We start from the raw sequence: 51,030 nt of genomic DNA, 5'->3' as shown, positions 1-51,030 counted from the left end.
CGAGTGAGATAACCGAGCTGTTGCCGCACAGGTGGGCGCCCGTTTAATCACGCAAGGTGTGTTGGGCGGACGCTTACGCAACGCTTCTCCGAGTTCTGTTTCTTAAATCTGGGAGAGCAGCTATGCCCAACATCTGCTGCAACGGGTTTCCACAACGCCTTCCTTACTCCGCCAGCGCAGAAGCTGACAAACGTGCCCTGACCCAAACGGTGTATCCCCCGACAGGAGTGGCCTTTGAGGTCCGCTCCCTGCCCTCCATCCATGATCAGGCAGGGCCATTTTCCGTTTTCCATCCATCACCCTGACAAATCTTGCAAGAGGCCCTCCAGCATGAATTCCAGACTCAAACTAGGCATGAGCCAATGCGATGGCATAATATGCCAACATCCGCAGCAGCGTTATTTGTTCCTGGAGCACAACATGGCTACGCGAAATGTCGTTCTCACTGATCACATGGACCAGGTCATCAACGACCTGGTTGTCTCCGGCCGATACCAGAACGCCAGCGAAGTCATGCGCGAAGGGCTTCGTCTGCTGGAGCAGCGTGAAGCTGAAGAACTGGCCAAGCTCGATGCTTTGCGTCATGCCACTTCAGCAGGACTGATGGACCTGGAGCGGGGTCGTTTCATCGAGATTGGCGGTGACCAGTTGGGAGAGCTTCTGGCTGACATCGGCGAACGAGCTGCCCTCTCCCCTACCAAGAACCGTTGAGCATGGGGAAGTACCGTCTCTCTCATACGGCCCTCAGTGATATCGAGGATGTTCTAAGGTACTCCCACATACAGTTTGGCTCACATGCCAGGGTCAGGTACCAAGCGCTTATACGCGCAGCAATCGAAGACCTTGCGGAAACGCCAAACAGGGTGGGTAGCAACCCTAGAGATGAACTTTCAGTGGGACTGAGAAGCTTTCATCTGACCTATGTGCGCAACCAAGCTGCAACGGCCACTGGCACCGTACAGAGGCCGCGGCATATCGTTTTCTATAGATTGGCGGATGACCAGATCATTGAGATCGTTCGGATACTGCATGACGCAATGGAAGTCAGGCAGCACCTTACGCTGGAATTGAAGGGTAGTTAGCGGCGCATAGCCATGAAATACCAGCTCAGATCCCCCTATTCACCTTACAGGCCTGCGCGGGAAAGGCTTCCCCGCCGGAGCAAGTGTCCCTGCACGTTCCTGCGCATGTACCTGGAGGTTCAATCCCTTCTGCGCCTGCTACACACCAGAAGATAGGTCAGAGCCGCGATACAGCCATCCCCGTCGAAGCCTTCACCAACACCGATTGAAAACTGACCCACCCTACCAGGCATCAGGCTCTGTTCTTGGAGAAAGCCTTCAGGACCTCCTCACGCGAGGGTAGGCTTCTCTCACCATCCGCGAGGGTAGGCTTCTCTCACCATCCGCGAGGGTAGTTTTGAAGCCTTCCAGACGCAGACTGGCCGCGTAGTTCGATTGGCGAGTCTTGGCCGCATAGGCCTTCTTGGCTTCAAGACTGATAGTGCCCATACGCTGGACCTCAATTGCGTTGTTCGAGCAATTAAATGTCGATCATACTGCGCAGAACCCAAGTGAGATGTGTTCGGGCAAGCAAGGTTTGATCGACCTGACAACTAGATGATCAAGCCAACCGTGTGCCAGACGTTGGCACACGGCTCTGCCCGGGCCCTTACGAAAAAGAGATCAAGCTGCCAAGTGCTTGATCTCTTTCAGCGCAACGACCTCAATCAATCGGAAGGTTGTCCAACGCGGACGATAGCTGACGGGATGGGGACGCCCCCTCAAGCAGCGCATCCACGACCGCCCGCGCTACCTCCACCGAATGCAGCATGCCCCAGAACAGCGCTCGTTCGACGGGGTTGGTGTGCAGGCTGATTTCATCACCATTGAGTTCCGCCGTTTCGAGTAGATTCGAAACGTAGGTCAGGGCGTCCTGGGCGCTTACCCCGGGTTGGATGGCGAATAGTGTGGGTTTGTATGGGGCTTCGGGCGTGACGGGCTTGGAGCACGTGAACGCGAGGGTATCGAGCAAACGGGGGATGTCTGTCGGGGCCGGCTCGGATTCGCTGGATGGGATATCAGAGAGTTTACGCAGGTACATAGCCCTGTCGGCGGTGCTAAGGGCTTTGCGAATCGGGGGTGGATCGGGAGTGATTTTCTTAGCCATGGTGAATCTCCTGTTTAAATAAAAGGAGCTCATCCATCCTCGCTGCGACGCAAGGGTGGCGAACTGAGCGCAGGTTCGCAGACCAGGTAAACAGGAACCCGGCAGGCCGAAGCCTCCTGCGCACAGCTCGCCATAACGCGAATACAAAGAAGCCGCTTTCGCGGCGCTGTGCGCCTGTTTACGACCGGGCTGCGAAACCCGTATCGCTGAATTTGCAGCGACAGTCGAACAGTAGCCTTGGCGGATAGCGCACGCAATATCCTCCCATGCCTGAAACGTGTGGGAAATATGAGATTTTTCGGCAGGCAATTTCTCGTGCCGATTGAGCGCTGTTGAGCCCGCCGTGGAATTTACTAATTCATGCAGGCCAATGCAGTCGCTTCAGTGGGACGATGCGTTTGGTCTCCGCGTCAGTAGCGTCGTAGTGCTCAATCAAAGCCCGCACTACATGGTCCAGCGTCCACATCGCTAATGGAATGGATGCACGATCAGCCTCATACTGAGCGTCTTTGCTGAAACCTCCCGTACTAACGTAAAGACCCCGATCATCCTTGTGCCGCCCACCAAGAAAGCTGCGGATGTCCTGACTACCCATCTGCCCCTTACGATGCTTGACCTCCACGACAATGCGCGGGTGCTCAAAGCCGAAGCCATCGGGTGAGGCGACGATGTCTTTGCCACGGTCGGAACCTGGTGGCGAAACCTGAGTTTTGTAGCCCATCGCACGAAGGATCCCTGCAACCAGCTGCTGCATCTCATCCCAGTCGAGTTCATTTACTCGATCCTTGATTCGCTCCAACGCCTGAGACTCAATGTCAGCCAACGGATCAGCGATACTTTCTTCAGCCTCGTCTTCCACTTGCAGTACTGGTTTACCCTTCAACGCGGCGATTACTTCGGCTGCAGCACTGGAAGGCACCTCGAACAAGGTTAAAGTCGAACCCAGGCTGTTCTTGGTACTGGTGCCCAAATTGTCACGCGGCAACTCCTCCTGCTGCCACTGCACCTTGCGCACCAGCGACATGCCTTGCTCAGCCCATTCAGAATGGTGCTCGGCCGGTCCCTTGACCTTGCCGACCAGATAGAGACGATTGGCAGGTGAGTAAGTAATTATCCAATCACTGTCCTGAATCTCGTTAACGAAGCGCCACACTTGCGAGGCACCCGAAATCACCGTGCCCTGTTTCATCTGAGGCTCAGCCGATTGGTACAGAGCGATTAACTGTTTGCGCCCAACGCCGGGCTTCGCATGGGCGGCCAGCTGGCTCCACCCGATTGCGGCCACTTCTCGCTCCCGAAAAGAGTCGTATAGGCTCCCAGCTTCGCCTCTCACCATCCACATCCGAGCCATCTTATCCCCTCAGCGCCACACCATCATCAAAATCAATCACCCACTTCAGATCGGGGCAGACTCAAAGAAACCTCACGAAACGCAAGCAAAGCGGCTTCGAGATGATCAATGATCTCCTGCTGTAGCACATCAGGCGGCGGCAGGTCATCAAGATTGTCGAGGCTATCGTCTTTCAACCAGAAGATATCAAGACTAGCCTTGTCACGGGCCATCACTTCTTCATAGCTATAGAATTTGAAGCGTTCGGTTTCCATGCGCTGATGGCGGTTTTCCGGGTTATAGCGGGTGATGAAATCCTGCAAGGCGTCCGACTTTAGAGTGCGCGTTTTTAGTGTGAAGTGTTTATTGGTGCGCAAGTCATAGAACCAGATACCTTTGGTGTGGATCTGCCCGTCCTTAGGTTTTGCGTCAAAGAACACTACATTGGCCTTGACACCCTGCGCGTAAAAGATGCCAGTGGGCAAACGCAACACCGTATGCACATCACAATTTTCCAGCAGTTTACGGCGTATCTTTTCACCCGCTCCGCCTTCAAATAGTACGTTATCTGGTAAGACCACAGCAGCTTTTCCATCCACTTTCAGCATACTTACGATGTGCTGCAAAAAGTTGAGCTGCTTGTTCGAGGTAGTTTCCCAGAAATCTTGCCGTTCGTAAGTCAGAGCCTCTTTGTCTTCTTCACCGTCTCCAGTGGTGATGGTCATGCTGCTCTTCTTTCCGAAGGGCGGATTGGCCAACACGTAATCTACCTTCTTCCTGGGCTCACTAATCAATGCGTCTGACCGCTCTACCGAAGGCTCACCGTCCAACTCCCCGATATTGTGTAGGAACAGATTCATCAGGCACATACGACGCGTATTCGGCACGATCTCATTACCGTGAAAAGTCTTGTCGCGCAAAAACTCCTTTTGGCGCTTGTCGAGCTTCGCGCCGGGGCGAGTCAACCAGCTGTAAGCGCCCAAGAAAAATCCGCCCGTACCGCATGCCGGGTCGGCAATGGTCTTCATAGGCTCGGGACGAACACAGGCCACCATTGCTTCGATCAAAGCCCGCGGGGTAAAGTACTGACCGGCGCCGCTTTTGGTGTCCTCAGCATTCTTTTGCAGCAGCCCCTCATACAGGTCGCCCTTAGTGTCGGCATCCAGGCTGATCCAGTTTTCCGCGTCGATCAGTTGCACCAGACGTGAGAGTTTGGCTGGGTCTTGGATCTTATTTTGTGCTTTAAAAAATATCGCACCCAACATGCCCCCCTCCTGCCCCAATTTGTGTAGGGTGGCTAGGTAATGTGCTTCCAGCGGCTCGCCCGCCTTAGAGATCAGGCTGGCCCAGCCATAGCCCTTTGGGATATGCGTATCGCGATTGTATGGCTCCTGCGCATATTCGTGCGCCAGCTTCAGGAACAGCAAGTAAGTGAGCTGTTCCAGATAGTCACCGTAACCCACACCGTCATCGCGTAGGGTGTGGCAAAAGTTCCAGACTTTCTGGACCAATGTGCTTGTGTTCATATCAGGCCTCTAATAATTCTTGTATCCAAGGGTGCGCGTCGTTGCGCTGACCACGTAGGAGAAAGCGCATGTCCCCGCTATAGGGCGAATCACGGTCTATGGTACGGTGCAATCGTGCAGCCACAGTCTTAAAGTCAGATGCACGGCTCGGGTCATGAATAACCAGTTCGAAAAGACGTTTGCCTTCATCCACATCCGACATCAGTTGAACCGCAATGGTGTGTCGTCTCTTACAGGTCGGCTCGTAATGAAGGTGATAGATCTCAATGGAGGCGTCTGCACGTTGCTTGGCCACGGGATCTGTACTAGCGGCACAAGGTTGGCCATTCTCTTGGTGGCACCCGAGCAGACGCCAGTCAGACACCTCGCAGGGATCAAGGAGTAAAGGCTGCTCTTGAGCGACTGAGCCAGCGGAGTAGACGCGCTGCGCTTCATTGATCAATGGAAAACGGTCTGCCTTTCCGCCTACCGTCCCACTGTCAAGGTCCTTTCTTCTACTGTTGCAAAAGGTACACGCGTAGCGATAATTACTCTCATCAAAGGCCAACCAACGGTAACCAGTGTGAAGGTTTACTGCATCGCTAACACGATTCTTGGGACGAAAATGATCCACCGCGTTGTCTGATCGGTCTACGGGTGTTTCACAGTACCAGCATTTATCATGCAAAAGTCCCGCCAGACCATCCTTGAGTTCACGCCAAACATTGGAATAATAATTGGAGTCCGTCCCATTTGCGACAGCTTGAGCAGCGGTTTGGGCACGCTGTATCCAACCAGTTGGCTTAACCAACTTTGAGCGGTCTACGTACCTCAAGAATCCGCCCCTCCGATTGGCATTGCTCGGTCAACGAGTAGTTCGGCAATAAGACGTTTGGCAAGCGCTTCACGTTCCGCTCGAGGCATTTGCACCACATGCTTGGCGAGTTCTCCAGGTTGCTCCGTTTCAAACTGCTGAACGAGCAGCTCATTACGTAACCGCAAGTAACGAGAGTACTCATCGTCAGGGTGGAAGAAGCGAAAGCCAAGCCGGTCTAACTGGGAGTTTATGACATCCAGCCTCCCCTGCTCCTCGACTGTGAGCGCCTCCTTGGAAGCAAACGCACGCTGCGTTTCCAATAGTTCTTGGGTCGGTTGATCCAGAGACGAGGAAATACCAAACATATCACTAGTGACAATTGCTGCGTAACCCATACCACGTGGCGCCATCTCCGGGTAGCACGCCACAATTTGACGATGCTCATCTTGCTTACGCATCCGTAGTATCTGCACCTGTTCACGGTCTAGTTCGGCAATAGCCAACGGATTGTGCGTCGTCAGCAAAATGTGGCTTGTTTCCTCCTGTCGTGTGCCGCTAGCGATGAATTTTTTCAGGTATGAGATGTAGTCCACACTCCAGCGTGGATTCAAATGTGTATCCGGCTCATCCAGCAAAAACAGGCTTTCGTCCTCAGACGTAAAGCGTAGCAAGCCCAACACCGTCAGCAACTGCTGCTCGCCTTCGCTCAATTCGCGGAATGTCACGCTGCCGTCGTTTTTCTTAAGGCGCACGCGAATGCGCACCTCCTCGATTAGCTCGGAGACATAGGTGCTTTCAAGGTCCCGAAAGAACTGCGCCGGAGCTTGATTACCAACCAAGCTACGCAGAGCAGCAATGTCCTTTACATACAGATATTTGAACTGGAGCGTTGTCTTGTTCCAAATCGATGTGGGCACCTGCCGGCTAATTTCAATAGGAGCCAAAGCGATGTCATAAAGACGAGACAAGAAATCGCGCACCACGCCGCGCGCATTCCAAAAACGCGGATCGCCATCGGTGGTTTTCGACTTCCATGGTGGTTGCCGCAACACGAATAGCACTGACTCAATGCCCTCATTGGGATCAAGCCCCAGGTGATCATCAAGAAACTCCCGAACAACATCAGATTGTTGAATTAGGAAGGCCAACAGTACAAACTGACTATGCACCGGCATGGCATAGAACAACCGTTTCAGACCAGGATCTTCTCCGTTACGCAACTTACTGTCATAACTTTCCAGGTAGGGGCGGAACACCTCGTGCATACGCGGGCTCTCACCCGAATAGTAGCTGAAAATGTAGCGAGGCAGATACTCCGTATCCGCATTTAAGAATGCGGTGAGCTTGACCGGCTGGCCAGCTGGCAAGGTACCCGAATCATTATCTGGATCGAGCAGACTGTTAACCTGTTCATTTTGCTTAATCTGCCGGGCATCAGTAACTCGAATGAGCAATGAGTCCTTTTCGCGGTCCGGGTCAGCATCGATGTGAATGTGTCGAAGGGAATCGCCTGCCCCCATGCGATAACTAAGTTTAAAAGCGAATGCAGGTGTTCGCTTCTTGGCAATAAGGTCGCGAAAAATAATGGCCAACGCCTCCAGTACGTTGGATTTGCCTGTACCGTTCCAACCGATGACCACCGTAACCCAGTGATCCTGATCGAAGTCGATGGCGACGTTCTTCAGGTTTTTAAACTGGTGTGTCAGGCTATCCTTGGCACTTCCGATGATTAGCTTATCTAAACGCATGGTCAACCCACCAACAATTTCAGGCGGTCGTGCAACTTGCGACCGTGGTTATCGGTTACAACCTCCACCGCCAAGAGGCCAGCCTTGTCCAAGACGCGCAACTCTGCGTAGAGTGCTTCTATTTGATCGGTCAGTGCGCCATCAGCTACACCACAACGGCGAAAGGCCTCTTGCGCCGGCATCCAGTCGTCCGCCTCAGCGAGTACTTCGATCAGCTTGCTAACCACAGCGGAAACCCCTATTTCTTGCTTAGTTTTACGTACTTTGGGTTGCCTCATACGTTCTACACGCGCTGCGCGAATTCGCTCCAGCAGCACACTAGCTGGTTCAGCTTTAGGGTCTTGCGGCACCAGTTGACTGGCAAAGGCGGCTCGGAGAATATTTTGGCGTTGCGCAGCGGAATACTTCAACGCCAGCGCGACGGCGCGCTCTTGATCGGTCAAATGTTCAAGCTGAGTTCGGACCTGCTCCAAGATTTCCAACTGTTCCTCCACTGGTGCAACCGGCACAGGAAAACTTCTCAACATAGTCATGTTGATGGAGGCGAGATTAGTGGTTTGTTTCCCCGCATTTTGAAACCAAAGCTTTCCAAAGGTATTACCATGATGGGAGATAAGCTCAGGTTGAATTTCAACGAGGTAAGGTCGCATTCTAAATACGTGGTTCTGATGAATACACTCAGTTACTTGATTGCGCCACACCCATCCTCTGCCCAGCTTGTCGCGATCTCCGCCCTCATTGAACAACACATCACCGTTCTGCAAGGTCAGTTCAGCAATGTCCCGTTCTGTGGCGAGAATGGTCTTTACTTCTGTCAGATCGAGAAAGCCCCTCTGCACGTTGGCCACACGCAAATAGGGCACTTCACGAACGACAACATTGGTGTCACGCTTCGTGCCCTTAGCGACTCCTGAAGCTATCTCACCTAGCATATCCAAACTCGCCCACACCCACCCCTCCGGTAATGTCGGTAAGCCGGTCACGTCAGGCTGCACCGGATCGGGGTATTTTTGTTGCCAGTTTTTAGGCGGTTTTTTTCCTTGCTCCACGAATTTGGCAAGCTGCTTGGCTTCCCAGCGGGCGCGGCGCTCGGTGAGGAGACATTCCAGTAGTTGTGCGCCAGACTTTGTGGGCGCGCTCTGTGATCGCCATTTAGTGGTGAGCGAGCCATCTACCACTGCTTTGAGCAGCGACTGGCGGTACAGCTCCAGTTTCTTTTGTGCTGCCTTAAGTTCTGCCGCACCTGCATCAAGGTCTGAGAGCAGTTCTTCGAGTTTCTCGACGATGCGGGTTTGCTGCGCAGGCATTTCAAACGATAGTTTGTATGCAGAAATATCACGGGGTCTTACTGCGGGATAAAGAGCACCTTGAACGACCGCAGACATCGCATCAATAAAATCTTGTGTTTGCACCAATGCAAACACAAATTCGGGACGAAGCCAACGAGACCTGAGCACATGAAAACCCGTAGAGCCGATTGCACCATCAAACTGCTCTGTGACAAGTGCAACCGCATTTAAATTTGGTCGAGTCATAGATACCAAAACATCACCAGCTTTTAATACTTGTTTTGCGCGAAGAGGTGCCTGTGCTAGCGACAATTGCTTTGCGTTTGCTATCTTCTTAGACTCGCGGTCAATACTACTAATATCAACGTAGGTGAACTCGCCGGTTGGCCCCATTTGATCGACTGGCTCATCCGCTAACTCACCCAACGAGGCGAGCAAGCCTTGATTCAATTCACTCACGCAACCAACTCCTCATTCATTTCATTCATCAGCACATCCAGATCTTTTCCAAACAAGCCCCAGGCTTTTTGCAAACCACCCTTATCAGCCAGTTCGGCGTAATCAAAATCGCCACGACAGATACTGCAACTACCTGCTATGTGGTCTTTCATCAGACGCAGCCATTCAGTTTGCTCGAGGCTAAAGACTGTCCCGCGCTGTGCATTGTGACGGAAGATCCATTGCTGGAAACGCTTGTCCACCTCATCGGTAAAGGGTATGAGTTCGCGCTCCAACCCCAAAGCAAAACGCACTAACGAGACCAAATCGGTCAACTGGCGCTTGCGGTCTGCACCTTTTACCTGGCTAGACTGCACACGCGAATAGGCGCTCCATAACCGCTCTGTGGTGAGCATCAACGGCGGCTTGCTCAGATGTTCGTGTAACTCTTCAATCATATCGAAAGTTAGCGCACGACGCTGATAGGGTTGCTGGTAGAAAAAATCAAGCGCCGTAATTTCATTTTTGTGGGCTGCAATGTAATCTGCAAAGCTTTGGATGACGACTTTGGCCCGCACTTCGGCCTGCTCGGAAAAGCCCGAGAAGGTCACCTGATCCAGATTAATGTGATCAATGAGCTGTTCGCGTTCGCGACGAGCGCTTTCGATTTCGTCGCGCAGTTCAGGCTTGTCAAAAGCGGCGCAGGCAGCAGCCACACGCACGGTGCGGGCAGCTTCAAGCTCAATGGGTAACAGGGTATCCTCAGTACGGGTGATACCATTCACTTTTGCCGCGGCCAGTGCAGTTTGCGTAATAGCATCTGGGTCTAGCGCAGAGATAAGGCCTTTACCCAATTCCGAAACAGAGATGCCACTCGAAGCTTTTTCGATGCGTACTTGGGCTTTAATATCGAGCTGTTTAGCAAGACGCACCAAGCGGTTGCCCAATGAAAGTACGGTGTCGTCGTCGCGGCTTCCCATCGCCACGCTTTGCAGCAAGTCTTTCAACGCCACACCTGGTTTTTTTTCTAGTGGACGACTCTCGGTTTTCAGCGACTTTTCCACACCAACCGCATCGATCAGCACAAAGCGGGTTTTGGCGCCATCAGCACTATTGCTGACACGCTTTAGACTGTCTCCATCAAGCGAGCGCACCCCCCGGCCTTTCATCTGCTCGTAATAACCTTTGCTACGGACGTCGCGCATGAACAGCAGCACTTCCAATGGTTTGACGTCAGTGCCGGTGGCAATCATGTCTACCGTAACGGCAATCCGCGGATTGTAGTCATTTCGGAAGCTGGCGAGGATGCTATCGGTATCTTCTTCGGCGCGATATGTAACCTTTTTGCAAAAGGCATTCCCTTGCCCATAGACCTCCCGCACGATGTTGATGATATCGTCGGCGTGGCTATCGGTTTTGGCGAAGATGAGCGTCTTGGGCGTTTCGTTTCGCGCTGGGAAAATCTGTGTTTCCACCGCAGCTTTCATGGCCCTAATCACTTGGCGGATTTGGCTCACGCTCACAACTGATCGGTCGAGTTCTTTGCCGGTGTAGACGGTATCTTCTTCGGTTTCGCTCCAACGCTTCTTTCTAGTCTGCCGGTCGCGATGATCCACCCATTCTTTAGCTTTCAGCTTGGAGCCTTTCCTGGTGATTTCGGTTTCGATCTCGTACACGTCATAGCCAACGTTCACACCATCAGCGACAGATTGCTCGTAAGTGTACTCGGCCACGATGTTCTCGTTGAAGAAGCCAAAAGTTCGCCTGTCAGGCGTGGCGGTAAGACCAATCAGGCTGGCATCAAAGTAGTCAAGCACCTGTTTCCACAGGTTGTAGATACTACGGTGGCACTCGTCGATGATGACAAAGTCGAAGCTTTCCACCGGCACCACAGGATTATAGCAAACGAGCTTTTCCTGCTTAGTGACTTGTTGCACTTCGTTAAGCGAAACATCTTCGACCGACTCATCAATGAGCACACCACTCAGAATTGAATACATCCGCTGGATGGTACTGATACACACCTGCGAATGCGGGTCGATATGGGAAGACGCGAGCCTCTGCACGTTGTAGAGCTCAGTAAACTTCCGGCCATCATCAGGAGGCATGTAGGCCATGAACTCCTGATGCGCCTGTTTACCGAGATTCCGGGTGTCTACTAAGAACAGAATGCGTTTAGCACCGCCAAACTTAAGTAGACGGTAGACCGAGGTAATAGCAGTGAAGGTCTTCCCCGCTCCAGTGGCCATGTGTACCAGCGCACGAGGTTTGTTGAGTGCAAGCGACCTCTCTAACCCTGTGACAGCACTAACTTGACAATCGCGCAGGTTTCGCTCAGTAAGTGCTGGCATCTGCTCAGCCAAGCGACGACGCAGGCTTTCAGGCTGTGCTAGCCACGCAGCCAGGGTATCTGGTTTAAAGAAGTGGAAGATCTCGTGCGAACGCGGAGCCGGATCGGCGCTATCGGTAAAGCGGATGATCTGGCCAGTGGCCTCGAACAGAAAGCGCAGAGGGGCATTGTCTTTGCGCCATTTGAGATTAGCTGTAGCATATCGCCCAGTCTGGCTCTCGGAGACTGAGATATTCTCGCCGGCCGCATCCTTCTTCGCCTCAATCACGCCCACAGCATCGCGCCCCACAAACAGCATATAATCAGCCGGGCCGGTATCGGTGGGGAACTCGCGCACGGCCACACCTATACCTGCTGATAGGTTGAGCTGCTTCAAGTCCTGAATGACCCAGCCGGCTTGTTCGAGTTTTTGATCAATTTGCTGACGGGCTTTTGATTCTGGCGTCACTGTACGAGTCCCTGCGATTATCCGCGCCATTGAATTTTAAGCAGCATCAAGCAAGCTGCCTCAAGTATTGCCGAAGTCTGAGCAAGATAATCTCAATTGACAATCAGGACACCCACCCCGAGCCCGCCAGAAAAACGGCGAAAACAAAAAAATCCAAGCACCGTTAAGTGCTTGGATTTTCCAAAAAATATATGGTCGGGACGGAGTGATTCGAACACTCGACCCCTAGCACCCCATGCTAGTGCGCTACCGGACTGCGCTACGCCCCGACTAGGCGTGAAACTGGGTTTTGCTTCTTGTGGAAGCGAGGAGAAATATACCGCAAGCTTTTGAAATGTCAAAGTATTTTAAAACCTTGAATCACTTCTTCAGCACCACCAGCACATCCTCCAATTCGGAGATCATCTGGCGGATCAGTTGCTTGTACTGGGTGCTGTCATCCTTGGCCTCATCGCCGGAGAGACGCAGGCGCGCCCCGCCGATGGTGAACCCCTGGTCGTACAGCAACGCGCGAATCTGCCGGATCATCAGCACGTCATGGCGCTGATAATACCGGCGATTGCCACCACGCTTGGCGGGGTTGAGTTGAGGAAACTCCTGTTCCCAGTAACGCAGCACGTGCGGTTTTACCGCACACAGCTCGCTGACTTCACCAATGGTGAAGTAGCGTTTGCCTGGGATCGGCGGAAGCTCGTCGTTATGACTTGGTTCCAGCATAGGCCTCAACTCGGGCTTTCAACTTCTGCCCTGGACGAAAGGTGACCACACGGCGAGCCGTGATCGGGATTTCCTCTCCCGTTTTTGGATTGCGGCCAGGCCGCTGGCGTTTGTCCCGCAAATCAAAATTGCCGAAACCCGACAGTTTGACCTGCTCGTTGTCTTCGAGAGCGTGTCTGATTTCTTCAAAAAACAGTTCGACCAATTCCTTGGCCTCCCGTTTGTTCAGACCCAGCTCTTCGTAGAGACGTTCCGCCATTTCAGCTTTCGTCAGAGCCCCCATACGTCACTTCCTTAACGTGGCGTTCAACCTGGTTTCGAGCGAGGTGAGGATATTTTGCGTCGTGGAATTCACCTCATCGTCATTAAGAGTGCGCGATGGATGCTGCCAGGTCAAGCCAACTGCAAGGCTTTTTCTATGCGGATCAATACCTTTACCCTCATAGACGTCAAAGAGCCTGAGCTCTGTGAGCCATTCACCTGCATTTTCACGAATTACGTCCAACACGGCACTGGAAGCCACGCCCTTGTCCGCCAGCAACGCCAGGTCACGACGCACTTCAGGAAAACGCGACAGCTCGCTGAATTTAGGCATTTTTCCCAAGGCCACTTCAGCCAGTACCAGCTCGAAAACAAAGACCGGACGGTCGAGACCGAGGGTTTTCGACAATTCGGGGTGGATTGCGCCGACAAAACCGACCAGACGCCCTTCCCGCTCGATGCGCGCGGTCTGACCCGGGTGCAACGCAGGGTGTTTGCCCGGCACGAAGGTGAACGAATCCAGTGCACCGGCAAAGCCCAGCAGCGCTTCCACGTCAGCCTTGACGTCGAAGAAGTCGATGGTGTCGCGACCCTGTGCCCAACCTTCCGGCAGACGACTACCGCAGACCACGCCAGCCAGCATCGGCTCTTGCTTCAGGCCTTCCAGCTGACCGACAAAACGCAGGCCGCTTTCGAACAGACGCACGCGATCCTGCTGACGGTTCAGGTTGTGCTGCAACGCCTTGACCAGACCCGGCCACAGCGACGAGCGCATGGCCGCCATGTCGTTGGAGATCGGATTGGCCAGCAGCAACGGCTCGACGCCCGGGTTGAACAGTTCGAATTGCTTCGGATCGATGAAGCTGTAGGTAATCGCTTCCTGGTAACCGCGGGCCACCAGCAGACGACGCAGTTCAGGCAGGCTGCTACGGGCTTCAGCCTTGGCTTGTGGCGCCAGGCGGGCTTGCGGGTAACGAACCGGCAGGCGGTTGTAGCCGTACAGGCGCGCCAGCTCTTCGATCAGATCGACTTCCAGGCTGATATCGAAGCGATGGCTTGGCACTTCTACCTGCCACTGCCCTGCTCCGCTGGCAACAATGCCCAGGCCCAGGCCGGACAACAGGCGCTCGACCTGCGGCGCGTCCATCTCCATGCCCAACATCTGGGTGATGCGCTCGGCACGCAGGGTCACCGGGGCAATGGAAGGCAGGTGCGCTTCGCTGACGGTTTCGATGATCGGGCCGGCTTCGCCACCGGTGATTTCCAGCAGCAGGCCAGTGGCGCGCTCCATGGCTTCACGGGCCAGTTGCCAGTCCACGCCACGCTCGTAGCGGTGCGAGGCATCGGTGTGCAGGCCATAGGAGCGGGCCTTGCCAGCGACGGCGATCTGATCGAAGAACGCGCTTTCGAGGAAGATGTCGCGGGTGGTCGCGGTGTTGACGCCGCTGTGCTCGCCGCCCATCACGCCGGCAATCGCCAGGGCGCGGGTGTGGTCGGCAATCACCAGGGTATCGCTACGCAGGGTGACTTCCTGACCGTCGAGCAGCACCAGCTTCTCGCCCTCTTCGGCCATGCGCACGCGGATGCCGCCATTGATCTCGGAAAGATCGAAAGCGTGCAGCGGCTGGCCCAGCTCGATCATCACGTAGTTGGTGATGTCGACGGCGGCGTCGATGCTGCGCACGTCGGAACGACGCAGGCGCTCGACCATCCACAGCGGGGTCGGCTTCGACAGGTCGACGTTACGGATCACGCGACCCAGGTAACGCGGGCAAGCGGCCGGCGCCAGGACTTCGATCGAACGGACTTCGTCATGCACGGCAGGTACGGCCGGTACCACCGGGCGGGTGACCGGAGCGGCATACAGCGCGCCGACTTCACGGGCCAGGCCAGCCAGGGACAGGCAGTCGCCACGGTTCGGGGTCAGGTCGACCTCGATGCTGGCGTCGTCCAGGTTCAGGTAGACACGAATGTCCTCGCCCACCGGCGCATCGGCCGCCAGTTCCATCAGGCCATCGTTGTCTTCGCCGATCTGCAGCTCGACTTGCGAGCAGAGCATGCCGTTGGACTCGACGCCGCGCAGCTTGGCCTTCTTGATCTTGAAGTCGCCAGGCAGTTCGGCACCGATCATCGCGAACGGGATCTTCAGGCCCGGGCGCACGTTCGGCGCGCCGCAGACAACCTGGAAGGTCTCCGAACCATTGCTGACCTGGCACACGCGCAGTTTGTCGGCATCCGGGTGCTGTTCGGTGCTGAGGACTTCACCGACGATCACGCCGCTGAACGCGCCGGCGGCCGGCGTCACGCTATCGACCTCAAGACCGGCCATGGACAGACGAGCAACCAGCTCGTCGCGGCTCACTTGCGGGCTTACCCAGCCACGCAGCCATTGTTCACTGAATTTCATCCTGCTCTCCTAATAGATTCGTTACGGGTCGCGACCTAGCGAAATTGCGCGAGGAACCGCAAGTCGTTGTCGAAGAACAGGCGCAAGTCGTTCACGCCGTAACGCAGCATGGCCAGGCGTTCAACGCCCATGCCGAAGGCAAAGCCCTGGAACTCTTCCGGATCGATCCCGGACATGCGCAGCACGTTCGGGTGAACCATGCCGCAGCCCATGACTTCCAGCCAGCCGGTCTGCTTGCAGACGCGGCAGCCCTTACCACTGCACATCACGCATTCCATGTCGACTTCAGCGGACGGCTCGGTGAACGGGAAGTAGGACGGACGGAAACGCACCGCCAGTTCCTTTTCGAAGAACACCCGCAGGAACTCTTCGATGGTGCCTTTGAGGTCGGCAAAATTGATGTCGCGATCGACCAGCAGGCCTTCGACCTGGTGGAACATCGGCGAGTGGGTGATATCCGAGTCGCTACGGTACACACGGCCTGGGCAGACGATGCGGATCGGCGGCTTTTTCGATTCCATGGTGCGGACCTGAACCGGCGAGGTATGGGTGCGCAGCAACATGTTGGCATTGAAATAGAAGGTGTCATGCATCGACCGGGCCGGGTGATGGCCTGGGATGTTGAGCGCTTCGAAGTTGTGGTAATCGTCTTCCACCTCGGGACCTTCGGCGATGCCGTAGCCGATGTGGGTGAAGAATTGTTCGACACGTTCCAGAGTCCGGGTAACCGGATGCAGTCCGCCGGAGGTCTGGCCGCGGCCAGGCAGGGTCACGTCAATGGACTCGGCGGCGAGTTTGGCGGCGAGATCCGACTCCTCGAACGACGCCTTGCGCGCATTGAGAACCTCTGTGACACGCTCCTTGGCGACGTTGATCAGCGCACCGACTTGCGGTCGCTCTTCTGCCGGCAAGCTGCCCAGGGTCTTCATCACCTGAGTCAATTCACCTTTCTTGCCAAGGTAGTGAACCCGGATTTGCTCCAGGGCATTGATATCTTCAGCGCTTTGCACAGCCTCGAGAGCTTGAGAGACCAGCGCGTCCAGGTTTTCCATGTACAGACTCCAGATACGAAATAGGGGAAGAGCTTTAAGGCTCTTCCCCTATTTATGACGTTTAACACCGGGCCTCACAAAGGCAAGGCCCAGTGATTGTCGGGGGGTACTTAAGCCAAGGTGGCTTTAGCTTTCTCGACAATCGCAGCAAACGCAGCTTTTTCGTTCACAGCCAGATCAGCCAGAACCTTACGGTCGATCTCGATGGACGCTTTTTTCAGGCCAGCGATGAAACGGCTGTAGGACAGACCGTTAACACGTGCACCGGCGTTGATACGAGCGATCCACAGAGCGCGGAACTGACGTTTTTTCTGACGACGGTCGCGGTAGGCGTATTGGCCTGCCTTGATGACCGCTTGCTTGGCAACACGGAATACGCGCGAGCGAGCGCCGTAGTAGCCTTTTGCAAGTTTCAGAATCTTTTTGTGACGCTTACGGGCAATGACGCCACGCTTTACACGAGCCATGAGTTACTTCCTCTATTCTTGAACCAAAATTAACGAAGGCGCAGCATGCGCTCGACTTTTGCCACGTCAGACGGATGCAGCAAGCTGCTACCGCGCAGTTGACGCTTACGCTTGGTCGACATTTTGGTCAGGATGTGGCTCTTGAAAGCGTGCTTGTGCTTGATGCCGTTAGCAGTTTTCAGAAACCGCTTAGCAGCACCACTTTTAGTTTTCATCTTTGGCATGTTCGGATACTCCGCATTCAGTTGATAAACATAACCGCAAGGCCTGCCGTGCCCTGGTGGTTACTTCTTCTTTTTCGGGGCGATGACCATAATAAGCTGGCGTCCTTCCATCTTAGGATGCTGTTCGACCGAACCGTACTCGAGCAGGTCACCTTCAACCCGCTTGAGGAGTTCCATCCCCAGCTCCTGGTGGGCCATCTCACGACCGCGGAATCTCAAGGAAACCTTGGCCCTGTCCCCATCACTCAGGAAACGTACCAGGTTGCGCAGTTTTACCTGGTAATCCCCTTCCTCCGTCCCTGGACGAAACTTGATTTCTTTAACCTGCACTTGCTTCTGGTTTTTCTTCGCAGCAGCAATTTGCTTTTTCTTTTCGAAAATCGACTTGCCGTAGTCCATCACCCGGCAGACGGGTGGCACTGCATCGGCGGAAATCTCCACCAGATCCAGTTTGGCTTCTTCGGCAATCCGAAGCGCTTCATCAATCGAGACGATGCCAATCTGCTCGCCATCAGCGCCAATTAACCGAACCTCGCGTGCCGAGATATTCTCGTTGATCGGGGCCTTCGGTGCAGCTCGTTTATCTTGTCTCATTTCACGCTTAATAGTAATTACTCCGAATCTGGGCGACCACGCCGGGAAACCGCTTGCGCGAGGAACTCGGCGAACTGGGCGACGGGCATCGAGCCCAGGTCAGCACCTTCACGAGTACGCACAGCGACAGTCTGCATCTCGACTTCCCGATCTCCGATAACCAAAAGATAGGGAACCTTGAGCAAAGTATGCTCGCGGATTTTAAAGCCGATCTTTTCATTTCTCAAGTCGGACTTGGCACGAAATCCGCTTTCGGCCAGAGTTTTTTCCACTTCGAGGGCAAAATCAGCCTGCTTGTCCGTGATATTCATGATCACGGCCTGGGTTGGCGCCAGCCAGGCAGGGAACGCACCCTCGTAGTGTTCGATCAGAATCCCGACGAAACGCTCGAAGGAGCCGAGGATCGCCCGGTGCAGCATGACCGGGTGCTTACGGCTGTTGTCTTCGGACACGTATTCGGCGCCCAGACGGATCGGCAGGTTGAAATCGAGCTGCAGGGTACCACACTGCCACACGCGACCGAGACAGTCCTTGAGCGAAAATTCGATTTTCGGACCGTAGAAGGCGCCTTCGCCCGGCTGCAGGTCGTACGGCAGGCCGGCGCTGTCGAGCGCGGCAGCCAGTGCGCTTTCGGCGCGATCCCACAATTCGTCGGAACCCACGCGCTTTTCAGGGCGGGTAGACAGCTTCATTTCGATGTCTTTGAAGCCGAAGTCGGCGTAGACATCCATGGTCAGCTTGATGAACGCCGCGGATTCAGCCTGCATCTGCTCTTCGGTGCAGAAGATGTGGGCGTCGTCCTGGGTGAAGGCGCGCACGCGCATGATGCCGTGCAGCGCACCCGATGGCTCGTTACGGTGGCAGGCACCGAACTCGGCCAGGCGCATCGGCAGCTCGCGGTAGCTCTTCAGGCCCTGATTGAACACCTGTACGTGGCACGGGCAGTTCATCGGCTTGATGGCGTAGTCGCGGCTTTCCGACTGGGTGGTGAACATGTTTTCGGCGTAGTTGGCCCAGTGCCCGGACTTCTCCCACAAGGAGCGATCGACCACTTGCGGGGTCTTGATCTCCAGGTAGCCGTTGTCACGCTGCACCTTGCGCATGTACTGCTCGAGCACCTGGTACAGGGTCCAGCCGTTCGGGTGCCAGAACACCATGCCCGGCGCTTCTTCCTGGGTATGGAACAGGCCCAGGCGCTTGCCGATCTTGCGATGGTCGCGTTTTTCCGCTTCTTCGATACGCAGAACGTAAGCGGCCAGTTGCTTCTTGTCGGCCCAAGCGGTGCCATAGACGCGCTGCAGCTGTTCGTTCTTGGCATCGCCGCGCCAGTAGGCGCCGGACAGCTTGGTCAGCTTGAAGGATTTCAGGAAGCGGGTGTTCGGCACGTGCGGACCACGGCACATGTCGACGTATTCTTCGTGATAGTACAGACCCATGGCCTGCTCGTTCGGCATGTCCTCGACCAGGCGCAGCTTGTAGTCTTCGCCACGCTGGGTGAACACGTCGATGACTTCGGCGCGCGGCGTGACCTTCTTGATCACGTCGTAGTCTTTTTCGATCAGCAGTTGCATGCGCTGCTCGATCGCGGCCAGGTCGTCCGGGGTGAACGGACGCTCGTAGGCGATATCGTAGTAAAAGCCTTCATCGATGACCGGACCGATGACCATTTTTGCCGTTGGGTACAGCTGCTTGACCGCGTGGCCAACCAGGTGCGCGCAAGAGTGGCGAATGATCTCCAGCCCCTCTTCGTCCTTGGGCGTGATGATTTGCAGGGTGGCGTCGCTGTTGATCAGGTCGCAAGCGTCGACCAGCTTGCCGTTGACCTTGCCGGCCACGGTGGCCTTGGCCAGGCCAGCACCAATGGAAGCGGCGACCTCGGCTACGGAAACCGGGTGATCGAACGAACGTTGACTGCCGTCGGGAAGAGTAATAGTGGGCATGGCGCCTCCTCTCCTAGTGGTGACCCCTACCAAAGGTCACGTGGGTTGGGATGAGCAGCCAGTACGCGACTCGTCCAGCCGTTTAATGAAAAACGCCTGCCGCACAGTGGCAGGAGCCGTAAGGCCAACCGGAAACGAACCAGAGTGACTGGAGTTCAAAAAAAGGTTTGATGGCACGGTATCGAGCGCGAAACACGACTGCAATACCAAAAATAACCAAGTCGGGGATGCTAGCACAGATGAACGGTCATCGCCTCGTTCACAAACTGCTAAAGTCGCGGGGGTTTTGTGCCCCGGGGTGAACTTGCCCCCCGCTCTGCCCCTCAAATGCCAAGCAACATGGTATTCACCCGTTTTCAAGGAGTATTCGAACATGCGCCTGATTCATCTTTTCGCCTTTGCCGCCCCGCTCGCCCTGTTGTTGCCACTGAGCGCACAGGCCGCCTGGCCCGCCGGCGCCAAAGCCAGCTACATGAAAGACTGCGTTGGCGCGGCCAGCCAGAGCGTCAACGCCACCGTCGCCAAGCAGCATTGCACCTGCGGCGCCGATGTCCTGGAGAAGAAATTCACCACTCAGGAAATTACCCAGCTGATGAACGCCAAGACGCCGGCCCCTGCGGACCTACAGACCCGCGCCTTGAACGAAATCGCCGTCTGCAAGGTGCAGAAGTAACCCGCCACCCTGGGACTTTTGCGCCTCAGATCGGGTGAAAACCGCCCGAAAAGGTGATTTTTATCAATCTTTACGCAGCTTTTATGGGTTTTTTTAGGGGCTGTCGTTTCTAGTGAAAGCCTTTAAAACCGGGGCCTCCAGCCAATAAAGCGGCTAAAGAAAGCGCGACTGACGGGCAAACCGCTGCTGGGGGGGGCTCCCAAGTCGAACATTTCGACTATGATAGCCCTGTGTGCCCAGTTGGCCTGAGCAGCACAGTACTACTGAAAATATATGTTTCTTGGAGATACACCATGTCTAATCGCCAAACCGGCACCGTAAAATGGTTCAACGATGAAAAAGGCTTCGGCTTCATCACTCCTCAAGGTGGCGGTGACGACCTGTTCGTACACTTCAAAGCTATCGAAAGCGACGGTTTCAAAAGCCTGAAAGAAGGCCAGACCGTTTCCTTCGTGGCTGAGAAAGGCCAAAAGGGTATGCAAGCTGCACAGGTTCGTCCGGAGTAAGTTTTCCGCGAACTGAAAAAACCCCGTCCATGCGACGGGGTTTTTTATGGGCGCTACAAAAGCCCGAAGGCCTCAGCCGCAGTTGGCGCGAATGATTTTGCCACTGCTGTCGGTGTTGAGGTTCAGACGGTCCGAACGGTACTCCAGGGTCACCATGTCGTTAGGCCCCAGGACCCGCGCGCTCTGCGCGCCGCTACGGCTGCGGGCCTGCTCCAGCAATGCGGCGGAGGCCGTCTGGCCGATGGTGAAATCGGCGCCTTTGGCTTCGCAGCGATCGTAGGGGGTCTGAGTGCCCGAGTCCTTGGCTGGCGCTTTAGCCGCGGAGGACTCGGAGGTGGTGCAACCCGCCAGTACCGATAGGGCCAACAGCGTCCCCAGGGATGCAAGCTTCCAAGGCATGAAGCCTCCTTCAAATAAAATAAGTAGAGTGCGTGCGACCGCGATTTGCGGCATTGGTTGCACGCAAGGTGCCAGATCATCCGATTCCGACAGCCGCAGTCGACAAGTCTGCCTGACCTGCCGGAGGACTTCTCCGGGGAATCGTGACTGAATATGAACGAGCGCTGTCGCTCAGTAGACGTCGATGTAATCGAAGGGCGGGTTGGGCCAGTTCTGCTTCAGGGCATTGAACACCTGCATGACCCAGACCTCGTCGGCGGCCGCAACCTTGCCGACGTAGCCGGAGCCGGCCGCCCAGGTTTCCAGGCGGAACAGCAGGTCGTCGATCTGCGCGCCACCGACAATCCCCGAGGAAATATAGGCCAGCCCCGAGCGCGTCACGCGCAGCTGGGTATGCACCTCATCGCTGGCCGCCGCGAGCATCTGGCGCACCGCGTCCAGGGTCAGGCTGTCGGGGTTGTTCAGATCGATTTGCATGTAATCACTTAAGGCGTGCCAGACGCTCTGTCAGCAAGTTGAAGAAGCCTTGGGCATCGCCATTCTCGACCCAGAACACGTTCTTGGGCTGCTTCAGGCCGTCGTACCAGTCGACGATGGTCTGGCCGAAGGTCGGGCCTTCACGGCTGTCGATCAGCATGTTGACCTGACGTCCGCTGAACAGCTCGGGTTTGAGCAGGTAGGCGATGACGGTGGCGTCGTGTACCGGGCCGCCAGGAATACCGTAGTGTTCCATGTCGCCCTTGACGTATTCGTTGAGGATATCACCGACCACCTGGCTGGCGTTGTTGTTCAGTGCCGCGATCCTCTTCAGGCGCTCGTCGCTGGTGAGGATCTTGTGGGTCACGTCCAGAGGCAGGTAGGTCAGCTTGACACCGCTATTGAGCACCACTTCGGCGGCCTGGGGGTCGGCGAACAGGTTGAACTCAGCCACCGGGGTGATATTGCCGCCGTTGAAATGCGCACCGCCCATCACCACCACTTCCTTGATGCCCTGGGTGATCTCGGGGTCCTGGATCAAGGCCAGCGCCAGGTTGGTCTGCGGCCCGAGCATGGCGATGGTGATGCTGTGGGGCTTGGCCGCGCGCAGGGTCTCGATCAGGTAGCTGACCGCGTTGCCCTTGGCCAGAGGCGCCTTGGGTTCATGCACGGTGACCCCGGAGAGGCCTTCCTTGCCGTGGATATTCTCGGCATAGATCGGTGTGCGTAGCAGCGGCTTGGGCGCACCGGCATATACCGGCACGTCTTCGCGCCCTGCCCACTCGCGGGCCAGGCGAGCATTACGCGAGGTCTTGTCCAGGCGCACGTTGCCGGCCACGGTGGTCAGCGCGCGAATCTGCAGCTCCTGCGGCGAAGCCAGGGCGAACAGCAGCGCCACCACGTCGTCGGCCCCCGGGTCGGTGTCGATGATCAGGTCGATTTTTTCCGCCGCCTGGGCGCCTGTAGCCGTGAGGAAGGACAAAATCAGCAGACTCCGAAACCAACATTGCAAGATCTGAGCATAGCGTTGCATGGCGCACTCCTTGTGCAAGAAAGAACAGTCAAAACGTAACGCCGGCCACCAGCACGATGTTGCAGTAAGGCTGGCATTCGCCGGTGCGCACGACAGCCTTGGCCTGACGGTTGAGCACTTTGAATTCTTCATGGCTGAGCAGCCGGCGCTGGCCCATGGCGCCCTCGGCGTTCAGCGCCTCCAGGTGTTCCAGGGCCGCTGGCCGCTTGAGCAGGATTTCCTCGGCCAGCACATGGCTCTCGACCTGCATTTCACTGAGCACTGTGCGCAGGGTGCTGATGAAGTCGGGAATGCCCTGAGTCAGGGCCAGGTCGATCAGTTCCACGCCCGGCGGAACCGGCAGACCGGCGTCGCCGATCACCAGCATGTCGCCATGACCCAGGGAGGCGATCAGGCGCGACAGGGCAATATTGAGCAAAGGTGTTTTTTTCATGGCGATTTGAAACCTTGTACGTCGGACAAGTGGGGAATGGACGGCTGGGCACCGGCACGGGTCACCGACAGCGCCGCCGCAACCTGGCCGAAGCGAATCGCCTCGGCCTCGCTTTGCCCTTGCGCCAGCGCCGCGGCAAAACCGCCGACAAAGGTGTCGCCGGCCGCCGTGGTGTCGAGGGCCTTGACCTTGGGCGCGGGGAAATGCGCAGAACCCTGACTATCGGCGAACAACGAGCCCTGAGCACCAAGGGTGACGATCACCTTCCCGGCCCCGGCGGCTATCAACTGGGTGGCGGCCGCCCGGGCACTCGCCAGGGAGTCCACCGGCAGGCCACTCAGGGCCGAGGCTTCGCTTTCATTGGGAATCAGGTAGTCGATCGAGGCGTACCAGTCGGCCGGCAGCGGCGCGCTGGCCGGCGCCGGGTTGAGGATCACGATCTTGCCCAGCTCGCGCCCACGCTTGAGGGCGTAGCCGACGGTTTCCATCGGCACCTCCAATTGGCAGATGATCACATCCGCCTCCTGGAGCAGCGCATCGAAGCCCTTGAGCACCTCGGGGGAAAGACAACCGTTGCCGCCAGCAACGATGACAATGGCGTTCTGGCTGCTGGCATCGACGACGATCAGCGCGACACCACTGGACACACCCGGCGCCACCGTGACCGCCTGACAATCGATGCCCTCGACCAGCAGCGCATCGCGCAGTTGCGCACCGTAGGCATCGTCACCCACGCAGCCGATCATCGACACCGTGGCACCCAGGCGCGCGGCCGCCACGGCCTGGTTCGCGCCCTTGCCGCCAGAGACCGTGGCGAACGACTGACCCACCAGGGTCTCACCCGCTCGCGGCAGGCGTTCGGCGCGGGTGACCAGGTCCATGTTGAGGCTGCCCACCACCACTACTTTTGCTTGCATACATCAGTACCCATCAATTCGATTCAGCGGTATTGCGCAAACACGCCCGGCACCCGGGCCGTCGATTCGCGCAGGACAATACTTGGTGTCACGATCCGCCGGTCAACCGCCAGCAGTGGCGTGGCGATTCTGTTCAAGAGCATTTCAGCCGCGGTTTCCCCCAGTTGCAGAATCGACTGGCCGACCGTGGTCAACGCCGGGTAGACATAGCGGCTCATCTGGATATCGTCGAAGCCGATCACCGACAGCTCGCTGGGCACGCGGACATTGCGTTCCGCCGCCGCGCGCAATACGCCGATGCCGAGCATGTCGTTACCGGCGAAGATCGCGCTGGGCGGGTCCTGCGCCAGGAGCAAGGCCGCCGCCTGATAACCGCCGGTGCTGGTGAAATCGCTTTCCACCACCCAGCGCTCGGGCACCTGCACCGCCGCCTGCTCCAGCGCCCGCCGATAACCGGCCAGACGCATCTGCGCCACACTGGTATCGGCCGGACCGCCGATAAAGGCGATCGCCCGATGCCCCAACTCCAGCAAGTGCCGGGTGGCCAGGTAAGCGCCCTCTTCGTGGTCAATGCGCACCAGATCGGTTTCGATCCCGGCAATGCCCCGGTCGACAATCACCATGGGCGTGCGCACCGCCGCCAAACCGTCGGCAAAGCTGTCGTCGCCGCCAGTGGACGCAACGATGAGGCCGTCGACCCGCTTCTCCAGCAGCACCCGCAGGTAGCTGCGCTGCTTGTCCGGGTCGTCGTCGGAGTTGCAGAGGATCACACAGTAGTTGTTGCGCTCGCAGTAATCCTCGATGCCCCGCGCCAACTCGGCGAAGTACGGGTTGAGGCTGTTGGGCACCAGCAGGCCGATGGTCGCGGTGGTCTTGGCTTTCAACGAGCGCGCCACGGCGCTGGGCACATAGTCGAGCTGGGCGATGGCCGCCTCGACCTTGAGCCGCACCTTTTCGCTGACCGGCCGCGTCTTGTTCAGCACATGGGACACCGTGGTGTACGAAATCTCGGCCAACGCCGCCACATCCTTGATGGTTGCCATGCCTCAGCCCCGCCGACGAGCGCGTTGACTGCGGTAGGTATCGAGTACCACCGCGATCACGATCACCGCGCCAGTGATGATACGTTTGGTCGGCTCGGTGGCGCCGATCTGCGCCAGCCCCGCCGCCAGCACCGAGATGATCAGCACACCGAAGAAGGTGCTGACCACCGAACCGCGACCGCCCATCAAGCTGGTACCGCCGATCACTACGGCGGCGATCACTTGCAGCTCCAGGCCGGAACCGGCATTCGGGTCCGCCGCTTCCAGGCGCGAAATCTGGAACAGCGCGGCGACACCGGCGAGCAGGCCCATCAGGCTGAACACCAGGATCTTGTACGGTTTGGGATTGATCCCCGCCAGGCGCACGGCTTCCTCGTTGGTGCCGATGCCGATCAGGTAACGGCCGAACACGGTCCGCGTCAGCACCAACTGGGCGACGATGATCACCAGCAAGGCGATGATGAACGACGGCGAAATGCCAAAAGCCACCGGGTTCGACAGCCAGGCGAACGAGTCGCCGATATAGGCGGTGCGCGAGCCGGTCATTTGGTAGGCCAGGCCCCGGGCCATTTCCAGCACGCCGAGAGACACGATAAACGACGGAATGCGCCAGGCCACGGTGATCGAGCCGGTCACGGTGCCGGCCAACGCCGCGCAGCCCATGCCCAGCACCGAGGCCGGCAACACCCCCCAGCCCCAACCGAGCATCGCCACGCTGACTGCCGAAGCCGCCAGGGCCAAGACCGAACCCACCGACAGGTCGATGCCGCCGATGATCAACACGAAGGTCATGCCCACCGCCAGCACCATCAGGTCGGGAATCTGGTTGGCCAGGGTGCTGAAGGTGTCATAGGAGAGGAAATGACTGCTCAGGCTGGAAAACAGGATGATCATGGCGAGCAAGGCGCCCGCCAGGCCCAGGTAGGTGCCCAGGCCATAGAAGTGACGCGAGGTCTTGCCGGCAGCAGGTGCAGTTTTCATAAGGTATTCCTGGGCGCCGCTTCGTGGAGCAGCGCATCACGTTTTTGGTAGCCGGCGAACGCGGCGGCAAGCAACTCATCCTGGGTCCAGCTATCACGCTCGAAGGTCTCGATCAGGCGGCCGGCCGAGAGCACGCCGATGCGGTCGCAGATCAGCATCAGCTCGCGCAGGTCGCTGGACACCACCACCAGTGCCTTGCCCTGGCGGGTCAGTTCGCCCAACAAGGCATAGATATCGAATTTGGCGCCGACGTCGATCCCTCGGGTTGGCTCATCGAACAGCAACACCGCGCAGTCGCGCTCCAGCCAACGACCGATCACCACCTTCTGCTGGTTGCCACCGGACAGCTCGGACACCAGTTGATCGGGACTCGAACTGCGAATGCGCATGGCATCGATCTGACGCTGTGCCAGCGCCGACTCGTCACGCCCGTTGACCAGGCCGGCGCTGGAAATCGCCGGCATATTGCCCAGGGCGATATTGGCGCTGATCGATTGCGTCAGCAGCAGCCCCTCGCCCTTGCGGTCCTCGGTGATCAGGGCGATGCCATGGCGCACCGCATCGACCGGCGAACGAATGTCCGCGACGCGCGCCGACGGACCAAGGCCCACCGTACCGCTGTCGGCGATATCGGCGCCGTAGATCAGCCGCAGCAGCTCGGTGCGACCGGCGCCGATCAGGCCGGAAATGCCGAAGATTTCACCGGCGCGCACTTCGAACGAGACGTCGAGCACCTTGTCCCCACGGCTCAGGCCGTTGACGGTCAGGGCCGGCGCGCCGATCGTGCGCACGCCCATGTCGATATGTTCGCCCAGCTCGCGGCCGACCATCAGGTTGACCAGTTGCTCGCTGTTGTAATTGGCCATCGGCTCGACGCAGACCAGGTTGCCGTCGCGCAACACCGCAATACGCTGGGCGACCCGGGCCAGTTCTTCAAGCCGGTGGGAGATATAGATGATCGCCACGCCACGGGCTTGCAGGCGGGCAATCTGGTCGAAGAGCATTTCGACTTCGCGGGCGGTAAGCATCGCGGTCGGCTCGTCGAGAATCAGTACATGGCAATCGCCGATCAGGTTGCGAGCGATTTCCACCATCTGCTGGTGACCGATACCCAGTTCGCCGACCAGGGTGTCCGGGTCGATGGCATCGAGGCCGACCTGGGCCATGGCTTCGATGGCGGCACTGCGCAACTGTTTGCGACTGATCCAGCCACCGTGGCTGGGCAGGTTATCGAGAAACAGGTTTTCCGCCACGGACAATGTCGGCAACAGATTGAGTTCCTGCATGACCATGCGGATGCCCAGCTCTTCAGCCTGGGTCCGACTGCCCGGGGTATAAGCGCGGCCATTGAACAGCATCTGCCCGGTGGTCGGCGTGACCAGCCCGCCGATGATCTTTGACAGCGTGCTTTTGCCGGCACCGTTTTCACCGGTCAGCGCCAACACTTCGCCGCGCAGCAACGTCAGGTCGATGTTGCTGAGGACAGGTTGCGCGTAGGTCTTGCCGATACCGCTGACCGACAGGACAGCGTTCGGAGCGGAAGATGACATAGGAAAGTCTCCATGCGCCCGCTCAGGACGAGCGGGCACCATTGAACGGCGAGAGGTTTACTTCTTGAGGACCAGCTCGACCGGGGTTTCGATCACGCCGTCCTTGCTGTCGACTTTTTCGCCCTTGATGACTTTCAGCGCGGTTTCGATGCCGAACACCGCCTGCTTGGCGGCGAACTGGTCGGCGGTGGCGAGCACACGACCGTCCTGGAGCATCGGCTTGATGGCATTGATATTGTCATAGCCGACCACTTGTACCTTGCCGGCCTTGCCCGCCGAACGCACGGCGGAGACGGCGCCCAGGGCCATGCTGTCGTTGCCGGCGAGCAGCGCCTTGAGGTTCGGGTATTCGTTGAGCATCGCCGAGGCAACCGCATTGCCCTTGTCGATTTCCCAGTCGCCGGACTGCACGGAGACAATCTTCATGTCCCCGGCCTTCATCGCATCGGTGAAACCGGCGGTGCGCATCTGGGCGTTGGTGGTGGTGGACACCCCTTCGATGATGCCGACCTCGTCACCGGCTTTCAGCTGCTTGGCCAGGTACTCGCCGACCAGGCGCGCGCCCTTGCGGTTGTCAGGACCGACAAAGGGCACTTCGATGCCTTTGCTTTTCAGCACGCCGACGTCGAGCTGGTTGTCGATGTTGATCACGACGATCCCGGCATCCTTGGCTTTCTTGATCACCGAGACCATGGCCTTGGAGTCGGCCGGGGCGATCACGATGGCGTTGACCTTGGAGACGATCATCTGGTTGACGATGTCGATCTGCGCGGTGGTATCGGTTTCGTTCTTGATGCCGTTGGAGATCAGCTCGAAATCGGCGCTGTGGCCTTTCTGGTAGTCCTTGGCGCCGTCTTCCATGGTGCGGAAGAATTCGTTGGCGAGGGATTTCATCACCAGGCCGACCTTGGGTTTGGCGGCGGCGTCGGCGGCGAAGGCCTGGGACAGCGGCAGGGTGGCGGAGGCGGCGGCAAGTACGGCGACAGCAAGAAGGCGTCCAGCGAATGGCAACTTCATGGGGTTTACTCCGGATCTTATGATTGTTGTGAGCAACGCCAGGAGCGTGACGGGAAATGCGTGTGCACAGCCCTGGAAACAGTTCGCGCAAACGTTTGCGTCATCCAACTATGCGAACCTTCCGTCGATTTGTCAACGGTCTGTCACAGCATAGTCGCCGGTCTGACAATCACGAAAATCCCCACCGGGTCGAACCAGGACTCCCCGCTTCCTTAGCCCCGAGGCTGGCCGACGGGCTACGCATCCCGCTGTAAAATCTGATTATTTTTTCGATTGGCACACACCAAATCGCAAAAAGCGTTGTCAGACGCACCTCACCATTCCCTGACAGTTGCGAAATGACTTACAGTTAAATACTGTATGCACGTACAGCTAATTAAGGATTGTTCCGTGGCCAACTCAACCTCCGCCTCCGCTGCTCCCAGCACTTACGAACGCATGGGCCTGCGCGTCCAGAAAATCATCAACTCGCCGAACGCCCAGAAAGCCAAGGCCGCCCTGCTCTTTCGCCTGCCGGACGAACCGTTGGACGAGTGGGAGCAACTGCTCGAGGAAATCGCCGAGAACGACAACGTCACCCTGGCCTACCGCGACGACGGTGGCGTGCAAATTTTCTGGGTTGTACCGAAGGAAGACTGAACCAATGATTGTCCGCTTTATCGCCTTGCTGTGTTTTTTCTGTGTTTTGCCGGCCCAGGCCGATGCGCCCCGCACCTTCGCCGAAGCCAAGAAAGTCGCCTGGAAGCTCTACGCCCGGCAGTCCACGGAGTTCTATTGCGGCTGCAAGTACAACGGTAACCGGGTCGACCTGGAGGCCTGCGGGTATGTACCGCGCAAAAATGCCCAGCGCGCCGCACGCATCGAGTGGGAACACATTGTCCCGGCCTGGCAGATCGGTCATCAGCGCCAGTGCTGGCAACAGGGCGGACGCAAGAACTGCAGCCAGAACGATGCGACCTACAAAAAGGCCGAGGCCGACCTGCACAACCTGGTGCCGAGCATCGGCGAGGTCAACGGCGACCGCAGCAACTTCAGCTTTGGTTGGTTGCCGGTGCAGAAAGGCCAATACGGTTCCTGCCTGACCCAGGTCGACTTCAAGGCCAAGAAGGTCATGCCACGCCCGTCGATTCGCGGAATGATCGCGCGGACCTATTTCTACATGAGCAAGCAGTACGGCCTGCGCCTGTCGAGACAGGATCGCCAGTTGTATGAAGCCTGGAACAAGACCTACCCGGTCCAAGCCTGGGAGCGCCAGCGCAACCAGAGCGTGGCCTGCGTCATGGGTCACGGCAACGGCTTTGTCGGGCCGGTGAACCTCAAGGCCTGCGGCTGAGCCTTCAGGCACGTCTATCCCCTGCGCTGAAACACAACCTTGTAGGAGCTAGCTTGCTGGCGATTGCGGTCTGACAGTCGACATCTCCGTCGCCTGAACAACCGCTATCGCCAGCAAGCTAGCTCCTACAGAGGCGTGTTTCAGCGCGAGTATCGGGGTGTCCGCAAGCGGCCAGGGTTCAATAGCCCGGCGCCGGCGCAGCGGTCGTTTGCGCTGGGCTATCGGCAGGCGCCTGGTGCTCCACCACCTCGGAGTCCATGTTCTGCTTGTCGGCCAACTGCGCCTTTTTCTGCTCGGCAATCTCCTTGGTCGCGAACGGTCCGGCAATGACCTTGCCGTTATCGAGGATCTTGAACGGATAACCGTGCTCGATCAGCCAGGCGGTCCAGTCGGTGAGGGCCTTGCTCTTGTCATCCTTGATCAGCAGATCCCAGCCGCCCACAGGCGCAACCGCGACCGGTGCCACGGTCACTTTCGCCGGTTCGACCTTGTTTCCCGACCCATCACCACACCCTGCCAGCACCACGAGTGCCACCATCACTGCTATTCTGCGCACAACGCGTCTCCCGTAATGATCAGTTAATGTGATTTTATCACCTTGCAGCCTGTCTTAACCTCGTTCCACTGGCTGTGGCGGTCTTATCAGGCTGAATTACCGACGATTTTCCGACTCTGGGGAATTAAATAGAATGAAATGACGTCTGTAATGAACCACCCGTTCGGATGCACTTAGCGGTATTCTGTGTGTAAGACCTAAGCCAGGAATGCCTGAGAAAGGCACCTTAGTAACATTCAAGGAGAAAGACATGCTGATACTCACCCGCAAAGTCGGTGAAAGCATCAACATCGGTGACAACATCACGATCACGATTCTGGGCGTTAGCGGCCAGCAAGTCCGGGTGGGCATCAACGCTCCCAAGGACGTTGCCGTGCACCGTGAAGAGATTTACCAGCGCATCCAGGCCGGACTCTCGGCCGGTGATAAAGAACCAAAGTAAGCCTGCTCCCTCGTCAGCCCGCCGTTTTCAGGGTCGCGGCTGACGAAAGCTCCCCCCTCTCCTCGCTGCTTGCTCAACCGCGCGCGTTATTTCAACTCCCCAGGATCAGACCGCCCGCCGGCAACGGCAGCGCCGTCTTGTAGCGCACCTGCTTGAGGGCAAAACTCGAGCGGATGTTCGCCACGCCCGGCACTTTGGTCAGAAAATCCATCATAAAGCGCTCCAGCGCCTGGATCGTCGGCACCAGCACGCGGATCAGATAGTCCGGATCACCGGCCATCAGGTAGCACTCCATCACCTCCGGCCGATCGGCAATCGCCGCCTCGAAATGCTGCAACGCCTCTTCCACCTGTTTTTCCAGGCTGACATGGATAAACACGTTGACGTGCAGGCCGAGCAATTCCGGATCGAGCAAGGTCACCTGCTCACGAATCAGCCCCAGTTCCTCCATGGCCTTGACCCGGTTGAAGCACGGCGTCGGCGACAGATTGACCGAACGGGCGAGGTCGGCGTTGGTAATGCGGGCATTCTCCTGAAGGCTGTTGAGAATCCCGATGTCGGTGCGATCCAGTTTGCGCATGAGATAAAAACACCTGCTTTTTATGGTTATGCAGATTTTTTATCTGCAAATCATCTTAAGCGCAACGAAACAGAGAGAAATATTCTTCTTCGTCCGGCCTATGATTGTTGTAGGACAAGATTTCCCTTACCCAGGGAATAATTGCCAGCTCGCGCGCCCACTACAAGAAATTCACAAGATAGAGCGTAGAAAGCCATGACCTCAGCGTACGCACCGCTGCGCCTGCACGTTCCTGAACCTTCAGGCCGTCCGGGTTGCAAGACAGACTTCAGTTACCTGCGCCTGACCGATGCCGGCCAGGTCCGCAAGCCCCCGATCGACGTCGAACCCGCCGACACCGCCGATTTGGCCAAAGGCCTGATCCGCGTGCTCGACGACCAGGGCCAGGCCCTTGGCCCCTGGGCCGAAGGCGTGCCGCTGGCGATCCTGCGCCAGGGCATGCGCGCCATGCTCAAGACCCGTATCTTCGACACGCGCATGGTGGTTGCCCAGCGCCAGAAAAAAATGTCGTTCTACATGCAGAGCCTTGGCGAGGAAGCCATTGGCAGCGCCCAGGCCCTGGCCCTGAACCTCGATGACATGTGCTTCCCCACCTACCGCCAGCAGAGCATCCTGATGGCCCGGGAAGTGCCGCTGGTGGACATGATCTGCCAACTGCTGTCCAACGAGCGCGATCCGCTCAAGGGCCGGCAACTGCCGATCATGTACTCAGTGCGTGACCATGGCTTCTTCACCATTTCCGGCAACCTGGCCACCCAGTTCGTCCAGGCCGTCGGCTGGGGCATGGCTTCGGCGATCAAGGGCGATACCAAGATCGCGTCCGGCTGGATCGGCGACGGCGCCACCGCCGAGTCGGACTTCCACACCGCCCTGACCTTCGCCCACGTTTACCGCGCCCCGGTGATCCTCAACGTGGTCAACAACCAGTGGGCAATCTCCACCTTCCAGGCCATCGCCGGCGGTGAAGCCACCACCTTCGCCGGACGTGGCGTGGGCTGCGGCATCGCCTCGCTGCGGGTCGACGGCAATGACTTTATCGCGGTCTACGCGGCCTCCACCTGGGCCGCCGAACGGGCCCGACGCAACCTCGGGCCGACCCTGATCGAGTGGGTTACCTACCGCGCCGGCCCGCATTCCACCTCCGACGACCCGTCCAAGTACCGTCCCGCCGACGACTGGAGCCACTTCCCCCTGGGCGACCCGATCATGCGCCTCAAGCAGCACCTGATCGCCATCGGCCAGTGGTCCGAAGAAGAACACGCCGCGGTCAGCGCCGAACTGGAAGCCGAGATCATCGCCGCGCAAAAGGAAGCCGAACAGTTCGGCACCCTGGCCGGCGGGCAGATGCCCAGCGCCGCGACCATCTTCGAGGACGTCTACAAGGACATGCCCGAGCACTTGCGGCGGCAGCGTCAGGAATTGGGGTTATAAGCCATGAACGATCACAGCAAACTGCAAACGGAGAACGCCGTGGCCACCAGCACCATGACCATGATCCAGGCCCTGCGCTCGGCCATGGATGTGATGCTTGAGCGCGACGACAACGTAGTGGTGTTCGGCCAGGACGTCGGTTACTTCGGCGGCGTGTTTCGCTGCACCGAAGGCCTGCAGAGCAAGTACGGCACTTCGCGGGTGTTTGACGCACCGATCTCGGAAAGCGGCATTGTCGGCGTCGCCGTCGGCATGGGCGCCTACGGCCTGCGCCCGGTGGCGGAAATCCAGTTCGCCGACTACTTCTACCCCGCCTCCGACCAGATCGTCTCGGAAGCGGCGCGGATACGCTACCGCTCCGCCGGTGAGTTCACCGTGCCAATGACCCTGCGTATGCCCTGCGGCGGCGGCATCTACGGCGGCCAGACCCACAGCCAGAGCCCGGAGGCGATGTTCACCCAGGTCTGCGGCCTGCGCACGGTGATGCCGTCCAATCCCTACGACGCCAAGGGCCTGCTGATCGCCGCCATCGAAAACGATGACCCGGTGATCTTCCTTGAGCCCAAGCGCCTGTACAACGGCCCGTTCGACGGCCACCACGAGCGTCCGGTAACGCCCTGGTCCAAGCACCCGGCCAGCGCCGTGCCCGAGGGCTATTACACCGTGCCGCTGGACTGCGCCGCCATTGTCCGCCCGGGCAGCGAGGTGACCATCCTCACCTACGGCACCACCGTCTATGTCGCCCAGGCCGCCGCCGAGGAAACCGGGGTCGACGCCGAAGTCATCGACCTGCGCAGCCTCTGGCCGCTGGATTTGGAAACCATCGTCAATTCCGTGAAGAAAACCCGTCGTTGTGTCGTCGTCCACGAAGCCACTCGCACCTGCGGCTTCGGTGCCGAGCTGATCGCCCTGGTCCAGGAACATTGCTTCCATTACCTGGAAGCGCCGATCGAGCGCGTCACCGGCTGGGACACGCCCTACCCCCACGCACAGGAATGGGCTTATTTCCCCGGTCCGGTGCGCGTCGGTGCGGCCTTGAAACGGGTCATGGAGGTCTGAATGGGTACTCATATCATCAAGATGCCGGACATTGGCGAAGGCATCGCAGAAGTCGAACTGTCGCAGTGGCACGTGCAGGTCGGCGACCTGGTGGTCGAAGACCAGGTGCTGGCGGACGTCATGACCGACAAGGCCATGGTCGATATTCCCTCGCCGGTCCACGGCAAGGTAATTTCCCTGGGCGGTGTGCCCGGTGAAGTCATGGCGGTCGGCAGTGTGCTGATCAGCATTGAAGTGGAAGGCGCCGGCAACCTGCGCGAAGGCACTGAAACACCGGCACCGAAAGCAGCGCCCGTGGCCGTCGCGGAAAAGCCGCTTGCCGAACCTGAAGCAACGAGCAAGCCCGTCGCCAAACCGGCCCCGACCAGCGCCGCCACCCCACGCCCGGCCCCCGTGGCCCGTGCCGCCGACGAGCGTCCGTTGGCCTCTCCCGCCGTGCGCAAACGCGCCTGGGATGCCGGTATCGAACTGCGTTTTGTCCACGGCAGCGGCCCGGCCGGGCGCATCCTGCACGACGACCTCGACGCTTACCTGGCCCAGGGCGAGCAGCCGGCCCCGGCCGTCGCCAGCTATGCCAAGCGCACCGACGAACAGCAGATCCCGGTGATCGGCCTGCGCCGCAAGATCGCCCAGCGCATGCAGGACGCCAAGCGCCGCGCCGCGCACTTCAGCTATGTCGAGGAAGTGGATGTCACTGCCCTGGAAGAGCTGCGCGTCCACCTCAACCACAAGTACGGCGACAGCCGCGGCAAGCTGACCCTGCTGCCGTTCCTGGTGCGGGCGATGGTCGTGGCCCTGCGGGATTTTCCGCAGATCAACGTGCGTTACGACGACGAGGCCCAGGTCATCACCCGCCATGGCGCGGTGCATGTCGGCGTTGCCGCGCAGACCGACGGCGGCCTGATGGTGCCGGTGGTGCGCCACGCCGAGAGCCTCAACCTGTGGGGCACCGCGGACGAGATCAACCGCCTGGCCCAGGCCGCCCGTAGTGGCAAGGCCAGTCGCGAGGAGATGTCCGGCTCGACCATCACCCTGACCAGCCTCGGGGCGTTGGGCGGAATTGTCAGCACGCCGGTGCTGAACCTGCCGGAAGTGGCCATTGTCGGGGTCAATCGCATTGTCGAGCGGCCCATGGTCATCAAGGGCCAGATCGTCATCCGCAAGATGATGAACCTGTCCAGCTCCTTCGATCACCGTGTGGTCGACGGCATGGACGCGGCCCAATTCATCCAGGCCATTCGCGGCTTGCTCGAACAACCCGCCTGCCTGTTTGTGGAGTGATCATGCAACAGACCCAAAACACCACCCTGTTGATCATCGGCGGCGGCCCCGGCGGTTACGTCGCGGCAATTCGTGCCGGCCAGCTGGGCATTCCCACCGTGCTGGTGGAAGGCCAGGCGCTGGGCGGCACCTGCCTGAATGTCGGCTGCATTCCGTCCAAGGCGCTGATCCATGTCGCCGAGCAGTTCCATACCACCCAAAGCTACAGTGGCAACACCTCGCCACTGGGGATCAAGGTGTCGGCACCCACCCTGGAGATCGGCAAGAGCGTCGAGTGGAAGGACGCGATTGTCGACCGATTGACCAGCGGCGTCGCGGCGCTGCTGAAGAAGAATGGCGTCAAGGTGATCCATGGCTGGGCCAAGGTGATCGACGGCAAGCATGTCGAGGTCGATGGCCTGCGTATCCAGTGCGAGCACCTGCTGCTGGCCAGCGGCTCGCAGACGGTGAACCTGCCAATGCTGCCGATGGGCGGGGCGATTATTTCGTCCACCGAAGCGCTGGCGCCGACTTCGATTCCCAAGCGCCTGACCGTGGTCGGCGCCGGTTATATCGGCCTGGAACTGGGGATTGCCTACCGCAAGCTGGGGGCCGAAGTCACGGTGGTCGAGGCCCGCGAGCGGATCCTGCCGACCTATGACCGTGAACTGACCCAGCCGGTGGCCGAGTCGATCAAGGCCCTGGGTATTACCGTACATCTGGGGCATAGCGTCGAAGGTTTCGATGCGGCGTCGAGCAGCCTGTCGGTGCGCGATCCCCAGGGTGAAACCCTGCAACTGGTGACCGACCAGGTGCTGGTGGCCGTGGGACGCAAGCCGCGGACCCAGGGCTGGAACCTTGAAGCCCTGGCGCTGGAGATGAACGGCGCGGCGATCAAGATCGACAACCGCTGCCAGACCAGCATGCGCAATGTCTGGGCGATTGGCGACCTGACTGGCGAACCGATGCTGGCGCACCGGGCCATGGCCCAGGGCGAGATGGTTGCCGAGCTGATTGCCGGTCAGCATCGCGAGTTCAATCCGACGGCAATTGCCGCGGTGTGCTTTACCGATCCGGAGTTGGTGGTGGTTGGTAAAACGCCGGACGAGGCCAAGGCCGCCGGGCTGGATTGCCTGGTGTCGAGCTTCCCGTTTGCCGCTAATGGACGGGCCATGACCCTGGAATCGAAAAGCGGTTTCGTGCGGGTGGTGGCGCGGCGTGACAATCATCTGATTGTCGGCTGGCAGGCGGTGGGGGCTGGGGTTTCGGAACTGGCGGCGGCGTTCGGGCAGTCCCTGGAAATGGGCGCCTGCCTGGAGGATATCGCCGGGACCATCCATGCCCACCCGACCTTGGGTGAAGCGGTGCAGGAAGCGGCGCTACGGGCGTTGGGGCATGCGTTGCATCTCTAAACTCCGCTGATCCAGCCCTATTCGAGGAAATGTATAGAGCTGGCCCTGACAACACTGTGGGAGCGGAGCTTGCCCGCGAATCGTGAGAACGCTGCGGAGTATCAGAGACACCGCGTTATCGTTCTTCGCGGGCAAGCTCCGCTCCCACAAAAGCGGGGCCAGCGTCCTCCCACATAAAACGTCAGTCCCGATAATCCGGGGCCACCCGATCCAACAACCGCAACATCGCCACCCACGCCAGCTGCATGGCATCCGGGTCAGTCAACTGCCCCTCCGCCACCGGCCGCCCCGGGTCGTTGAACTGGCGCTCGGTATGGGCGCACACCGCGTCCGACGGCAACACCAACTCCCCACACGCCTGGGCCGCAATCTGAATCTCGCAGGCCTTTTCCAGGTAATACATGCGGAAAAACGCCTGGGCCACGCTCTCGCCGACCGTCAGCAAACCATGGTTGCGCAGCAGCATCACCGACTTGTCACCCAGGTCGTCGACCAGCCGCGCCTGCTCGTCCATATCCAGCGCCACGCCTTCATAGTCGTGATAAGCCGTGCGCCCGAAGAACTCCATGGAAATCTGGTTCACCGGCAACAGCCCGCACTTGAGCGCCGCCACCGCGCAACCCGCGCGGGTATGGGTGTGCAGTACGCATTGCGCATCCGTGCGTGCAGCATGAATCGCACTGTGAATCACAAACCCGGCCGGATTCACCGGATACGGCGAGTCCTCCACCGCCCGCCCGTCCAGGCCGATCTTCACCAGGCTCGACGCAGTGATCTCCTCGAACATCAGCCCATAAGGGTTGATCAGGAAATGATGGTCAGGCCCCGGCAAGCGCAGGGAGATATGGGTGAAGATCAGGTCGGTCATGCGAAAGTGCGCAATCAACCGATAACAGGCCGCCAGTTGCTCGCGCAATTGACGCTCGATAACCGCCGGCGCGGCAGCCGTGTGCAAAAAATCGTTCAAGCGGATGACTCCCTCAGGCAGGATGGATCGAATCAGGCCGCCGGCACGCCCAAAGGCGCCCGACGGCCCTCAATGCCGATCAATTAAGGCCGAACACCGTCTTGGTGGGAGCAGAGCTTGCTCGCGAAGAGGCCCTTGAGGCCGCTAAAAGCTTCGCGGCGGTGCGGCAATCCGACAAGCAGCACTCCCACGGTCACTGTCCTTAACCGATAGACATTGCCCGGCTGCCGCTACTTTACTTGCTTGCCCAGGCATTGAAACGTTCTTCAAGCTCCTCGCCATGGTCGATCCAGAACGCCACGTTCATCGACAATGCGCCCTTGAGGTTCTGCGGCGCCGTCGGCACCCACTTCGCCAGGCTCGGATCCAGCCGCGCGGCGGCCTGGGTATTGGTCGGACCGTAGGGAATCTGCCGCACGTAGTTGACCTGCGCATCGGCCTGGTTGGCAAAGGCAATGAAGCGCTTGGCCTGGTCGATGTGTTTCGAGCCCTTGATGATCGCCCAGTAATCCATGCCATACAGGCTCTGCGGCCAGACCAGGGCCAGATGACTGCCCTGCTGGGCGGCGGCGGCAACGCGACCGCTGTAGGTCGAAGTCATGACCACGTCGCCGGCCATCAGCCACTGCGCCGGTTGGGCGCCCGCCTCCCACCACTGGATGTACGGCTTGAGCTGATCGAGCTTGGCAAAGGCCCGGTCGATCCCTTTGGGCGTGCTCAATACCGCATACACGTCCTCGGCCTTGACCCCATCGGCCATCAGCGCGAACTCCAGGTTGTACACCGCGCGCTTGCGCAACCCGCGCTTGCCGGGAAAGCTCTTCACGTCCCAGAAATCAGCCCAGGAGGTCGGTGCCCGCGCCAGCTTGTCGCTGTCGTAGGCGATGGCGACACTCCACACCAGCGCCGCCGAGCCGCATTCCTGGGCGGCGTCGGGGATCAACTGGTCGGCATGGCCGATCTGCTTCCAGTCGAGGCGCTCATACATGCCTTCGTCACACCCGCGCATCAAATCCGGTCCTTCGATCTGCACCACATCCCAGTCCACGCTGCCGGTGTCGACCATGACCTTGATCTTGGCCATTTCACCGTTGTATTCGCTCTGGATCAGTTTGCTACCGTCCTTGGCGCTGAAAGGCTGGAAGAACGCCGTGTCCTGGGCTTTCTGCCCGGCGCCGCCATAGCCGACCACCACCATGTCCTGGGCCGCCTGGACGCTGCCCATGGCCAGCGTCAGAAGCAAGGGATAAAAACCGTACTTGCGGGTGTTCGATTTCATCGATGAGTCCTCGTGCGATATCGCCCGGGACCCAAGCCCGCGGCGATCCATTTTCTTGTTGTGTGAGGTACGCCCGGCCATCAGGCGTGATTTGAAGCTAACTCAAGGCAAAGTAAAAAAACAAGTTGATTTTTTACTACAGGTAAATTTTCATGGAACAATAATAACAACCGCCCGTCCTTGAACCCGGGCCGCCTGGAGCCTTGCCATGTCGACGTCGCCACACGCCTTTCGTCATCTGTTCGAACCCCTGCAGATCCGTGGCAAGCGCCTGAAAAACCGCATCATGTCCAGCGGGCACGACACCTCCATGCCCACCGACAACCGGGTCAACGAGCAATTGATCGCCTATCACCGGGCGCGGGCCGAGGGCGGTGTCGGCCTGATCGTGTTGCAGGTGGCGGGAGTGCACGACAGTGCGCGCTACACCGCCCATGTGCTGATGGCCACCGACGATGCCTGTATCGACGGCTATCGGCGGCTGGCCGAGACCTGTCATGCCCACGGCACCCTGGTGCTGTCGCAAATCTTCCATCCGGGCCGGGAAATCATGGAATCCAGTGACGGCCTGCTGGCGGTCGCCTACTCGGCGTCCTGCGTGCCCAACGAACGTTTCCGGGTCATGCCGCGGGCGCTGGACCAGGCGATGATCGACGAGATTGTCGGCGGCTACGCGGCGGCGGCGCGGCGCTTGCACCAGGCCGGGATCGACGGTGTGGAAGTGGTCGCCAGCCACGGTTACCTGCCAGCGCAGTTCATCAACCCACGGCTCAACCGGCGCACCGATGGCTACAACGGCGAGTTGGCGCAGCGCCTGCGTTTCCTCCGCGAAGTGATCGCCGCCGTGCGCGCGGCCACTGACGAGCAGTTCATCATCGGCCTACGGATTTCCGCCGACGAGCGCGATGCCGAAGGCCTGACCGAGGACGAATCCCTGGCCGCCGTGGTGCAACTGCAGGGCGAGCTGGACTATGTGCATATCGTCGCCGGCACCTCGGCGTCCCTTGGCGGCGCGGTGCACATTGTCCCGCCGATGGCCATCGAAGCCGCCTATCTGGCGCAGGAAGCCGGCACGTTCAAGGCCAGGCTGTCGATTCCACTGTTTGTCACCGGTCGGATCAACCAGCCGCAGGAGGCCGAATTGATCCTCTCCCGTGGCCAGGCCGACGTCTGCGGCATGACCCGGGCGCTGATCTGCGACCCGCTGATGCCGAACAAGACCAACAGCGGCCACAGCGAAGATATTCGCGCCTGCATCGCCTGCAACCAGGCCTGTATCGGGCACTTCCACAAAGGTCTGCCGATCAGTTGCATCCAGCATCCGGAAACTGGGCGTGAATTGCAGTACGGGCAGTTGATCGCCACGGCACGGCGCAAGCGCGTGATGATTGCCGGCGGTGGTCCGGCGGGGATGAAGGCGGCGGCCGTGGCGGCGCGGCGCGGGCATGAGGTGACCTTGTACGAAGCCAGTTCGCAGTTGGGCGGCCAGGTGCTGCTGGCGCAGTTGCTGCCCCGCCGTAGTGAGTTCGGCGGCGCCAGCACCAATCTGCAACGGGAAATGGAACTGGCGGGTGTACGGGTGGTGCGCAATACCCGGGTCGACCGGGCCCTGGTCGAACGCGAGAAGCCGGACCTGGTGATTGTCGCCACCGGTGCCGAACCTTACTGGCCGGCCTTCGAGCGCGGTGGTGAGTTGCAGGTGGTGGATGCCTGGCAGGTGCTGCGTGACGAGGTGAAGATCGGCCGTTCGGTGGTGGTGGTCGACTGGCGTTGCGACTGGATCGGGCCGGGGATTGCCGAGCGTCTGGTCCGGGCCGGGCATCAGGTCCGACTGGCCGTCAACGGCACCCATTGCGGCGAGAGCCTGCCGCTGTATGTGCGCGATCAACTGGCCGGCGAGCTGCACCGCCTGGGCCTTCCCATCACGCCGTATGCCCGGCTCTATGGCTGTGACGACAGCACCGTGTACCTGCAACATACCGCCAGTGGCGAGCCGATGCTGTTCGAAGAGGTCGACACCCTGGTGCTGTGCCAGGGGCATCAACCGGTCGACACCCTGGGCGACGAGTTGCAGGGGCTGGTGGAGTTCCGCCGGATCGGCGACTGCCTGGCGCCGCGCACGGTGGAGGAAGCGATCTACGAGGGATTGAAGGTCGCCTGGGAGATCTGAGCGCCGTGACGAGCGGGCAGATTACTTAAGATCGAACACGCTCCCTGTGGGAGCAGAGCTTGCTCGCGAAGGGGCCCTTGAGGCCGCCAAAAGCTTCGCGGGCAAGCTCCGCTCCCACAGTTACGGTGTTTGGCCTTCAATGATCGGTATCAGGTCTTGCCCGCTCGCCACATCCGCAGCACTCGCCCAGTGCCTTATACTGCAGCCCTTTCAAGGATTGGAGCAGGCCATGAGCAACGCCCCAACGCCCGCCGGTGACAGCGCCGCCGCGGGCCCGCAGTTTCTCGGTACGCGCATTCGCGGCCTGCGCAAACGGCGTGGCATGACCCTGACCGAACTGGCGACCCAGGCCGAACTCACCGCCGGCTATATCAGCCAGCTGGAGCGCAACCTCGCCTACCCGTCGATCCCGGCCCTGTTCAATATCGCCCGCAGCCTGGGCGTGACCATCCAGTGGTTCTTCGCCAGCGAGGCCATCACCGCGCCCGCAGACAACGGCTATGTGGTGCGCAAGAACAGCCGCCTGAGCGTGCACTACGAAGACGGCATCGTCGACCAACTGCTGACCCCACAACCCAACCGCCAACTGGAAATCCTCCACTCACGCTTCCCGCCGGGCACCTACAGCCAGCAAAGCTACAGCCACGAGGGCGAGGAAGCCGGCTACCTGCTGTCCGGGATCTTCGAGCTGTGGGTCGGCGATCGCCACTTCCAACTGGCCGAGGGCGACAGCTTCAGCTTCTCCAGCCAGGAACCGCACCGCTACGGCAACCCCGGCGAAGTCGATGCCGTGGTCATCTGGGTCATCACTCCGCCAACGTTCTAGGCACTGTCCCCACACCGCCTGCGCCGAACGTTTTCGTCTAGACCCAACCCCGACAAGGTCCCGCCATGAGTACCGAACAAGCCGCCCCGGCGCTGAAGGAAATCTTCAACAGCGAACGCCTGCTGCATATCGCCAACGAAATGCGCGCGGTGTACCCCGATTTCGACAACGCCGGTTTTATCAGCCGTACCCACCAGGGCCTCGGCGAACTGTCGATCATGCAGCGCCTGGCCCGGGTCAGCGAAAGCCTGCACGCGGTGCTGCCGCTGAGCTACAAGCAGTCCCTCCAGCTACTGCGCCAGCTCGCCCCGCGCCTGAACAGCGGTTTTGTCAGCATGTGTCTGCCGCACTATGTGGCGAGCTACGGGGCCAAGGACTTCGAACGGTCGATGGACGCGCTGAAGTACTTCACCGCCTTCGGCTCTTCGGAGTTCGCCATACGGCATTTCCTGCTCAACGATTTCGAACGCACCCTCGCGGTGATGAAAACCTGGTCCCTGGACCCCGACGAACATGTCCGCCGCCTCGCCAGCGAAGGCTCGCGACCGCGTCTGCCGTGGTCCTTCCGGCTGGCGCGGATCCAGGCCGACCCGAGCCTCGCCGCCGGCATACTCGACACCCTCAAGGCTGACGACAGTCTGTATGTACGCAAATCGGTGGCCAACCACCTCAACGACATCACCAAGGAGCATCCCGACTGGGTGCTGGAACTGATCGAAGGCTGGTCACTGGAGGATCCGCGCACCGCCTGGATCGCCCGTCATGCCCTGCGCAGCCTGATCAAACAGGGCAATCCGCGCGCCCTCACGCTGATGGGTGCCGGCGCCAAGGCCCAGGTCGAAGTGCTGGAGTTGATGGTCGAGCCCGCGGTGATCCGCCTCGGCGACAGCGTCACCCTGTCCTTCACCCTGGCCTCTAGCGCAGCCGCCAGCCAGAAGCTGGTGATCGACTACGCTATCGACTACGTGAAGGCCTCGGGCGCCACCTCGAGCAAGGTCTTCAAGCTCAAGACCCTGAACCTGGCCGCCGGCGCCAGTGAAACCCTGAGCCGCCGCCAACACATCCGCGAACTGACCACCCGCAGGCACTACAGCGGTCATCACGCCGTGCATTTGCTGGTCAATGGCGAGCGCCTGGGCAGCAGCGGTTTCGATCTTCTCGAATAAGCCGGCTTGCAGGTGACAGGGGCAATGCAACGCATCAGGTAAACCGCGTTATCGTTCATCGCCGGCAAGCCAGCTCCCACAATGTCTGCGGTCGTGCGCACACTTCGGGGTTGACACAAAACCTGTGGGAGCCGGCTTGCCGGCGATGGCGATCTCAAGGTCGGCAGCTACCGATTGAGCTTCACGCAACCGAATGGTGTTGCAGTAGAATCGCGACCTCATTTTTTCCAGAGCCCCGCCATGACCGCTCTCCAGACTCCGCCCGCCGCCGAGCCCCAGGCCAGCGAACTGATCCTCGGCCTCGAGGACCGCCCCAGCCTGCCGCTCGGCCTCCTCGCGGCGCTGCAGCACCTGCTGGCGATCATCGTCCCCATCGTCACCCCCGGCCTGCTGATCTGCCAGGCCCTGGGCGTCTCGGCCCGGGACACCAACCTGATCGTCTCGATGTCCCTGGTGATCTCCGGCATCGCCACCTTCGTCCAGTGCCGTCGCTTCGGTCCCTTCGGCGCCGGGCTGTTGATCGTCCAGGGCACCAGCTTCAACTTCGTCGGCCCGCTGATTGCCGGCGGCGCGTTGATGGTCAAGCAGGGCACGCCGGTGGAAGCAGTGATGGCGGCGATCTTCGGCGTGGTCATCGCCGGCTCCTTCGTCGAAATGGGCATCTCGCGGATCCTGCCCTTCGTCAAACGCATGATCACCCCGCTGGTGACCGGCATCGTCGTGCTGATGATCGGCCTGACCCTGATCAAGGTCGGCCTGATCAGCATGGGTGGCGGCTTCAGCGCCATGGCCAACGGCACCTTCGCCAATGGCGAGAACCTGCTGCTGTCCGGCGCGGTGCTGGCGATCATCGTGCTCCTCAACCGTATCCCGCTGGTGTGGATACGCAGCTGCGCCATCGTCATCGCCCTGGCGGTCGGCTATGTCCTCGCCGGTTACCTGGGCCGCCTGAACTTCACCGGCATGCACGAGGCCGCGTTGTTCCAGGTCCCCACGCCGCTGCACTTCGGTCTTGGGTTCTCCTGGGCGTTGTTCATTCCGATGCTGGTGATCTACCTGGTGACCTCCCTGGAAGCCATCGGTGACGTCACCGCCACCAGCAAGGTCTCGCGTCAACCGGTGGAAGGTCCGTTGTGGATGCAGAGGATCAAGGGCGGCGTGCTGGTCAACGGCGCCAACTCGTTGCTGGCCGGGCTGTTCAACACTTTTCCCAGCTCGATCTTCGCCCAGAACAACGGGGTGATTCAGCTGACCGGCATCGCCAGCCGGCATATCGGCAAGTGGATCGCCCTGATGCTGGTGCTGCTCGGTCTGTTCCCCTCGGTGGCCGGCGCGATCCAGGCGGTGCCCGAGCCGGTGCTCGGCGGCGCGGCCATGGTGATGTTCGGCGCGGTGGCGGCCTCGGGGATCAATATCCTCGCCAGCATCCACCTCGACCGCCGTGCACTGCTGATCATCGCCGTGTCCCTGGCCCTCGGCCTTGGCATCTCCCAGGTACCGGAATTCCTCGCCCATATGCCGACGGCGCTGCGTAACGTCCTGGAGTCCGGAGTGGCCACCGGCGGCATCTGCGCGCTGCTGCTGAACGGGTTCCTGCCCGAAGTGCAAAAAGCCTGATGAGCGACACCGGCGACGGCCTTGAAAGGCGCTGTCTTGAGCCTTCCAGCAGGAAAAAAACCTGACCGAAATCAGGTGCTTATTAAACTAAAGTTCATGTCCTGCAGAGGGCTTTTGACTCGGAACTGTCACATACCGACCCTTTAATTGTTTCAAGAGTTTGCTGCTCTTATTTCAATTCTGTGACTAGGATCCGAACCCAATGAACAAGCTGTTGAGCCCCTTAGTGGGCGCCGCCCTGGCGAGTGTCACGATCTACGCCCATGCGGACTTCATCGATGACAGTCACGCCGACGTGACCCTCCTTAACCGCTACCTGAACCAGGATGGTCAAGGCGTCAGTGGCAGCACGGCCAAGGCCAAGAGCTATCACGATTGGGGCCAGGGCTTCCAGTTCGACTTCAAGTCCGGCTACACCGAAGGCACCATCGGCCTGGGTCTGGACCTGCAGGCGTTCTACGGCCTGAAGCTCGATTCCGGCGGCGACCTGGACGACAAGACCCATCAGGGTCGCTACCCCGGCAGTATGTTCCCGCTGGACAACGGCAAGTCCGTCGACCAGTTCGGCGTGCTCAGCCCGACCGTCAAGGCGCGCTTCCTCAAGGATGAACTGCGCGTCGGTACCCTGTACCAGAACAACCCGATGCTGGCCAACACCGACGGCCGCCTGTACCGCCAGACCAACACCGGCGCGCAACTGGTGTCCAAGGACCTGGACAACTTCACCTTCACCGTCGGTGATATCACCCAGACCAAGATACGCAACGAAACCGGCGACACCGGCATGATCACCGCCGGCGGCAGCAAGAAAAGCGATCGTTTCCTCTACGGCGGTGCCGACTACGCGGGTATCCCGGGCACCACCCTGAGCGCCTGGTACTCGAACCTGTCGGATTACTACCAACAGGCTTTCCTCGGAGCCAAGCGGCATGACGCCCTGCCCGTCGGCGCCATCGACAGCGACTTGCGCGCCTACCGCAGCCTGGGCACCGGTGGCAACGCCGATGGCGACAGTCAGTACGCGGCCGCCGGCTACTATGGCAATGGCCTGACCAAGGGACGGATCAACCAGTCGACCATCAGTCTGATGGAAAGCTACAGCCTGGCCGGCCACACCGTCGGCCTTGGCGTGCAGAAAAACAGCGGCAACAGCGACTTCCCATACCTGGACTCCGGCCTGAACAGCGGCGCCGAACTCCAGGGCCCGGGTTCGGGCGCCGACACCCCGGCACTGACCAACATGCAATTGAACAAATTCCAGCACGCCGGCGAGCGCAGCTGGCTGGCCCAGTACAAATATGACTTCGCCCAATTGGGTGTGGACGGCCTGGTGTTTGCCACCACCTACGTCCATGGCGACCAGATTCGCACGCCAGCCAACCCCGACGCCAATGAATGGGAACGCGATATCTCGCTGGCCTACAACGTCCCCACCGGCGAGCTGAAAGGCCTCGGCGTGCGCTGGCAGAATGCCCATGCGAGTCCGGATATCACCGGCCAGACGATCCAGGACGAAAACCGCTTCTACGTCAGTTATGTGATCCCGCTTTGGTAAGAAACCATGGGGCCGGGAAAACCCTGATGTCGTTCAATCAGGGTCGAACACGGTCCTTGTAGGAGCAGAGCTTGCTCGCGAAGAGACCCTTGAGGCCGCTAAAAGCTTCGCGGGCAAGCTCCGCTCCCACATTAGGTGATGTGGTGTTTTCAATAATCCAGGCTGCTGATCAACCCACTCGTTCACTCAATCCCCAGAACAACCACTGCCCCAGGTTTTGTACTTGTACTCCTTGATCTCGCCGCTCGGGGTCTTGTAGGTCATCTTCGCGTCGACGATGCCGCAGGCATAAGGATCGGAGTCCACGCGGATCACTTCGGCAATGTCTTTTCTGTCCAAGGCAAAGGCTTGGGCACTGAAAAGGAAGACCGCAACGGTCAAACACTTCGTATAGATACTCATGGCAACTGACTCGATATGAGAAATAGGGAATAACCCGCCGCGCTGGGCAGACTGCACCTGCGCAGGCTCTCAATCGACCATTATCTATGGATTAAGGAAATGGCAGCATTCATTAACTAATATTTTATAAATACCCTGACACTTAGCCAATTGAATTCTATCTAGTGCTGGCCATCGCTTTCGCCCACTGGAAAGATGACGAAATATTCATGAAACATGACACGCCCTAACGGACAGCCCTGATCTCACCGAGCAACGGTGGGCCGTATTACACTCAGTTTCAGCAAGCTCCCAATTTATTCTTGATTCTATCCAATGCTTTATTCGGATAGCACTTTGGGGCTAGCGGGGTTGGCGGAGGGAGCTCATCGCCTGGTGCAAAATCAAAATTTTCAGTAGTGTATGAAAAATTAATAACGGTCGAAACGCTGATGGAGTTCCTCTTCTTAAAACCAACAGTACTACCCGCCTCCCCCCCACCCTCAGAGTTGGACACTGGCCTTGATCACTCCCTGTTTGAGTGTGTGCCTTAGACGCAAACCCTCAGGTCGCCTACTGTCAGAAATGACAGTTCGGATAGCCGTTCGTCTGAAGACTGGATGGTCGACGCCTGCCTGCCGTGGTTGTTCGGCAATACCCAATGCCAACACGGGTGATCACCGGCAACAGCGAGGCCCGGCAGATCACCGACGAGTACCGCCAGCAACTGCAGTTGATAAAACCCTTGGAGGCCCACCCTGGGAACACCGCCCATGCAAAGAAATGATACTTTTCCAGCACATGGAGACGCAGCGGCACTACACTTTGCGAAAAGAGCCCCAAGCCGCCCCGTCAACCGTAACCAGGAAGTACGCCATGATGCGATGGAGCCGATACAGAAGTGCGGCGCTGGTCACCCTGTTTGTCATTCTCGTCAGCCTCCTGGCATTCCTGCTGCTCAAGGCCTTTTCCCGGGAAACCTCCACCTACTTCGAGTCCCGCGACCTGATCCGCCAGCTCAAGCAACTGGACTCCCGGCTGGACGCCAAGCTGCTCAAGACCCGGATCAGCGACGAATACAATTACAACCTGCTCAGCATCCCCATCGCTGACTCCAGCCGGCGCTGGGACCAACTGGTCGCGCAGAACAGTTCCCTGGACAACTCCGGCATCTGGCAGGCGCGCAAGAAGGCCTACCTGGACGCCACGGCGGAAAAGAACAAGCTGATCGAACAGTTCCAGGCCCACAACACCGCCTTGCGCGATGACCTGGAAACCCTGTCGTCGATCGAAGACGGCATCCAGACCGACCTGGAACCCTTCAGCGTCGAGCATCCGGTGGAAACCCTGAGCGTGCTCTACAGCGCCTCGAAACTGACCTTGAGCGCGCTGGAATATGCGCAACACGTGTCCAACGGCAAAGCCGACAAGATCGAACGGCAGATCCAGCACCTGACGGCGCAAAAAGGCAGCCTGCCAGCGGCGTTGGGCCCGGCCATCGACAAGTTGATCGACCAGGCCAATGTGGTGGTGCGCGAACAACCGCTGGTCAATGACCTGCTCGACCGCATTGGCTTCATCCCGGTCGCCCCGAGCCTGGACGGCATCAACGAACTGTTGAATGAAATCCAGCGGCGCGCGGAGCTGCAGGACCGCCAGTACCTGATTTATCTCAGTGTCTGCGCCGCCCTCATGGCCATGCTGATGTTCTACCTGATCATTCGCCAACTGCGCAGCTATGCGCTGATCAACCAGATGAACAGCGCCTTGCAGTTGTCCAACGAACGCCTCGAACAGCGGGTCGAAGAGCGTACCCGCGAGCTCAAGGAAGCGCAGAGCGAGTTGATGGACACCGCCCGCACGGCCGGCATGGCGGAAATTGCGACCAACGTCTTGCATAACGTCGGCAACGTGCTCAACAGCGTGAACATCTCCGCTGATCTGGTAACCCGCAAGATCCGCTCCAGCAAGGCCCAGGGTCTGACCAAGGCGGTGCAGTTGATCAACGAACACACCGACGACTTCGGGAACTTTGTCAGCCACGACGAAAAAGGCAAGCTGCTGCCCGCCTACCTCAACCAACTGGCGGCGGCCATCGCCACCGAACAGACGGAAATCGTCCAGGAACTGGCACAGCTGAGCAAAAGCGTCGACCACATCAAGGAAATCGTCGCCACCCAGCAATCCTATGCTGGCGCGGCCAAGTTGCTGGAGCCGGTGAACATCACCGACCTGTTCGAAGATGCCCTGCGCATGAACTCGGGGGCCCTGCACCGGCACAAGGTCACGGTGCTCAAGGACTACCAGCCGGTGCCGATCATCCTCGGCGACAAGCACCGCCTGCTGCTGATCCTGATCAACCTGATCAGCAACGCCAAGTACGCGGTGTCCGACCTGACCAACCGCGAACGGGACATCACTCTGGGCGTGCGGGTGGTCGACGGCAAGACCTTGCGCATCAGCGTCAAGGATGAAGGCGAAGGCATTGCGGTGGAAAACATCGGACGGATCTTCACCCACGGCTTCACCACCCGCAAGGACGGCCACGGCTTCGGCCTGCACAGCTGTGCCCTGGCGGCGATCGAGATGGACGGCCGCCTCTATGTGCACAGCGACGGGCCGGGCAAGGGCGCGCTGTTCACCCTGGAGATCCCTTTGAAGACCCTTCATATGCAAGAGGAGCAGACTTCGGCGAACGTCTCCCCGGCCTAGGCGTATTCGAATATTCATCATTGAGAGAGAGCCTTCTGCCAGCGCTCGCTTTACACTTGCCTCAGCCCTTTTTCACCCAAAGATCCGTCTCTGATGACTGAAAACTTCGAAGTCCCAAGCCCTCACGAAAAACACGTCGAACACACCACCGAACACGCCCATGCCCGCGGTGACGGCTTTGCCAGCCGGATCGCGGTAATGACCGCGATCATGGCCACCATTGGCGCCATGCTCAGCTATCAGGCCGGCTCCACCGAAAGCGAAGCGGCGATGGACAAGAACAACGCCGCGATCCTCAAGACCGAGGCCGCCAACCAGTGGAACTACTACCAGGCCAAGTCCAGCCGGCAGAACCTTTCCGAGATGGCCAGCCATATTCCGGGCCTGGATGCCGCGCATTACACGGCCGAGGTCGAGCGCTACAAGAAGGAAAAGGAAGTCGTACGGCAGAAAGCCGAGGACCTGGAAGCCAAGAGTCGCGAATGGGATGACAAATCCGAGCAGGTCCTGCACCAGCATCATCGCTGGGCTCAGGCAATGACGGCGATCCAGATTGCCATTTCGCTGGCGGCAATCACCCTGCTGACCCGTAAAGAATGGCTCAAGCGCCTGGCCTACACCGCCGCGGGTGTCAGCGTGGTGCTCGGCGGGCTGGCCGCGTTGCATATCTGAAACGGTAACGCCCGGCGTCGGTCAGCCCGGTACCGACCGGGCTGACTGATGGAGCCGTGTGACCGCAGCTTACGCCTTGGTGCTGATGATTTCGCCGATCGGCTGACCGCTACCGTTGGAAACGGCTTTCGGCGCGGCCGTGGCCGTGGCGTTGTGATGCAGGTGCTTTTGCACCAGCTTTTGCGCTACGCGGTCGCCATGGCTGGCTTCCTGGGCGGTTTGTGCTGCGGTTTCGTTCGCCTCTTTCAAGGCATCGGTGGCCACGTTGGCGGTGGTCGTGGCGGTGGTCGTGGAAGTTTTCTCCGCAGGTGTCGGGGTCGCCTGGGACTGACCGGCAATACGCACAGAAACAGGGTTTGCAGCCGGAATTGCGCCGATGGACATCGGACTCTCCTTAAATTGGGATCAGCAGACGTGCCCGGTCATGACGTCGACCGGCACACGATTCACTACGACTTACTGTCTCGACCCTTCAAACTGGCCCACCTCCAAAACAACGGGAGGCGAGGGAGAGGTTAATCCCCGGCATGTCCGCGACCTGTTATGGCCAGGTGAAAACTTCGGATTTCGCGGATCTGCGAGGGTTTCGCAGTCGGCTACACACTGGCCTGAACACCGCAAAATTTGTGGGGGCTGGCTTGCTGGCGATGGCGTCCGAATGGACGGCGCAAGGCTCCAGGGCCTCATCGCTGGCAAGCCAGCTCCTACAAGGGGGGCGCATGGCGATATTGTTGGAGCGAACCGAAAATAGTGGGAGCCGGCTTGCCGGCGATGGCGTCCGAATGGACGGCGCAAGGCTCCAGGGCCTCATCGCTGGCAAGCCAGCT

49 protein-coding genes and 1 tRNA gene are annotated in these 51,030 nt (G+C 59.2%); 19 read left to right on the top strand and 31 right to left on the bottom strand.

All coding sequences use genetic code 11. The annotated features are described in order from the left end of the window. Positions 1 to 420: 420 nt before the first annotated feature. Positions 421 to 711, top strand: a complete 291-nt coding sequence (locus AC07T0_RS28905; RefSeq protein ID WP_040066196.1) for a type II toxin-antitoxin system ParD family antitoxin — start codon at positions 421 to 423, stop codon at positions 709 to 711. A 2-nt stretch (positions 712 to 713) separates the two neighbouring features. Next, positions 714 to 1,082, top strand: a complete 369-nt coding sequence (locus AC07T0_RS28900) for a type II toxin-antitoxin system RelE/ParE family toxin (protein WP_103499240.1) — start codon at positions 714 to 716, stop codon at positions 1,080 to 1,082. 258 nt (positions 1,083 to 1,340) lie between these two features. Here AC07T0_RS28900 and AC07T0_RS28895 read toward each other — a convergent pair whose 3' ends face one another. From AC07T0_RS28895 to thrS, 16 genes are all read right to left on the bottom strand, one after another. After that, positions 1,341 to 1,511, bottom strand: a complete 171-nt coding sequence (locus AC07T0_RS28895; RefSeq protein ID WP_495004384.1) for a YhfG family protein — start codon at positions 1,509 to 1,511, stop codon at positions 1,341 to 1,343. Between the two features lie 214 nt (positions 1,512 to 1,725). Further along, entirely contained in the window at positions 1,726 to 2,169 is a 444-nt protein-coding gene (locus tag AC07T0_RS28890; RefSeq protein ID WP_495004383.1) for a hypothetical protein, read from the bottom strand. Between the two features lie 358 nt (positions 2,170 to 2,527). Then, positions 2,528 to 3,520 (bottom strand): restriction endonuclease, encoded by a 993-nt coding sequence (locus AC07T0_RS28885; protein ID WP_495004382.1) that lies wholly within the window; start codon positions 3,518 to 3,520, stop codon positions 2,528 to 2,530. 32 nt (positions 3,521 to 3,552) lie between these two features. After that, a complete protein-coding gene (locus tag AC07T0_RS28880) occupies positions 3,553 to 5,025 on the bottom strand; it encodes a class I SAM-dependent DNA methyltransferase (protein ID WP_495004381.1) in 1,473 nt (490 codons plus the stop codon). Between the two features lie 810 nt (positions 5,026 to 5,835). Continuing rightward, positions 5,836 to 7,569, bottom strand: a complete 1,734-nt coding sequence (locus AC07T0_RS28875; RefSeq protein ID WP_495004380.1) for an AAA family ATPase — start codon at positions 7,567 to 7,569, stop codon at positions 5,836 to 5,838. Positions 7,570 to 7,571: 2 nt separating this feature from the next. Continuing rightward, positions 7,572 to 9,317, bottom strand: a complete 1,746-nt coding sequence (locus AC07T0_RS28870) for a restriction endonuclease subunit S (protein ID WP_495004379.1) — start codon at positions 9,315 to 9,317, stop codon at positions 7,572 to 7,574. Beyond that, the gene (locus tag AC07T0_RS28865) at positions 9,314 to 12,094 is read right to left on the bottom strand and encodes a type I restriction endonuclease subunit R (protein ID WP_495004378.1); all 2,781 of its coding nucleotides are present in this window, start codon (positions 12,092 to 12,094) and stop codon (positions 9,314 to 9,316) included. Before AC07T0_RS28865 ends, AC07T0_RS28870 begins: the two co-directional genes overlap by 4 nt. A gap of 192 nt (positions 12,095 to 12,286) precedes the next feature. Continuing rightward, a tRNA-Pro gene (locus tag AC07T0_RS28860) sits at positions 12,287 to 12,363 on the bottom strand. 91 nt (positions 12,364 to 12,454) lie between these two features. Beyond that, the gene (locus AC07T0_RS28855) at positions 12,455 to 12,811 is read right to left on the bottom strand and encodes a MerR family transcriptional regulator (RefSeq protein WP_017128239.1); all 357 of its coding nucleotides are present in this window, start codon (positions 12,809 to 12,811) and stop codon (positions 12,455 to 12,457) included. Further along, positions 12,792 to 13,094 carry an integration host factor subunit alpha gene (gene ihfA / locus AC07T0_RS28850; RefSeq protein ID WP_002553164.1) on the bottom strand — a complete coding sequence of 101 codons (303 nt, stop codon included), beginning with the start codon at positions 13,092 to 13,094 and terminating at the stop codon, positions 12,792 to 12,794. The genes AC07T0_RS28855 and ihfA overlap by 20 nt, the downstream gene beginning before the upstream one ends. A 3-nt stretch (positions 13,095 to 13,097) precedes the next feature. Next, positions 13,098 to 15,479: a phenylalanine--tRNA ligase subunit beta gene (pheT, locus tag AC07T0_RS28845; protein ID WP_495004377.1), complete on the bottom strand. Its 2,382-nt coding sequence runs from the start codon at positions 15,477 to 15,479 to the stop codon at positions 13,098 to 13,100. 35 nt (positions 15,480 to 15,514) lie between these two features. Beyond that, complete coding sequence (gene pheS, locus AC07T0_RS28840; protein ID WP_495004376.1) at positions 15,515 to 16,531, bottom strand: phenylalanine--tRNA ligase subunit alpha; 1,017 nt, start codon at positions 16,529 to 16,531, stop codon at positions 15,515 to 15,517. Between the two features lie 110 nt (positions 16,532 to 16,641). After that, positions 16,642 to 16,998 (bottom strand): 50S ribosomal protein L20, encoded by a 357-nt coding sequence (rplT, locus tag AC07T0_RS28835; RefSeq protein ID WP_002553161.1) that lies wholly within the window; start codon positions 16,996 to 16,998, stop codon positions 16,642 to 16,644. A gap of 29 nt (positions 16,999 to 17,027) precedes the next feature. Further along, positions 17,028 to 17,222, bottom strand: a complete 195-nt coding sequence (gene rpmI / locus AC07T0_RS28830; protein ID WP_002553160.1) for a 50S ribosomal protein L35 — start codon at positions 17,220 to 17,222, stop codon at positions 17,028 to 17,030. 60 nt (positions 17,223 to 17,282) lie between these two features. Next, complete coding sequence (gene infC, locus AC07T0_RS28825) at positions 17,283 to 17,834, bottom strand: translation initiation factor IF-3 (protein WP_177103717.1); 552 nt, start codon at positions 17,832 to 17,834, stop codon at positions 17,283 to 17,285. Then, on the bottom strand, positions 17,834 to 19,756 hold the full coding sequence (thrS, locus tag AC07T0_RS28820; RefSeq protein ID WP_495004375.1) for a threonine--tRNA ligase: 1,923 nt from the start codon (positions 19,754 to 19,756) through the stop codon (positions 17,834 to 17,836). Before thrS ends, infC begins: the two co-directional genes overlap by 1 nt. A gap of 373 nt (positions 19,757 to 20,129) precedes the next feature. Between thrS and AC07T0_RS28815 the strand changes: the two genes are divergently transcribed. After that, positions 20,130 to 20,429 carry a hypothetical protein gene (locus AC07T0_RS28815; protein WP_495004374.1) on the top strand — a complete coding sequence of 100 codons (300 nt, stop codon included), beginning with the start codon at positions 20,130 to 20,132 and terminating at the stop codon, positions 20,427 to 20,429. A gap of 293 nt (positions 20,430 to 20,722) precedes the next feature. After that, entirely contained in the window at positions 20,723 to 20,935 is a 213-nt protein-coding gene (locus tag AC07T0_RS28810) for a cold-shock protein (protein ID WP_003179963.1), read from the top strand. 72 nt (positions 20,936 to 21,007) lie between these two features. Here AC07T0_RS28810 and AC07T0_RS28805 read toward each other — a convergent pair whose 3' ends face one another. The 9 genes from AC07T0_RS28805 to AC07T0_RS28765 all read right to left on the bottom strand — a co-directional run bounded on the left by AC07T0_RS28805 (position 21,008) and on the right by AC07T0_RS28765 (position 28,785). Further along, positions 21,008 to 21,334, bottom strand: a complete 327-nt coding sequence (locus tag AC07T0_RS28805; RefSeq protein ID WP_495004373.1) for an I78 family peptidase inhibitor — start codon at positions 21,332 to 21,334, stop codon at positions 21,008 to 21,010. 171 nt (positions 21,335 to 21,505) lie between these two features. After that, entirely contained in the window at positions 21,506 to 21,811 is a 306-nt protein-coding gene (locus AC07T0_RS28800; protein WP_495004372.1) for a hypothetical protein, read from the bottom strand. Positions 21,812 to 21,815: 4 nt separating this feature from the next. Next, on the bottom strand, positions 21,816 to 22,844 hold the full coding sequence (locus AC07T0_RS28795) for a nucleoside hydrolase (protein ID WP_495004371.1): 1,029 nt from the start codon (positions 22,842 to 22,844) through the stop codon (positions 21,816 to 21,818). Positions 22,845 to 22,872: 28 nt separating this feature from the next. Further along, positions 22,873 to 23,277: a D-ribose pyranase gene (gene rbsD / locus AC07T0_RS28790; RefSeq protein WP_495004370.1), complete on the bottom strand. Its 405-nt coding sequence runs from the start codon at positions 23,275 to 23,277 to the stop codon at positions 22,873 to 22,875. Next, on the bottom strand, positions 23,274 to 24,194 hold the full coding sequence (rbsK, locus tag AC07T0_RS28785) for a ribokinase (protein WP_495004369.1): 921 nt from the start codon (positions 24,192 to 24,194) through the stop codon (positions 23,274 to 23,276). Before rbsK ends, rbsD begins: the two co-directional genes overlap by 4 nt. Positions 24,195 to 24,217: 23 nt before the next feature. Next, positions 24,218 to 25,237, bottom strand: coding sequence for a LacI family DNA-binding transcriptional regulator (locus AC07T0_RS28780; RefSeq protein WP_495004368.1), 1,020 nt, complete (start codon positions 25,235 to 25,237; stop codon positions 24,218 to 24,220). Positions 25,238 to 25,240: 3 nt separating this feature from the next. Further along, positions 25,241 to 26,218 (bottom strand): ABC transporter permease, encoded by a 978-nt coding sequence (locus AC07T0_RS28775; RefSeq protein ID WP_495004367.1) that lies wholly within the window; start codon positions 26,216 to 26,218, stop codon positions 25,241 to 25,243. Continuing rightward, the gene (locus AC07T0_RS28770; protein ID WP_495004366.1) at positions 26,215 to 27,768 is read right to left on the bottom strand and encodes a sugar ABC transporter ATP-binding protein; all 1,554 of its coding nucleotides are present in this window, start codon (positions 27,766 to 27,768) and stop codon (positions 26,215 to 26,217) included. Before AC07T0_RS28770 ends, AC07T0_RS28775 begins: the two co-directional genes overlap by 4 nt. A 57-nt stretch (positions 27,769 to 27,825) precedes the next feature. Continuing rightward, on the bottom strand, positions 27,826 to 28,785 hold the full coding sequence (locus AC07T0_RS28765) for a sugar ABC transporter substrate-binding protein (RefSeq protein ID WP_495004365.1): 960 nt from the start codon (positions 28,783 to 28,785) through the stop codon (positions 27,826 to 27,828). Positions 28,786 to 29,145: 360 nt separating this feature from the next. On the opposite strand from AC07T0_RS28765, the gene AC07T0_RS28760 reads away from it, so the two are divergent. Together AC07T0_RS28760 and AC07T0_RS28755 are read left to right on the top strand one after the other, a co-directional pair. Beyond that, entirely contained in the window at positions 29,146 to 29,424 is a 279-nt protein-coding gene (locus AC07T0_RS28760; protein ID WP_495004364.1) for a DUF1654 domain-containing protein, read from the top strand. A 4-nt stretch (positions 29,425 to 29,428) separates the two neighbouring features. Further along, a complete protein-coding gene (locus AC07T0_RS28755) occupies positions 29,429 to 30,118 on the top strand; it encodes an endonuclease (RefSeq protein ID WP_495004363.1) in 690 nt (229 codons plus the stop codon). A gap of 178 nt (positions 30,119 to 30,296) precedes the next feature. Here AC07T0_RS28755 and AC07T0_RS28750 read toward each other — a convergent pair whose 3' ends face one another. After that, positions 30,297 to 30,674: an SPOR domain-containing protein gene (locus AC07T0_RS28750; protein ID WP_495004362.1), complete on the bottom strand. Its 378-nt coding sequence runs from the start codon at positions 30,672 to 30,674 to the stop codon at positions 30,297 to 30,299. A 250-nt stretch (positions 30,675 to 30,924) separates the two neighbouring features. On the opposite strand from AC07T0_RS28750, the gene csrA reads away from it, so the two are divergent. Continuing rightward, the gene (gene csrA, locus AC07T0_RS28745) at positions 30,925 to 31,116 is read left to right on the top strand and encodes a carbon storage regulator CsrA (protein WP_100940160.1); all 192 of its coding nucleotides are present in this window, start codon (positions 30,925 to 30,927) and stop codon (positions 31,114 to 31,116) included. Positions 31,117 to 31,207: 91 nt separating this feature from the next. Here the strand turns inward: csrA and bkdR are convergent, their stop codons facing one another. Further along, entirely contained in the window at positions 31,208 to 31,696 is a 489-nt protein-coding gene (gene bkdR / locus AC07T0_RS28740) for a Bkd operon transcriptional regulator BkdR (protein WP_103496452.1), read from the bottom strand. A 195-nt stretch (positions 31,697 to 31,891) separates the two neighbouring features. On the opposite strand from bkdR, the gene AC07T0_RS28735 reads away from it, so the two are divergent. Genes AC07T0_RS28735 through lpdA form a run of 4 tightly spaced genes read left to right on the top strand, consistent with a single transcriptional unit; the run spans position 31,892 to position 36,858 of the window. Next, on the top strand, positions 31,892 to 33,127 hold the full coding sequence (locus tag AC07T0_RS28735) for a 3-methyl-2-oxobutanoate dehydrogenase (2-methylpropanoyl-transferring) subunit alpha (protein ID WP_495004361.1): 1,236 nt from the start codon (positions 31,892 to 31,894) through the stop codon (positions 33,125 to 33,127). Positions 33,128 to 33,130: 3 nt separating this feature from the next. Then, positions 33,131 to 34,186, top strand: a complete 1,056-nt coding sequence (locus AC07T0_RS28730; RefSeq protein ID WP_495004360.1) for an alpha-ketoacid dehydrogenase subunit beta — start codon at positions 33,131 to 33,133, stop codon at positions 34,184 to 34,186. Next, on the top strand, positions 34,187 to 35,467 hold the full coding sequence (locus AC07T0_RS28725) for a dihydrolipoamide acetyltransferase family protein (protein ID WP_495004359.1): 1,281 nt from the start codon (positions 34,187 to 34,189) through the stop codon (positions 35,465 to 35,467). 2 nt (positions 35,468 to 35,469) lie between these two features. Then, on the top strand, positions 35,470 to 36,858 hold the full coding sequence (gene lpdA, locus AC07T0_RS28720; protein WP_495004358.1) for a dihydrolipoyl dehydrogenase: 1,389 nt from the start codon (positions 35,470 to 35,472) through the stop codon (positions 36,856 to 36,858). A 181-nt stretch (positions 36,859 to 37,039) separates the two neighbouring features. On the opposite strand, the gene AC07T0_RS28715 is transcribed toward lpdA, so the two are convergent. Beyond that, positions 37,040 to 37,825, bottom strand: coding sequence for a class II aldolase/adducin family protein (locus tag AC07T0_RS28715; RefSeq protein WP_495004357.1), 786 nt, complete (start codon positions 37,823 to 37,825; stop codon positions 37,040 to 37,042). Positions 37,826 to 38,060: 235 nt separating this feature from the next. Next, positions 38,061 to 39,104 carry an ABC transporter substrate-binding protein gene (locus AC07T0_RS28710; RefSeq protein WP_495004356.1) on the bottom strand — a complete coding sequence of 348 codons (1,044 nt, stop codon included), beginning with the start codon at positions 39,102 to 39,104 and terminating at the stop codon, positions 38,061 to 38,063. A gap of 208 nt (positions 39,105 to 39,312) precedes the next feature. Here AC07T0_RS28710 and AC07T0_RS28705 point away from each other — a divergent pair, with 208 nt between their 5' ends. The 5 genes from AC07T0_RS28705 to AC07T0_RS28685 all read left to right on the top strand — a co-directional run bounded on the left by AC07T0_RS28705 (position 39,313) and on the right by AC07T0_RS28685 (position 46,438). After that, positions 39,313 to 41,274, top strand: coding sequence for an oxidoreductase (locus AC07T0_RS28705; RefSeq protein ID WP_495004355.1), 1,962 nt, complete (start codon positions 39,313 to 39,315; stop codon positions 41,272 to 41,274). A gap of 229 nt (positions 41,275 to 41,503) precedes the next feature. Continuing rightward, positions 41,504 to 42,100, top strand: a complete 597-nt coding sequence (locus tag AC07T0_RS28700) for a helix-turn-helix domain-containing protein (protein WP_495004354.1) — start codon at positions 41,504 to 41,506, stop codon at positions 42,098 to 42,100. A 65-nt stretch (positions 42,101 to 42,165) separates the two neighbouring features. After that, on the top strand, positions 42,166 to 43,266 hold the full coding sequence (locus AC07T0_RS28695; RefSeq protein WP_495004353.1) for a DNA alkylation repair protein: 1,101 nt from the start codon (positions 42,166 to 42,168) through the stop codon (positions 43,264 to 43,266). A gap of 240 nt (positions 43,267 to 43,506) precedes the next feature. After that, positions 43,507 to 44,883 carry a nucleobase:cation symporter-2 family protein gene (locus AC07T0_RS28690; protein WP_495004352.1) on the top strand — a complete coding sequence of 459 codons (1,377 nt, stop codon included), beginning with the start codon at positions 43,507 to 43,509 and terminating at the stop codon, positions 44,881 to 44,883. A gap of 202 nt (positions 44,884 to 45,085) precedes the next feature. Next, entirely contained in the window at positions 45,086 to 46,438 is a 1,353-nt protein-coding gene (locus AC07T0_RS28685) for an OprD family outer membrane porin (protein WP_495004351.1), read from the top strand. A gap of 186 nt (positions 46,439 to 46,624) precedes the next feature. On the opposite strand, the gene AC07T0_RS28680 is transcribed toward AC07T0_RS28685, so the two are convergent. Continuing rightward, on the bottom strand, positions 46,625 to 46,840 hold the full coding sequence (locus AC07T0_RS28680; protein WP_495004350.1) for a DUF2790 domain-containing protein: 216 nt from the start codon (positions 46,838 to 46,840) through the stop codon (positions 46,625 to 46,627). A 640-nt stretch (positions 46,841 to 47,480) separates the two neighbouring features. Between AC07T0_RS28680 and AC07T0_RS28675 the strand changes: the two genes are divergently transcribed. The 3 genes from AC07T0_RS28675 to AC07T0_RS28665 all read left to right on the top strand — a co-directional run bounded on the left by AC07T0_RS28675 (position 47,481) and on the right by AC07T0_RS28665 (position 50,203). Next, positions 47,481 to 47,606, top strand: coding sequence for a hypothetical protein (locus AC07T0_RS28675; protein WP_495004349.1), 126 nt, complete (start codon positions 47,481 to 47,483; stop codon positions 47,604 to 47,606). Between the two features lie 89 nt (positions 47,607 to 47,695). Beyond that, entirely contained in the window at positions 47,696 to 49,531 is a 1,836-nt protein-coding gene (locus AC07T0_RS28670; RefSeq protein WP_495004348.1) for a DAHL domain-containing sensor histidine kinase, read from the top strand. 93 nt (positions 49,532 to 49,624) lie between these two features. Continuing rightward, positions 49,625 to 50,203, top strand: coding sequence for a DUF4337 domain-containing protein (locus tag AC07T0_RS28665; protein WP_495004347.1), 579 nt, complete (start codon positions 49,625 to 49,627; stop codon positions 50,201 to 50,203). 69 nt (positions 50,204 to 50,272) lie between these two features. Here the strand turns inward: AC07T0_RS28665 and AC07T0_RS28660 are convergent, their stop codons facing one another. Beyond that, complete coding sequence (locus tag AC07T0_RS28660) at positions 50,273 to 50,587, bottom strand: hypothetical protein (RefSeq protein WP_495004346.1); 315 nt, start codon at positions 50,585 to 50,587, stop codon at positions 50,273 to 50,275. Between the last annotated feature and the right edge of the window lie 443 nt (positions 50,588 to 51,030).

The organism is Pseudomonas sp. GW821-FHT04D07 (genome assembly GCF_059420225.1).
The sequence above is the reverse complement of the archived record's forward strand: the minus strand, read 5'-3'. Positions and strand labels throughout refer to the sequence as shown.

Coding starts and splice junctions, on each gene's coding strand:
- AC07T0_RS28815 (WP_495004374.1), top strand. CDS start 20,130: ATGCGCCTGATTCATCTTTTCGCCTTTGCCGCCCCGCTCGCCCTGTTG.
- AC07T0_RS28685 (WP_495004351.1), top strand. CDS start 45,086: ATGAACAAGCTGTTGAGCCCCTTAGTGGGCGCCGCCCTGGCGAGTGTC.
- pheS (WP_495004376.1), bottom strand. CDS start 16,531: ATGGAAAACCTGGACGCGCTGGTCTCTCAAGCTCTCGAGGCTGTGCAA.
- AC07T0_RS28735 (WP_495004361.1), top strand. CDS start 31,892: ATGACCTCAGCGTACGCACCGCTGCGCCTGCACGTTCCTGAACCTTCA.
- AC07T0_RS28660 (WP_495004346.1), bottom strand. CDS start 50,587: ATGTCCATCGGCGCAATTCCGGCTGCAAACCCTGTTTCTGTGCGTATT.
- AC07T0_RS28670 (WP_495004348.1), top strand. CDS start 47,696: ATGATGCGATGGAGCCGATACAGAAGTGCGGCGCTGGTCACCCTGTTT.
- AC07T0_RS28890 (WP_495004383.1), bottom strand. CDS start 2,169: ATGGCTAAGAAAATCACTCCCGATCCACCCCCGATTCGCAAAGCCCTT.
- AC07T0_RS28775 (WP_495004367.1), bottom strand. CDS start 26,218: ATGAAAACTGCACCTGCTGCCGGCAAGACCTCGCGTCACTTCTATGGC.
- rplT (WP_002553161.1), bottom strand. CDS start 16,998: ATGGCTCGTGTAAAGCGTGGCGTCATTGCCCGTAAGCGTCACAAAAAG.
- rbsD (WP_495004370.1), bottom strand. CDS start 23,277: ATGAAAAAAACACCTTTGCTCAATATTGCCCTGTCGCGCCTGATCGCC.
- AC07T0_RS28905 (WP_040066196.1), top strand. CDS start 421: ATGGCTACGCGAAATGTCGTTCTCACTGATCACATGGACCAGGTCATC.
- AC07T0_RS28875 (WP_495004380.1), bottom strand. CDS start 7,569: ATGCGTTTAGATAAGCTAATCATCGGAAGTGCCAAGGATAGCCTGACA.
- AC07T0_RS28710 (WP_495004356.1), bottom strand. CDS start 39,104: ATGAAATCGAACACCCGCAAGTACGGTTTTTATCCCTTGCTTCTGACG.
- AC07T0_RS28690 (WP_495004352.1), top strand. CDS start 43,507: ATGACCGCTCTCCAGACTCCGCCCGCCGCCGAGCCCCAGGCCAGCGAA.
- AC07T0_RS28795 (WP_495004371.1), bottom strand. CDS start 22,844: ATGCAACGCTATGCTCAGATCTTGCAATGTTGGTTTCGGAGTCTGCTG.
- AC07T0_RS28805 (WP_495004373.1), bottom strand. CDS start 21,334: ATGCCTTGGAAGCTTGCATCCCTGGGGACGCTGTTGGCCCTATCGGTA.
- pheT (WP_495004377.1), bottom strand. CDS start 15,479: ATGAAATTCAGTGAACAATGGCTGCGTGGCTGGGTAAGCCCGCAAGTG.
- AC07T0_RS28700 (WP_495004354.1), top strand. CDS start 41,504: ATGAGCAACGCCCCAACGCCCGCCGGTGACAGCGCCGCCGCGGGCCCG.
- AC07T0_RS28770 (WP_495004366.1), bottom strand. CDS start 27,768: ATGTCATCTTCCGCTCCGAACGCTGTCCTGTCGGTCAGCGGTATCGGC.
- AC07T0_RS28695 (WP_495004353.1), top strand. CDS start 42,166: ATGAGTACCGAACAAGCCGCCCCGGCGCTGAAGGAAATCTTCAACAGC.
- rpmI (WP_002553160.1), bottom strand. CDS start 17,222: ATGCCAAAGATGAAAACTAAAAGTGGTGCTGCTAAGCGGTTTCTGAAA.
- AC07T0_RS28895 (WP_495004384.1), bottom strand. CDS start 1,511: ATGGGCACTATCAGTCTTGAAGCCAAGAAGGCCTATGCGGCCAAGACT.
- AC07T0_RS28675 (WP_495004349.1), top strand. CDS start 47,481: ATGCCAACACGGGTGATCACCGGCAACAGCGAGGCCCGGCAGATCACC.
- thrS (WP_495004375.1), bottom strand. CDS start 19,756: ATGCCCACTATTACTCTTCCCGACGGCAGTCAACGTTCGTTCGATCAC.
- AC07T0_RS28730 (WP_495004360.1), top strand. CDS start 33,131: ATGAACGATCACAGCAAACTGCAAACGGAGAACGCCGTGGCCACCAGC.
- AC07T0_RS28780 (WP_495004368.1), bottom strand. CDS start 25,237: ATGGCAACCATCAAGGATGTGGCGGCGTTGGCCGAGATTTCGTACACC.
- AC07T0_RS28880 (WP_495004381.1), bottom strand. CDS start 5,025: ATGAACACAAGCACATTGGTCCAGAAAGTCTGGAACTTTTGCCACACC.
- AC07T0_RS28800 (WP_495004372.1), bottom strand. CDS start 21,811: ATGCAAATCGATCTGAACAACCCCGACAGCCTGACCCTGGACGCGGTG.
- AC07T0_RS28900 (WP_103499240.1), top strand. CDS start 714: ATGGGGAAGTACCGTCTCTCTCATACGGCCCTCAGTGATATCGAGGAT.
- AC07T0_RS28680 (WP_495004350.1), bottom strand. CDS start 46,840: ATGAGTATCTATACGAAGTGTTTGACCGTTGCGGTCTTCCTTTTCAGT.
- csrA (WP_100940160.1), top strand. CDS start 30,925: ATGCTGATACTCACCCGCAAAGTCGGTGAAAGCATCAACATCGGTGAC.
- AC07T0_RS28665 (WP_495004347.1), top strand. CDS start 49,625: ATGACTGAAAACTTCGAAGTCCCAAGCCCTCACGAAAAACACGTCGAA.
- lpdA (WP_495004358.1), top strand. CDS start 35,470: ATGCAACAGACCCAAAACACCACCCTGTTGATCATCGGCGGCGGCCCC.
- AC07T0_RS28855 (WP_017128239.1), bottom strand. CDS start 12,811: ATGCTGGAACCAAGTCATAACGACGAGCTTCCGCCGATCCCAGGCAAA.
- AC07T0_RS28810 (WP_003179963.1), top strand. CDS start 20,723: ATGTCTAATCGCCAAACCGGCACCGTAAAATGGTTCAACGATGAAAAA.
- AC07T0_RS28765 (WP_495004365.1), bottom strand. CDS start 28,785: ATGAAGTTGCCATTCGCTGGACGCCTTCTTGCTGTCGCCGTACTTGCC.
- AC07T0_RS28725 (WP_495004359.1), top strand. CDS start 34,187: ATGGGTACTCATATCATCAAGATGCCGGACATTGGCGAAGGCATCGCA.
- ihfA (WP_002553164.1), bottom strand. CDS start 13,094: ATGGGGGCTCTGACGAAAGCTGAAATGGCGGAACGTCTCTACGAAGAG.
- rbsK (WP_495004369.1), bottom strand. CDS start 24,194: ATGCAAGCAAAAGTAGTGGTGGTGGGCAGCCTCAACATGGACCTGGTC.
- AC07T0_RS28885 (WP_495004382.1), bottom strand. CDS start 3,520: ATGGCTCGGATGTGGATGGTGAGAGGCGAAGCTGGGAGCCTATACGAC.
- bkdR (WP_103496452.1), bottom strand. CDS start 31,696: ATGCGCAAACTGGATCGCACCGACATCGGGATTCTCAACAGCCTTCAG.
- AC07T0_RS28705 (WP_495004355.1), top strand. CDS start 39,313: ATGTCGACGTCGCCACACGCCTTTCGTCATCTGTTCGAACCCCTGCAG.
- AC07T0_RS28760 (WP_495004364.1), top strand. CDS start 29,146: ATGCACGTACAGCTAATTAAGGATTGTTCCGTGGCCAACTCAACCTCC.
- AC07T0_RS28755 (WP_495004363.1), top strand. CDS start 29,429: ATGATTGTCCGCTTTATCGCCTTGCTGTGTTTTTTCTGTGTTTTGCCG.